This window comes from Ruegeria sp. CDSA021, from assembly GCF_059612325.1.
Map to the genome: position 1 here is coordinate 220,234 of NZ_JBXWQJ010000005.1, position 57,671 is coordinate 277,904.

The 57,671-nt window shown below is 56.8% G+C and carries 49 protein-coding genes, 1 tRNA gene and 1 pseudogene (2 of these 51 only partly in view); 28 read left to right on the forward strand and 23 right to left on the reverse strand.

What is annotated here, in order from left to right:
- Both uvrB and AC2FLD_RS08920 read right to left on the reverse strand, forming a co-directional pair.
- A protein-coding gene (gene uvrB, locus AC2FLD_RS08915) for an excinuclease ABC subunit UvrB (protein ID WP_496668706.1) crosses the window boundary here: on the reverse strand, nucleotides 1-808 show its beginning. Its footprint begins 1,379 nt before the window's first position; the window shows 808 of its 2,187 coding nt (coding positions 1-808); it begins with the start codon at nucleotides 806-808; the stop codon falls past the left edge of the window.
- An 81-nt stretch (nucleotides 809-889) separates the two neighbouring features.
- Entirely contained in the window at nucleotides 890-1,369 is a 480-nt protein-coding gene (locus AC2FLD_RS08920; protein ID WP_496668708.1) for an SRPBCC family protein, read from the reverse strand.
- Nucleotides 1,370-1,526: 157 nt separating this feature from the next.
- Between AC2FLD_RS08920 and AC2FLD_RS08925 the strand changes: the two genes are divergently transcribed.
- The 3 genes from AC2FLD_RS08925 to AC2FLD_RS08935 all read left to right on the forward strand — a co-directional run bounded on the left by AC2FLD_RS08925 (nucleotide 1,527) and on the right by AC2FLD_RS08935 (nucleotide 2,568).
- Entirely contained in the window at nucleotides 1,527-1,838 is a 312-nt protein-coding gene (locus AC2FLD_RS08925; protein ID WP_496668710.1) for an ETC complex I subunit, read from the forward strand.
- A complete protein-coding gene (locus AC2FLD_RS08930; RefSeq protein ID WP_496668712.1) occupies nucleotides 1,839-2,315 on the forward strand; it encodes a GNAT family N-acetyltransferase in 477 nt (158 codons plus the stop codon).
- A gap of 176 nt (nucleotides 2,316-2,491) precedes the next feature.
- Nucleotides 2,492-2,568, forward strand: a tRNA-Arg gene (locus AC2FLD_RS08935).
- Between the two features lie 176 nt (nucleotides 2,569-2,744).
- Here AC2FLD_RS08935 and AC2FLD_RS08940 read toward each other — a convergent pair.
- Nucleotides 2,745-2,879: pseudogene (locus tag AC2FLD_RS08940) on the reverse strand (IS3 family transposase); the annotation flags it as partial.
- A gap of 65 nt (nucleotides 2,880-2,944) precedes the next feature.
- On the opposite strand from AC2FLD_RS08940, the gene AC2FLD_RS08945 reads away from it, so the two are divergent.
- Nucleotides 2,945-5,428, forward strand: coding sequence for a cation-translocating P-type ATPase (locus AC2FLD_RS08945; RefSeq protein WP_496668714.1), 2,484 nt, complete (start codon nucleotides 2,945-2,947; stop codon nucleotides 5,426-5,428).
- 245 nt (nucleotides 5,429-5,673) lie between these two features.
- On the opposite strand, the gene arcC is transcribed toward AC2FLD_RS08945, so the two are convergent.
- From arcC to AC2FLD_RS08970, 5 genes are read right to left on the reverse strand one after another with little or no spacing between them, the layout of a single operon-like run.
- Nucleotides 5,674-6,612: a carbamate kinase gene (gene arcC / locus AC2FLD_RS08950; RefSeq protein ID WP_496668716.1), complete on the reverse strand. Its 939-nt coding sequence runs from the start codon at nucleotides 6,610-6,612 to the stop codon at nucleotides 5,674-5,676.
- A gap of 3 nt (nucleotides 6,613-6,615) precedes the next feature.
- Nucleotides 6,616-7,614, reverse strand: coding sequence for an ornithine carbamoyltransferase (gene argF / locus AC2FLD_RS08955; protein WP_496668718.1), 999 nt, complete (start codon nucleotides 7,612-7,614; stop codon nucleotides 6,616-6,618).
- Between the two features lie 56 nt (nucleotides 7,615-7,670).
- Nucleotides 7,671-8,897 carry an arginine deiminase gene (locus tag AC2FLD_RS08960; protein WP_496668720.1) on the reverse strand — a complete coding sequence of 409 codons (1,227 nt, stop codon included), beginning with the start codon at nucleotides 8,895-8,897 and terminating at the stop codon, nucleotides 7,671-7,673.
- Nucleotides 8,894-10,273 carry an amino acid permease gene (locus AC2FLD_RS08965; protein ID WP_496668722.1) on the reverse strand — a complete coding sequence of 460 codons (1,380 nt, stop codon included), beginning with the start codon at nucleotides 10,271-10,273 and terminating at the stop codon, nucleotides 8,894-8,896. Before AC2FLD_RS08965 ends, AC2FLD_RS08960 begins: the two co-directional genes overlap by 4 nt.
- Before the next feature lie 9 nt (nucleotides 10,274-10,282).
- On the reverse strand, nucleotides 10,283-11,770 hold the full coding sequence (locus AC2FLD_RS08970) for a YfcC family protein (RefSeq protein ID WP_496668724.1): 1,488 nt from the start codon (nucleotides 11,768-11,770) through the stop codon (nucleotides 10,283-10,285).
- A gap of 265 nt (nucleotides 11,771-12,035) precedes the next feature.
- Between AC2FLD_RS08970 and AC2FLD_RS08975 the strand changes: the two genes are divergently transcribed.
- The 5 genes from AC2FLD_RS08975 (at nucleotide 12,036) to AC2FLD_RS08995 (ending at nucleotide 20,522) form a co-directional block, all read left to right on the forward strand.
- A complete protein-coding gene (locus tag AC2FLD_RS08975) occupies nucleotides 12,036-13,421 on the forward strand; it encodes an IS1182 family transposase (RefSeq protein ID WP_480528150.1) in 1,386 nt (461 codons plus the stop codon).
- 273 nt (nucleotides 13,422-13,694) lie between these two features.
- The gene (locus AC2FLD_RS08980) at nucleotides 13,695-17,294 is read left to right on the forward strand and encodes an adenylate/guanylate cyclase domain-containing protein (RefSeq protein WP_496668726.1); all 3,600 of its coding nucleotides are present in this window, start codon (nucleotides 13,695-13,697) and stop codon (nucleotides 17,292-17,294) included.
- Between the two features lie 27 nt (nucleotides 17,295-17,321).
- Nucleotides 17,322-17,579 carry a DUF4242 domain-containing protein gene (locus AC2FLD_RS08985; protein WP_058274660.1) on the forward strand — a complete coding sequence of 86 codons (258 nt, stop codon included), beginning with the start codon at nucleotides 17,322-17,324 and terminating at the stop codon, nucleotides 17,577-17,579.
- 119 nt (nucleotides 17,580-17,698) lie between these two features.
- Nucleotides 17,699-19,114 (forward strand): FAD-binding oxidoreductase, encoded by a 1,416-nt coding sequence (locus AC2FLD_RS08990; RefSeq protein ID WP_496668728.1) that lies wholly within the window; start codon nucleotides 17,699-17,701, stop codon nucleotides 19,112-19,114.
- A 478-nt stretch (nucleotides 19,115-19,592) separates the two neighbouring features.
- Nucleotides 19,593-20,522 (forward strand): hypothetical protein, encoded by a 930-nt coding sequence (locus tag AC2FLD_RS08995; RefSeq protein WP_496668730.1) that lies wholly within the window; start codon nucleotides 19,593-19,595, stop codon nucleotides 20,520-20,522.
- 58 nt (nucleotides 20,523-20,580) lie between these two features.
- Here the strand turns inward: AC2FLD_RS08995 and AC2FLD_RS09000 are convergent, their stop codons facing one another.
- The 4 genes from AC2FLD_RS09000 to AC2FLD_RS09015 all read right to left on the reverse strand — a co-directional run bounded on the left by AC2FLD_RS09000 (nucleotide 20,581) and on the right by AC2FLD_RS09015 (nucleotide 23,330).
- Nucleotides 20,581-22,173 (reverse strand): GMC family oxidoreductase, encoded by a 1,593-nt coding sequence (locus AC2FLD_RS09000; protein ID WP_496668732.1) that lies wholly within the window; start codon nucleotides 22,171-22,173, stop codon nucleotides 20,581-20,583.
- A 434-nt stretch (nucleotides 22,174-22,607) separates the two neighbouring features.
- Nucleotides 22,608-22,919, reverse strand: coding sequence for a hypothetical protein (locus tag AC2FLD_RS09005; RefSeq protein ID WP_496668734.1), 312 nt, complete (start codon nucleotides 22,917-22,919; stop codon nucleotides 22,608-22,610).
- The gene (locus tag AC2FLD_RS09010) at nucleotides 22,904-23,128 is read right to left on the reverse strand and encodes a hypothetical protein (RefSeq protein ID WP_496668736.1); all 225 of its coding nucleotides are present in this window, start codon (nucleotides 23,126-23,128) and stop codon (nucleotides 22,904-22,906) included. Before AC2FLD_RS09010 ends, AC2FLD_RS09005 begins: the two co-directional genes overlap by 16 nt.
- Nucleotides 23,129-23,144: 16 nt before the next feature.
- Nucleotides 23,145-23,330 (reverse strand): hypothetical protein, encoded by a 186-nt coding sequence (locus AC2FLD_RS09015; RefSeq protein ID WP_496668738.1) that lies wholly within the window; start codon nucleotides 23,328-23,330, stop codon nucleotides 23,145-23,147.
- Nucleotides 23,331-23,849: 519 nt separating this feature from the next.
- Here AC2FLD_RS09015 and iolG point away from each other — a divergent pair.
- The 10 genes from iolG to AC2FLD_RS09065 all read left to right on the forward strand — a co-directional run bounded on the left by iolG (nucleotide 23,850) and on the right by AC2FLD_RS09065 (nucleotide 34,428).
- The gene (gene iolG / locus AC2FLD_RS09020) at nucleotides 23,850-24,863 is read left to right on the forward strand and encodes an inositol 2-dehydrogenase (protein ID WP_496668740.1); all 1,014 of its coding nucleotides are present in this window, start codon (nucleotides 23,850-23,852) and stop codon (nucleotides 24,861-24,863) included.
- 124 nt (nucleotides 24,864-24,987) lie between these two features.
- A complete protein-coding gene (locus AC2FLD_RS09025) occupies nucleotides 24,988-25,908 on the forward strand; it encodes a sugar ABC transporter substrate-binding protein (protein ID WP_050604155.1) in 921 nt (306 codons plus the stop codon).
- A 68-nt stretch (nucleotides 25,909-25,976) separates the two neighbouring features.
- Nucleotides 25,977-27,083, forward strand: coding sequence for an ABC transporter permease (locus AC2FLD_RS09030; RefSeq protein WP_496668742.1), 1,107 nt, complete (start codon nucleotides 25,977-25,979; stop codon nucleotides 27,081-27,083).
- A 1-nt stretch (nucleotide 27,084) separates the two neighbouring features.
- Nucleotides 27,085-27,906 (forward strand): ATP-binding cassette domain-containing protein, encoded by an 822-nt coding sequence (locus AC2FLD_RS09035; protein ID WP_050604157.1) that lies wholly within the window; start codon nucleotides 27,085-27,087, stop codon nucleotides 27,904-27,906.
- 147 nt (nucleotides 27,907-28,053) lie between these two features.
- On the forward strand, nucleotides 28,054-29,886 hold the full coding sequence (gene iolD, locus AC2FLD_RS09040) for a 3D-(3,5/4)-trihydroxycyclohexane-1,2-dione acylhydrolase (decyclizing) (RefSeq protein ID WP_496668744.1): 1,833 nt from the start codon (nucleotides 28,054-28,056) through the stop codon (nucleotides 29,884-29,886).
- The gene (iolE, locus tag AC2FLD_RS09045) at nucleotides 29,883-30,782 is read left to right on the forward strand and encodes a myo-inosose-2 dehydratase (protein ID WP_496668746.1); all 900 of its coding nucleotides are present in this window, start codon (nucleotides 29,883-29,885) and stop codon (nucleotides 30,780-30,782) included. The genes iolD and iolE overlap by 4 nt, the downstream gene beginning before the upstream one ends.
- 48 nt (nucleotides 30,783-30,830) lie before the next feature.
- Nucleotides 30,831-32,012 (forward strand): phytanoyl-CoA dioxygenase family protein, encoded by a 1,182-nt coding sequence (locus AC2FLD_RS09050; RefSeq protein ID WP_496668748.1) that lies wholly within the window; start codon nucleotides 30,831-30,833, stop codon nucleotides 32,010-32,012.
- Nucleotides 32,013-32,059: 47 nt separating this feature from the next.
- Complete coding sequence (iolB, locus tag AC2FLD_RS09055) at nucleotides 32,060-32,866, forward strand: 5-deoxy-glucuronate isomerase (protein ID WP_496668750.1); 807 nt, start codon at nucleotides 32,060-32,062, stop codon at nucleotides 32,864-32,866.
- On the forward strand, nucleotides 32,863-33,621 hold the full coding sequence (locus tag AC2FLD_RS09060; RefSeq protein WP_496668752.1) for an SDR family NAD(P)-dependent oxidoreductase: 759 nt from the start codon (nucleotides 32,863-32,865) through the stop codon (nucleotides 33,619-33,621). Before iolB ends, AC2FLD_RS09060 begins: the two co-directional genes overlap by 4 nt.
- A 27-nt stretch (nucleotides 33,622-33,648) precedes the next feature.
- Nucleotides 33,649-34,428, forward strand: coding sequence for a TIM barrel protein (locus AC2FLD_RS09065; protein ID WP_496668754.1), 780 nt, complete (start codon nucleotides 33,649-33,651; stop codon nucleotides 34,426-34,428).
- Nucleotides 34,429-34,443: 15 nt separating this feature from the next.
- On the opposite strand, the gene AC2FLD_RS09070 is transcribed toward AC2FLD_RS09065, so the two are convergent.
- The 3 genes from AC2FLD_RS09070 to iolC are packed head-to-tail and all read right to left on the reverse strand — an operon-like array spanning nucleotide 34,444 to nucleotide 37,106.
- Complete coding sequence (locus AC2FLD_RS09070) at nucleotides 34,444-35,283, reverse strand: class II fructose-bisphosphate aldolase (RefSeq protein ID WP_496668756.1); 840 nt, start codon at nucleotides 35,281-35,283, stop codon at nucleotides 34,444-34,446.
- Nucleotides 35,280-36,116, reverse strand: coding sequence for a 5-deoxy-glucuronate isomerase (locus AC2FLD_RS09075; protein WP_496668758.1), 837 nt, complete (start codon nucleotides 36,114-36,116; stop codon nucleotides 35,280-35,282). The genes AC2FLD_RS09070 and AC2FLD_RS09075 overlap by 4 nt, the downstream gene beginning before the upstream one ends.
- A gap of 9 nt (nucleotides 36,117-36,125) precedes the next feature.
- Nucleotides 36,126-37,106, reverse strand: coding sequence for a 5-dehydro-2-deoxygluconokinase (iolC, locus tag AC2FLD_RS09080; RefSeq protein ID WP_496668759.1), 981 nt, complete (start codon nucleotides 37,104-37,106; stop codon nucleotides 36,126-36,128).
- A 112-nt stretch (nucleotides 37,107-37,218) separates the two neighbouring features.
- On the opposite strand from iolC, the gene AC2FLD_RS09085 reads away from it, so the two are divergent.
- Together AC2FLD_RS09085 and AC2FLD_RS09090 are read left to right on the forward strand one after the other, a co-directional pair.
- Nucleotides 37,219-38,322: a Gfo/Idh/MocA family protein gene (locus AC2FLD_RS09085; RefSeq protein WP_496668761.1), complete on the forward strand. Its 1,104-nt coding sequence runs from the start codon at nucleotides 37,219-37,221 to the stop codon at nucleotides 38,320-38,322.
- A 38-nt stretch (nucleotides 38,323-38,360) separates the two neighbouring features.
- Entirely contained in the window at nucleotides 38,361-39,494 is a 1,134-nt protein-coding gene (locus AC2FLD_RS09090) for a Gfo/Idh/MocA family protein (protein ID WP_496668762.1), read from the forward strand.
- Here the strand turns inward: AC2FLD_RS09090 and AC2FLD_RS09095 are convergent, their stop codons facing one another.
- Nucleotides 39,495-40,493, reverse strand: coding sequence for a LacI family DNA-binding transcriptional regulator (locus tag AC2FLD_RS09095; RefSeq protein WP_496668764.1), 999 nt, complete (start codon nucleotides 40,491-40,493; stop codon nucleotides 39,495-39,497).
- Between the two features lie 482 nt (nucleotides 40,494-40,975).
- Between AC2FLD_RS09095 and ugpB the strand changes: the two genes are divergently transcribed.
- From ugpB to AC2FLD_RS09125, 6 genes are all read left to right on the forward strand, one after another.
- Nucleotides 40,976-42,292, forward strand: a complete 1,317-nt coding sequence (gene ugpB / locus AC2FLD_RS09100; RefSeq protein ID WP_496668766.1) for a sn-glycerol-3-phosphate ABC transporter substrate-binding protein UgpB — start codon at nucleotides 40,976-40,978, stop codon at nucleotides 42,290-42,292.
- Between the two features lie 76 nt (nucleotides 42,293-42,368).
- On the forward strand, nucleotides 42,369-43,250 hold the full coding sequence (gene ugpA, locus AC2FLD_RS09105; protein WP_496668767.1) for a sn-glycerol-3-phosphate ABC transporter permease UgpA: 882 nt from the start codon (nucleotides 42,369-42,371) through the stop codon (nucleotides 43,248-43,250).
- A complete protein-coding gene (gene ugpE / locus AC2FLD_RS09110) occupies nucleotides 43,250-44,098 on the forward strand; it encodes a sn-glycerol-3-phosphate ABC transporter permease UgpE (RefSeq protein WP_496668769.1) in 849 nt (282 codons plus the stop codon). Before ugpA ends, ugpE begins: the two co-directional genes overlap by 1 nt.
- Nucleotide 44,099: 1 nt before the next feature.
- Nucleotides 44,100-45,185 (forward strand): ABC transporter ATP-binding protein, encoded by a 1,086-nt coding sequence (locus AC2FLD_RS09115; RefSeq protein WP_496668771.1) that lies wholly within the window; start codon nucleotides 44,100-44,102, stop codon nucleotides 45,183-45,185.
- Nucleotides 45,182-46,159, forward strand: a complete 978-nt coding sequence (locus tag AC2FLD_RS09120) for an HAD-IIA family hydrolase (protein ID WP_496668773.1) — start codon at nucleotides 45,182-45,184, stop codon at nucleotides 46,157-46,159. The genes AC2FLD_RS09115 and AC2FLD_RS09120 overlap by 4 nt, the downstream gene beginning before the upstream one ends.
- 20 nt (nucleotides 46,160-46,179) lie before the next feature.
- Nucleotides 46,180-46,929, forward strand: a complete 750-nt coding sequence (locus AC2FLD_RS09125; RefSeq protein WP_496668774.1) for a DeoR/GlpR family DNA-binding transcription regulator — start codon at nucleotides 46,180-46,182, stop codon at nucleotides 46,927-46,929.
- A gap of 88 nt (nucleotides 46,930-47,017) precedes the next feature.
- On the opposite strand, the gene AC2FLD_RS09130 is transcribed toward AC2FLD_RS09125, so the two are convergent.
- From AC2FLD_RS09130 to xdhA, 7 genes are all read right to left on the reverse strand, one after another.
- Nucleotides 47,018-48,091, reverse strand: coding sequence for a BMP family ABC transporter substrate-binding protein (locus AC2FLD_RS09130; protein WP_050604172.1), 1,074 nt, complete (start codon nucleotides 48,089-48,091; stop codon nucleotides 47,018-47,020).
- A gap of 32 nt (nucleotides 48,092-48,123) precedes the next feature.
- The gene (locus AC2FLD_RS09135; protein WP_050604173.1) at nucleotides 48,124-49,044 is read right to left on the reverse strand and encodes an ABC transporter permease; all 921 of its coding nucleotides are present in this window, start codon (nucleotides 49,042-49,044) and stop codon (nucleotides 48,124-48,126) included.
- Nucleotides 49,044-50,126 (reverse strand): ABC transporter permease, encoded by a 1,083-nt coding sequence (locus AC2FLD_RS09140; protein WP_050604248.1) that lies wholly within the window; start codon nucleotides 50,124-50,126, stop codon nucleotides 49,044-49,046. The genes AC2FLD_RS09135 and AC2FLD_RS09140 overlap by 1 nt, the downstream gene beginning before the upstream one ends.
- A 63-nt stretch (nucleotides 50,127-50,189) precedes the next feature.
- Entirely contained in the window at nucleotides 50,190-51,707 is a 1,518-nt protein-coding gene (locus AC2FLD_RS09145) for an ABC transporter ATP-binding protein (RefSeq protein ID WP_496668776.1), read from the reverse strand.
- Nucleotides 51,704-52,639, reverse strand: a complete 936-nt coding sequence (gene xdhC / locus AC2FLD_RS09150; protein WP_496668778.1) for a xanthine dehydrogenase accessory protein XdhC — start codon at nucleotides 52,637-52,639, stop codon at nucleotides 51,704-51,706. Before xdhC ends, AC2FLD_RS09145 begins: the two co-directional genes overlap by 4 nt.
- Nucleotides 52,639-55,041: a xanthine dehydrogenase molybdopterin binding subunit gene (xdhB, locus tag AC2FLD_RS09155; RefSeq protein ID WP_496668780.1), complete on the reverse strand. Its 2,403-nt coding sequence runs from the start codon at nucleotides 55,039-55,041 to the stop codon at nucleotides 52,639-52,641. Before xdhB ends, xdhC begins: the two co-directional genes overlap by 1 nt.
- Nucleotides 55,038-56,396 carry a xanthine dehydrogenase small subunit gene (xdhA, locus tag AC2FLD_RS09160; RefSeq protein ID WP_496668782.1) on the reverse strand — a complete coding sequence of 453 codons (1,359 nt, stop codon included), beginning with the start codon at nucleotides 56,394-56,396 and terminating at the stop codon, nucleotides 55,038-55,040. Before xdhA ends, xdhB begins: the two co-directional genes overlap by 4 nt.
- A gap of 343 nt (nucleotides 56,397-56,739) precedes the next feature.
- Here xdhA and dnaE point away from each other — a divergent pair, with 343 nt between their 5' ends.
- A protein-coding gene (gene dnaE, locus AC2FLD_RS09165; RefSeq protein WP_496668784.1) for a DNA polymerase III subunit alpha crosses the window boundary here: on the forward strand, nucleotides 56,740-57,671 show its beginning. The gene runs 2,569 nt beyond the window's last position; only the first 932 of its 3,501 coding nucleotides appear in the window; its start codon is at nucleotides 56,740-56,742; the stop codon falls past the right edge of the window.

Sequence of the window (57,671 nt, forward strand, 5' to 3'; positions counted from 1 at the left end):
AGTTTGCATAAACGCGCACCTGTTCCATCGTGGCCGCGCGTTCACCGGTCAGGGGGTCGAATTCGGTGATGGCCTCCAGTTCCTCGCCAAAGAACGACAGCTTCCAGGCGCGGTCCTCAAGGTGGGCGGGCCAGATTTCCAGTGAATCGCCGCGCACCCGGAACGATCCGCGCTGAAACGCCTGATCGTTTCGGCGGTATTGCTGGGCGACCAGATCAGCCATCACCTGCCGCTGGTCGTACTCATTCCCGACCTTCAGGTCCTGCGTCATCGCCCCATAGGTTTCGACCGAGCCGATACCGTAAATGCACGACACTGATGCCACGATGATCACATCGTCCCGTTCCAGCAGAGACCGCGTGGCCGAGTGGCGCATGCGGTCGATCTGTTCGTTGATCTGCGATTCTTTTTCTATGTACGTGTCGGACCGCGCGACATAGGCCTCGGGCTGGTAGTAGTCGTAGTAAGAGACGAAATACTCGACAGAGTTCTCGGGGAAGAAACCTTTGAATTCGCCGTATAGCTGCGCCGCCAGCGTCTTGTTGGGCGCAAGGATGATCGCCGGGCGCTGGGTTTCCTCAATTACCTTGGCCATTGTAAAGGTCTTGCCCGTTCCGGTCGCACCCAACAGAACCTGTTCACGTTCGCCGTCCAGCACGCCGCTGGTCAATTCTTTGATCGCTGTCGGTTGGTCACCAGCGGGGGCAAACTCTGTATGCATGACAAACTGCTTGCCGCCTTCCAGTTTCAGGCGTGCGCGCACATCTTCGGTTGTCATTTGGGTCTTGTCGGAATGGGCGTATGGCATGGGCAGGCTCCGGGTCAGACCTCTACATTTGTTCTTATTTTGTCCAACTGCAAGGGCTGATCCGATACGAAATCCTCAGATTCAATAATAGGCGGGCTGTGCTTCCGAAATGATATCCGAACTCACCTTGTCGGCTAGCGCCTTCAGGTTGCCGTCGAGAACCCTGGACATCATCATTTTCATCAGGCTTTGCCCCATAAGCCAGCCGAGAGGGCCATATTTCACGGTATAATCCATGCTCCAGGTCACTCGGGTTCGGGTCTGTGCCAGTGGTTCGATGGCAATAGCGGCGTGCGCTTCGATCAAGGGCATCGCCGACATCTCGGACAAGCGCACAGTGTAACCTCGGTTGGGGTCCCATTTGGTCACTTCTTCAACCAAAGAAGTTCCGTTCTCAAAATAACAGCGCCGCCTTGATCCAATGCCAGTGGCACCATGGGTCAGGGCCTCCACTTGCGCGATCTGCGGCGCAATCTCGTCAATCTGTATAAACCGGCTGAGTATCGCCCAGATTTTCTCGGGGTGCGCGTCGATTTCGAGGCTGCGTTCATGGTGGATCATCTGTCTATACCTTCGGCTGATCTTTGAGCGATCATAGGTGGACCTAATGTCAGTTTCTGACATCAGCTCGCTGGAACCTGCCGCGACAATTGCAATCTTGCCCCCGGGCGCGCTCTGACGCATAAACAGCTCAGCCAAGTGAGTACGGAGAGGCGACATGCGCGCACGGATTTACCAGCCTTCGCGAAACGCGATGACCTCGGGGATGGCCAAAACCCGCAAATGGGTTCTGGAATATGCCCCGTCCTCGGCGCGTGAGGTTGACCCGCTGATGGGCTGGACCTCTTCCAATGACACGCAAACTCAGATTCGCCTGAAATTCGACACCAAGAAAGAGGCGATGGATTACGCCAAGGACAATGGTATCGACGCTCAGGTCAGTGAGCCGCACAAGCGCAAACCCAACTTGCGCACGCGAGGCTATGGCGAGAATTTCGCCACGGACCGGCGCGGCCCCTGGACTCACTGAATGATCGAAATCCGCGAGGCTGATCCGACCTCGGATGCTTTGCTCCCGCTTGTCGAGGCGCATTTTGCCCATAGCGAATCGGCGGGGCCTGTGGAAAGCAACCACACCATGAACGCCAAGGCTTTGGCCGGATCGGGGATTCGATTCTGGGCGATCTACGATGAGGCGCAGCCATTGGGGTGTGGAGCCTTGAAAGCTCTGCCCGATGGCACGGCCGAGGTGAAATCGGTACATATCCTCGAACAAGCGCGGGGGCGCGGTCTGGCGCGTGTAATGATGAAACACCTTGCCGAATTAGCGCGCGCCGAAGGTCTTGACGCATTGGTTCTTGAAACCGGAGCTGAGCATCTTGCGGAATACGATGCGGCCCGCAAGCTCTACGAGGGGTTGGGTTATTCCTATTGCGGACCGATCCATGGGTATAGTGATGATCCGAACAGCGCATTCATGCGCTTGGCTCTTGAACCCGGCCCGTAAAAACCGCAAGTAGGGCTCAGCGGTCCCTTAGCTCAACTGGATAGAGCACCAATAACCGCCTAAATTTCACCAATTCGTGCAATCTGTTGATTAAAAAAGATAAGTTTTTGGTGTGCTCACCAAGAGAATACCAAGTTGACTTATCTGATGGCATTGTCCAATAACAGTTAAACTGCGCCCACGTAATTCAACTGGATAGAATATCCGACTTCTAATCGGGCTGTTGGGGGTTCGAGTCCTCCCGTGGGCGCCACTTAACTGATTCTCCGTTCTTACGGTTGTATATGGACGCAGTTCGTAGGTGGGTAAAAACTGTAGGGCAAACGCCAATCTACTTGCTGTCGTCTCCGGGCGGTACTTTGAACACTGAGCCGATTTTTCAACGGTATGTCTCAAACAGCTTGCGCAAATGACTAAAGAACTGACCTTGCTGTCCTCGCCTTTTAGGCCGTCCAGCACGATCTTGATCTTCTCTTCTGCGGAGTACTGTTTGCGGGTCGCACGGCGAATGTCCTTTACGACCTTCTCACCGTGGCTCTGCTTGGTTCCGGGTTTCTTTCTCATCTCCACTCCTTGGCAGTTACGATGAGCCAGAAACCCTCTCTTATCAAATCGACCTAAACTGTCCCATGGGCGCTGACGTCAGACAGGTTGATGCGATTGCGATATTCGCGATCGCCATCTTCAACGCCTTCATCTCCTTCTGGCAGGAATACAAGGCCGAGCAGTCTTTGGCAGCCCTGCGGGAGATGTCTGCACCGCAGGCCTTCGTGCGCCGCGGCGGCGAGATCGTCGAGGTACCCGCGGCGGATCTCGTGCCGGGCGATATTCTGCGAGTAAAAGCCGGTGACATTCTGGCCGCCGATATTCGCTTTATCACCGCCAGCCGGATGCAGGTCGACGAGGCCGCGTTAACGGGAGAATCCGAACCGGTCGACAAACATGTCGATCCGATCGAGGACGAAGACGTCGTTCTGGCCGATCGTCTGAATATGGGCTTCATGAGCACGCAGGTCACTGGCGGCGCTGGTGAAGGCATTGTCGTGGGCACCGGAATGAAGACCGAGGTCGGTCACATCGCTGCCCTCATGTCCTCGGCGACAGAGCCAAAGACCCCGCTGCAACTCAAGATCGAGGGCCTTTCCAAGGTGCTGATCATGGCGGCCCTGATCGTGGTCGCCATCGTGATCGGCATTGGCGTGGTCAATGGAATGGATGCGGCCGAGATGCTGAACACGGCAATCTCGCTGTCGGTCGCGGCGATCCCGGAGGGCCTGCCGACAGTGGTCACCATCGTTCTGACGCTCGGATCGCAAAACATGGCTGCTAGCAACGCCTTGGCGCGACGGCTTTCCTCTGTAGAAACGCTCGGCGCGACCTCTGGGATCTGTTCGGACAAGACCGGCACGCTCACGCAGAACCAAATGCAGGTGATGCAATGCTGGGCCGGTGGTAAGGACTGGGAAGTGACCGGCGAGGGGTTCGATCCGCATGGCGAGTTCCGTTCCGAAGACGGCAGCGTGGCCGAGATCGAGACCGAAACGGATCTTCGGCAGATGCTGTCCGTCTCCGCCTATTGCAACGATGCGCGTATGGTCGAGGCTGACGGGCGCCCGGCGATCCAGGGCAACCCGACTGAGGGCGCTCTGGTCGTGGCCGCGGCCAAGGTCGGGATTTCCCGCGAGAAATTGACAGAAGCGCGGGTCGAGGCGCTTCAGCAATTCCCCTTCGATTCAACGCGCAAGATGATGTCTGTCTTCGCTCGATTGCCGGATGGGCGCACTGTGCTCGGCGCCAAGGGGGCGCCGGATGTGATCCTGTCAAGGGCGAGCCATGTCCGCATGGCCGGGGAAACGCTTGAGATCTCCCCGGCCTTGCGGGAAGAGATCGAGGCGGTGATCGACAGTTTCGGCGAGAAGGCGCTCCGGACCCTCGCCGTGGCTTATCGGGAGGTGGCAGAAGAGGATCTGGACCATGCCGATCCCGAGCAGCGGATCGTACTGCTTGGCATTCACGGCATCATGGACCCGCCGCGCAGCGAAGTACCCATCGCCGTTTCGGAGGCAACCGGGGCCGGCATCCGAACGGTGATGATCACCGGCGACCACGCCGTGACCGCCCAAGCGATTGCGGAACAGATCGGCATTCGCTCCAGCGACGCGCAGACGGTTCATACCGGGGTCGAGCTCGACCAGATGAGCGATCAGGATCTGAAAGAGATGGTGCAGCACGCGGCCGTCTTTGCCCGGGTGACGCCGGAGCACAAGCTGCGCATCGTCAATGCCATGCAGGAGAATGGCGAGGTGGCGGCAATGACTGGGGATGGCGTCAACGACGCGCCCGCTCTGCGAGCGGCGGATATTGGTGTCGCCATGGGCATCACCGGCACGCAGGTCGCCAAGGACAGCGCTGCCCTCGTGCTGCTCGATGACAATTTCTCCACCATCGTGACGGCAGTCCGCGAAGGCCGGCGCATCTTCGACAATCTGCTGAAATTCATTCGGCAGGCGCTCACCGCCAACGTGGCCGAGGTCTCAACGATCCTGTTCGCCTTCCTTCTGATGGGGGCAGACCCGCTCCTGCCGATCACACCGTTGATGATCCTCTGGGTGAATCTTGTATCGGATGGGCTACCGGCTCTGACACTCGGCTTCGAGAAAGCGGAACCCGACCTGATGCAGCGCCCACCGCGCCCGCGCGACGATAATCTGTTCGGTGGCGGAATGAAGGAGCGGATCCTGATCCGGGGAACGCTGCTCGGCCTGCTGACCTTTTATGTCTTCCAGGAGTTTCACGAACGAGGCGCCTCCTTGGAACACGCCCAGACAGCAGCGTTCATGACACTGATCTTTGCCCAGATCTGGCATATTTTCGACGCCCGAACGACCTCCACGCTCTACCGAAAGTCGCCGCTCGGCAACCGCATCTTGCTTGGAGCGGTGAGCATTTCCATATTGCTGTCCCTTCTCGCCATTTATACTGGCGCCGGACATTTCGTGCTTGGAACAGTTTCCCTGCCTCTGTCGCATTTGCTCGGAGTGTTCTTTATCGCCGCACTGCCCACGCTTCTGTTGTCTGCGCTGAAGGAAATGTTCGGACTGAAATGGCTCTGACGCTACCTTTGCTTAGAACGGCACTGAAGGTGCTAGAATGGACATCCTGAAGCACCCATTCGGTGTCAACTTCTTGGCAGAGGGTCTGCATCGTGCCTGGCCAGCATTCCGCCCACAAGAAATTAGAGGAAGTTAAATTTTAGGGCCTGATAACCCATACGCACGATCTAGTGACGCGCAGCGTGCAGCGTCGTCCCGCGCGTCCCTTAGAGAGCATCATAATGAACAAGGCCTATTCTTCGGGCCTAATGAAACTGTGTTTCCCCCGCCTCCAGCGATACGGTCGTACCTTTTTCGCCAAGAACGGCGGCGGGAACATCTGCGAGCGCGCAAATAATGGCCCGACCACCCGAGGATCGCACAAAGTCCTGGGCGGCCTGCACCTTGGGACCCATTGATCCAGCGGGGAAGTCGTATTCATCCAACGCGTCGGGGGTGATCGACCGAATGCCTTTTTGGTCAGGCGTTCCCCAGTTCAGGAACACGGCTTCTGCATCTGTAGCGATGACAAAGAAATCTGCGCCAAGGTTCTGCGCCAGAAGGCACGAGGCGAAATCCTTGTCGATGACGGCTTCGACCCCGACCAGTTTCCGTTCTGCGCCTGCCTCGTACATTGTCGGGATGCCACCTCCGCCAGCGGCGATCACGGTCGCGCCCTTTTCTAGGATCCAACGGATCGGTTCGACTTGAAAGATACGTTTCGGGCGGGGCGAGGGCACCACGCGCCGCCAGTACTCGCCATCCGGTTTCACCGTCCAGCCCTTTTCAGCCGCTTCTTTCTTGGCGTCCGCTTCGGAATAAACCTGCCCGATGAACTTGGTGGGGTTGTCCAAGGCCGGGTCGCTCGGATCGACCTCGATCATGGTCAACAGGGTGGCGATGTGATGCTCGAAGGGCAGGATGTTCCCAAGCTCCTGCTCGATCATGTAGCCGATCATGCCCATCGTTTCGCCGACCAAAACGTCCAGCGGGTACTCCTCGACATCCGTATACATGATCTCTTGCAGAGCCAGCATCCCGACCTGCGGACCATTGCCATGAGTGATGACGGTTTCGTGCGCTTCGCAGAGCGGGGCGAGGGCTTCGGCGGCAATCTTCGCGTTCTTGCGCTGATTGTCCGCTGTCATCGCCTCACCCCGTTTGAGAAGCGCGTTGCCGCCAAGTGCTACAACAACGCGTCCCATGGTTTAGGCTCCCAATGTCGCGACGAGGATCGCTTTGATCGTGTGCATCCGGTTTTCGGCTTGCTCGAACGCGATATTCATATCACTTTCGAAAACCTCCTCGGTCACTTCCATCTCGGTGATGCCGAACTGTTCGTGAATGTCCTGACCGACCTTGGTTTCCAGATTGTGGAAGGCGGGCAGGCAATGCATGAATTTGACGGCTGGATTGCCGGTTTTCTTCATCAGATCCATGTTGACCTGATAAGGGCTCAGCAGCTTGATCCGCTCGGCCCAGACTTCTTTAGGCTCACCCATCGACACCCAGACATCGGTATGAATGAAGTCCGCGCCCTCTACGGCCGAGGTATCGTCGGTGATGGTCACACGTGCGCCGGTCTTTTCAGCCCGCTCCATCGCCAATTCGCGCACATCGTCATGGGGCTGGGTTTCTTTCGGAGAAATCATCCGGACGTCGCAGCCCATGATCGCGCCCAACATCAGCAGCGAGTTGCCCATGTTCGACCGACAGTCGCCCGAATAGGCATAGACAATGTCCTTGCGGGGCTTGTCAGCGTGCTCGATCATGGTCTGCATATCAGCAAGCATCTGGGTCGGATGCCAGTCGTCGGTCAGGCCGTTATAGACCGGAACACCGGCATATTCTGACAGCGTTTCAACCATGTCCTGACCAGCACCGCGGAATTCAATCCCGTCGAACATGCGGCCCAAAACGCGCGCCGTGTCTTTCATCGACTCCTTGTGCCCGATCTGCGAGCCCGATGGATCGAGATAAGTGATATTCGCGCCCTGATCGTATGCTGCCACTTCAAATGCACAGCGGGTACGTGTCGAGGTTTTTTCGAAAATCAGGCAAATGTTCTTGCCCTTCAAGGATTGCTGCTCGGCCCGGGCGTATTTCGCGCGCTTTAGGTCGCGCGCCAGATCCAGCAGGTGCAGCATTTCACGCTGGCTGAAATCGGCAATTTTCAGATAGCTACGGCCTTTGAGATTGAATGCCATTTTTTCTCTCCCTAACAAAAAATCAGCGGGCGCAGGGGGCTGCACCCATGGTAAATTCAATAGGCGGGGTCGCGGTCGATCGGGCAGGTCATGCAGTGGCCACCGCCGCGACCACGCCCCAGTTCCTGACCCGAGATTTCGATCACCTCGACGCCGGCTGCGCGCATCTTGCCATTCGTAAACGTGTTGCGCGCATAGCCGACGACCACACCGGGCGAGAGGGCCACGACGTTATTGCCGTCATCCCACTGTTCGCGCTCGGCCTGGAACTCGTTGCCACCGGTCGAGATGACCTCCAGCGAGTTCAGCCCCAGGGCTTCTTTGTAGACGTCGAAAAGGTGCCCTTTTTCCACGTGGATATCCAAGTCCCCGTGGTCACCCGGGCGGATCGAGATACAGGTGATCTGGTCCGCGACTTCCGAGAATGCAGTGACCTTGTCGTGGTCAAGACAAGTGAACACCGTATCCAGATGCATGGCCGCGCGGCTTTTTGGCATCGCACAGGCGACGACACGCTCGGCACCGCCTTTCCTGAACAATGCTTCAGCTACCTGTGCGACGGCCTGCCGGGTTGTGCGTTCGCCCATTCCAATGAAGACAGTGCCGTTTCCCACCGGTTGAACGTCGCCACCCTCGACCGAGGCGAGGCCGAAATCGTCGTCGCTATCGCCCCACCAGAACTCGAACTCAGCGTCCTTGAACATATTATGGTGGCGATACACCGTACGCATGATCAGGGTTTCCGGCTTACGAGCAGGCCAGAACATCGGGTTCGTCGTCACGCCATCGAAAATCCAGCAGGAGGGGTCGCGCTGGAACTGCGCATTGGGGATGGCGGGAAGAATGAAGTCGCCCAGAGAAACCAGATCACCGAACTGTTCGTCGATCATACCCTTGGGCAGGTCTGCAAAGATGATGCCGCCGAGCATATGGCGAGCAAGCAGCTTGGCATCCATCTCGTCCAACCAGGCACGCATTTCCGCGGAAAAGCCCAGGCCGACCATGTTGGGCGTGATCAGACGGTCCAGCAGGAAGGCGCGCGCTGCGGGGTCGTCCGCGATAGCTTGGGCCAGCAGATCCTGAATGTCATAGACCTCGACCCCGCGTTCACGCATCAGGGAACAGAATTCTGCGTGGTCCTTGCGGGCCTGTTCGACCCAAATCACATCATCGAACAAAAGCTCTTCGCAGTTTCGTGGTGTCAGACGATCATGCGCCAGTGAAGGACGCGAGACGATCACCTTGTTGAGCTTTCCGATCTCGGAATGAACCCCGAGCTTCATTGCAACTCTCCTTTCGAACTATCCGTTTTCTGAATGTCTTCAATTTCATTGGCCTGGCTCCAGCGGACCCAGACGTGGATGGGCACGCCCATAAGCAACAGGACGGAGCCAACCAAAACAGTTTCAGCGCCTGAGCCGATGAAGGCCCAGACCGAATAAATGAACCCAAGCGCGCCCAGCACGGCGACCTTCGCCAGTTCCGGGCCATGCAAGACCTGCCCGCCTTTCAGACGGATCAAAATCTCGGCCACAGAGCAGATGGCATAGGGCAACAAGCTGGCGACAACGGCGAGCAAAATGACAAAGTTGAATGCGGCGACCAGCCCTTGCGCATAGTTCATGATGATCAGAACCGAGGCTAGCGCGTTGGACAGGATTAACGCATTAGCAGGCGTTCCAAATTTGGATTTTTGGCCCAAGGCTGCAGGGAAGACGCGATCCAATGCGGCACCGTAAGGGACCTGGCCACTGAGCAGTGTAAAGCCATTCAAAGTGCCAAAGGTCGAAATCACCGCGCCCACCGCAACAAGGACGCCGCCAATGGAACCAAACATCACCTCACCGACGGCTGCCAGAGGCGCGGCGGAAACAGCGAGCAACTCGGCAGGAATGACGCCCATCGAAACGGCGGTTACTGAGATATAGACGCTTGCCGCGATAATCACGCCGATCACGGTGGCGCGTGGAATAGTCTTTTCCGGCTCTATAACATCGCCAGAGGGAACGGTCGCAGATTCAAGGCCCAGGTAGGCCCAAAGCGTCAGAGCTGCCGCGGCAGAAATCGCCGTAAACGCCGTGGTGCCACTTTGGTTTACCGGAACATAGTTCTCGGTGTTGATCCAGAATACACCCAATGTGCCAATCAATATCAGCGGCGCGAGTTTGAGCACGGTGGTCACGATCTGAACCAAACCAGCGCCTTCGACCCCTCGGATGTTAACCAAGGTGAGCGTCCAGATTGCAACCAACGCGGTCGAGAGGCCGTACATCGGCACTTCGATGATAATCGGGAACAGGAATCCCAGATATCCCACCAACGCGACTGCGACTGCGGCGTTCCCGGTCCAAAGTGCGATCCAATACCCCCATGCAATAATGAAGCCTGCAAAGTCGCCGAATGCTTCTTGCGAATAGGCATAGGGGCCACCGGGTTTCGAAACGACGCGTGACAGCCTTCCGAATATGATCGCAAGAACAAGCGCCCCTGCCGAAGTCAGAATCCACCCACCAATTGCAATTGGCCCAAACGGTGCAAGTGACGCTGGTAGAAGGAACACTCCCGACCCGATCATGTTTCCGACGACCAAAGCGATACAGGCCGTCAGCCCTAGGGCACCCGATGTCGAAGTCGTCTCTGGAGCGGAGCGATCGGTCATTGCGACGGCTCAGTTCGATGTTGTGTCTGAAGTCTCAGTTGCGGGCCCGTCGATCCCCGGATCAGTTATGGCCCCAACGGTAAGTGCGGCGCAGATGATCACGGCAAGAGTTACGAGCAGCGGGAAAACAAAACGTAGCCACCGGTCATAGGAGACACGGCCAATTGCTAGCCCACCCATGACGACGGCAAATGTCGGGTTGAACAGGTTCACCCATCCGTTTGCTGACTGGTACGCTGTAACCACAAGGTCACGACCGACGCCTGCAAAGTCTGCCAGTGGCGCCATGATCGGCATCGAAAGCGTGGCCAGCCCAGACGAGGACGGCACTAGGAATGACATCAAGATCTGAATGCCAAACATCGCGTTGATAAAGGCGAACTCGCTCAGCCCCGAGACATATCCCTCGGCTCCGGCGAGGATTGTGTCGGTGATTTTGCCCGCGTCCATAATCACGACCACGCCGCGCGCGACGCCAATGATCAGGGCCACGCCCAGCAAATCGCGCGCTCCATCGACGAAAGTTTCCACAAAAGTCCCTTCGTCCATTCTGGACCCTTCATCCGTTTTCCCGACCCACCAAACGATGATGGACATCACCATGAAGAGACCGGACATTTCCGCCATCCACCACCCCAGCGCGACAACACCATAGATCATAATGGCGAAGGTAATCCCGAAAAGAATCAGAATGATCGAACGCGTCTTGGTCATCTCGGGGAACGTATCATTGCCTTCTGACCCCTTTAGGAAATGCGCCCGGTTTTCCTCGGCCTGATCGGCCACCACGGACAATGACGGGTCGGCTTTCACGCGTGATGCGTATCGCATGACGAATGCGATGCCTGCAGCAAGACAAAGGACAAGGATAATGAACCTAAGAACGATCCCGTTCGTGAACGGAATACCCGCACCTTGCGAGGCAACAACTGTCGCAAATGCGTTGAAGGTTGAGCCCAAGGTCCCAATGCCTGCGCCAAGCATGATCACCGCGACCCCGGTCAAGGAGTCGTACCCTGCCCGAATAAAGACCGGAATAATCAGAGCGTAGAACGCGAGGGATTCTTCCGCCATGCCATAGCTTGTCCCGCCAAAGGCAAAGGCGATCATCAGGATTGGGATCATCAGGATTTCCCGCCCAGCCAACCTGTGCAGCAACCAACCGATACCGGCGTCGATAGCTCCTGTCTTGGTGACAACCATCAGGAAACCACCAATGACCAGAACAAACAAAGCGACATCAATTGCGGCGCTGGATGAACTTCCCAGAAGACCAGGGTCGTACATACCTGCAATCGGGGCAAGGATAACTGCCGTAAGTCCTTGAGGGTTCGGCTCGACTTCGTGGTAGGTGCCCGGGACAGGCGCTTCGCTGCCCAGAGCTTCGTTCATCTGACGGTCGTACTCACCGGCCGGAATAACCCATGTAAGGGCGGCCACGACGGCAATCAGTATGAACAGAATGGTAAAGGCGGTAGGAAATTTGAACTTGGACATATGAAACTCGCGCTGGGTGAAGCTGAGAAACTGGGCAGTCAAATATTTGAATATTTATGTCTCAACTTAGTACTAACGCGGCGACTTGTCACTTTCGTAAAACGTGAGGTTGTCGAACACATTGAACAATGTCTGCCATGGGCTCTAAGCAGTCCTTCGCTGCGTATTACATGAATGACTGCTCTGCGGATATTTTGTTGAAAAACTCGGGCTTGATCGGTTGGTAAGTTGCTGATTCAATTCTTCCTAAAGGGAGGGATCAGCCATGATGGGACCGAGACAGGAAGCGCAAGCGTCGCTGTTTTACGAGTTCTCGCTGGAGGATCATGTCCCGCAAGACCACCTTTTGCGCTCGATTGACCGGTTCGTCGATCTGGGCAGCATTCGCGCGCACCTTACGGATTTCTACAGCCACACGGGCCGGCCCTCCGTCGATCCCGAACTGCTGATCCGCATGCTGTTGGTTGGCTATTGCTTCGGTATTCGATCCGAGCGACGGCTCTGCGAAGAGGTGCATTTGAACCTGGCATACCGCTGGTTCTGCCGTCTCGACTTGAACGACCGGGTGCCAGACCATTCCACGTTTTCCAAGAACCGGCACGGCCGTTTCCGGGAAAGCGAACTGTTGCGTCGTCTGTTTGAGACAACTGTGGCACGCTGCATTGAGGAAGGTCTCGTCAGCGGCCAGCGCATGGCGATTGATGCCAGCCTGATCGAAGCCGATGCTAACAAACGGAACTCAACACCGAAGGAAGACTGGGACGCGGCAAGCATTGACCCGGCAGATGCGTCCCGCGCGGTCCGCGAGTATCTCGACACGCTGGACGAGGCGGCATTCGGCGCGGCCAGCGAGGTACAGCCCAAGTTCACCTCACATTCTGACCCCGCCAGCCAATGGACTGCAGCCCGCAAAGGCCCTGCATTCTTCAGCTATTCCGACAATTATCTGATTGATACGGATCACGGTGTAATCGTCGATGTCGAAGCCACCAGATCAATCCGACAGGCAGAAGTCGGTTCAACAAAGACGATGTTGAACCGGGTCAAAGACAAGTTCGACCTGCACCCAGAACGGTTAATCGCAGATACCGCTTACGGTTCCGGCCCCATGCTGGACTGGCTGGTGAAGCGCAAGATCGCGCCGCACATTCCCGTTATCGACAAAGCTGGCCGGACAGATGGCACATGGTCCCGTGCAGACTTTGAATGGGATCCCGAGAACAACCAATACATCTGCCCTGAGGGCGAAGCGCTCAAGCAGTTTCGTCGCAACTACTCTGATCCGAACCGTGGCCCGACGGGCAAGGGCGTGGCCAAGTATCAGGCCCTCAAACACACCTGCCTGGCGTGCCCGTCGAAGATGAAGTGCTGCCCAAACGCCGATGCTCGCAAAATCACCCGCGAAGAACATGAAGACGCACGCGATGTGGCACGCGCCATTCGCAAAACGCCCCAATACAAAGTCTCGGCAAAGCTCCGAAAGAAGGTTGAGATGCTGTTTGCCCACCTCAAACGCATTCTCGGGCTGGGACGACTCCGATTACGTGGCCCTTGTGGTGCAACCGACGAATTCCTCCTCGCCGCCACCGCCCAGAACCTCCGAAAACTGGCCAAGATCTTTCCCGCACCGCAGCAAACGAGCAAAGCCTGACAAGAAAGGCACTCGCGCTCAGTTCGGTACGCCTCTCTCTGCGCCAGCAACACGTTGTTTTTCAACAATATCCGGACAAAGCTGCCTTTCGCGGCAGTGCAGCAAATGCACGCTGAGAGAGATCTGCCTGCAAATAACCTCTACATTCCGAAAAAAGTTGCATAGGTAGGTGTCATTTCCTTCAAAGGCAATGCAGACATTTGGCCGCCAAAAATCAGCCCGTTTTTACAGCGTTTTCTTGATTAGCGTCCCGTATCTAAGCATGATCCTGTTATGGCGGTTAAAATCGACAATTGGCTGAACGATCTTGAACTGGGTCAATACTCAGACGCTTTTGCACAGCATGATATCGACGCACGTGTACTACCATTACTGTCAAACGATGACCTTAAAGAGCTTGGGGTTAGTCTGGGCCACCGAAAAATCATCCTGGCAGCGGTTCAAGAATTGACTGGCCAAGAGCACTCGTCTCAATCGCCACAAGCCGTAGACTCGGATGCATGCGAAGTCGGTCGGGTTCCCATTTCGGATAGATCGCAAGGCGTGGCCTTATCTGCAAGGAAGCCTGCTTCATTGGCGATCGCAGAGAGGCGTCACTTAACAGTTTTGTTGGCTGATCTCGTCGCCTCGACTGAGTTGACTAACCGGTTTGACCCCGAAGACATGCGCGAACTGCTGCAGAGCTTCCAGGATGCGGTTGCAGGTGCAGTTAGAGGGTATGGCGGCTACGTCTCGAAGTATTTGGGCGACGGTCTCCTGGTGTTTTTTGGCTGGCCGACAGCCTATGAAGATCATGCAGTTCGCGCTGTAAAGGCTGGTCTTGAGGCCGTTCGACGGGTCAGAGAGCTAAAAACACCTGACGGTGAGCCCTTGTCAGCCAGGTTAGGTATCGCGAGTGGGGAAGTGGTAGTTGGCGATACGATCGGTGAAAACACCTACGAAGAAGGAGCCATGACGGGGCCAATTGTCAATCTGGCAGCGCGGCTTCAGGAACACGCAGAACCTAACTCAGTTGTTTTATCTGCTGAGGAGACCGAAGAAACTTTGCATCGGCTATTTGAGTTTACGTCTCTTGGACAAACCGAACTGAAAGGTTTCAAAGAACCACGGACCCTTTTGACTGTCGTATCAGAACACAGCGCGGAAAGCCGGTTTCGAGCTTCATACAGGGACGAAAGTGGCAGCGTCATGATTGGTCGCGACTACGAAAAAGGTATCCTTTTACAATCATGGCTCCGTGCGCAGAACAGTCAGGGAGAGGTTGTTCTGCTTGCCGGTGAAGCTGGGATCGGTAAATCGCGATTGGCGGAAGAGTTTCTCGCTAATGCTGTAGCGACTAGCGAAGCTGATATTATCAGGCTGAACTGCTCTCCTTACCTTACCAGTAGCCCGTTCCACCCTGTCGCCCAGAGGATTTCTCAGGATGCTGGTGTGGGGACAGATTTTGATGACGACCAAATTCTCGACCTTGTTAAAAAAATGTTGGAAAGCCGAGAGGGCTTGGAATGGGAAAAGGTTCTGCCCGTCTTTGCCGCACTGGTTGCGCCTCACAGTGCTCTTGCCCGAAGCGTTCTCGATATGTCTCCGCAGGAGCAACGTGACCTCACGATTCAGACGTTAATCCACACGGTTCAGGTGCGCGCAAGCACGCGTCCTGTTATTCTTTGTGTTGAGGACGCGCATTGGATTGATCCTTCCACCCAAGCTCTTTTGGATCGCTTCAAAGCAATTTGCGGAGATCTGCCTTTAATGATTTTGATTACCCACAGGCCTGGCTGGGAACTTGCCCATGATGACGGGGAAGCGCACGTACATACGCTCCAACTGCGTCGTTTTGATACGACCCATGTCTCGAACCTAGTTCGCAATGTCACCGGAAAAGCACCCGACGATGCTCTGATTGCCACAATCATTGAGAAGACGGACGGCGTGCCTTTATTCGTCGAGGAACTGGCCCGGGCGATTGTTGAGGCGGGTGAACACGGGCAAGTCCACATACCCGCGTCTTTGAAAGGCACACTGATGGCACGTCTTGACGCGGTCTCACCAGAGGCTAAACAAGTCGCGTTAACAGGAGCCGTCATTGGACGGGAGTTCGAGCCTAGCTTGCTGGCTTCTGCAATAGGTCTTGCGAGTGCGGAAATTCAATCTCGTATAGAAGAGCTGTCTCGAACAGGTTTGATCTTTGAAAGCGGGCACAATCGAGGGTATTTCGTTTTCCGTCATGCCCTTATTCGGGATACCGCCTATCAATCCATGCTGGGCTCAACCCGCAGACAACAACACGCAAACGTGGCACGTGCATTGATCCAGTTGCGGTCAGCAGAGATTGAACGTCGGCCCGAGTTGGTTGCCCGCCATCTTTCAGAGGCCGAAGAATGGCGTGCTGCGTTCGACAAATGGCAGACGGCAACTGAAATGGCATTGGCGAGATCCGCCAGCCAAGAGGCGATGGTCAACGCTAGGGAAACACTCAAAGCGGCCGAAAATCTTAGATCTGACAACGGTGTCGAAACGATCAAAGCCAAAATCCTGATTGGTCGCAGCCATGACAGCCTGGGTCAGTTGCCAGAGGGGATAGCGGCTTTGAAAGAGGCCTCGGACGCCGCCCGTGGAATACACGATGTGGCGCTCGCCGCTGATGCTGCGAACCATTTTGCGGACTCGTGTATGATGTCGAGTAAGAGACACGGCGAGGCCATTGAGCTTTGTGTTAGAGCTCTGAACGACCTTCCCGACGATGACGAAGTACGGCAGTGCAGATTGATGAGCCAACTTGCACGGGCACATATGTTTGTCGGCCAGTTTTCTGAAGGCGCACGCTATGGTCAGCAATCAATGGAATTGGCCGCGAAACTGGGGGACTATAAATCCCAATTCTCGGTGATGATGATGCATTTTGGGGCGCCATTCGTCGCGCGCAAAGGCAGAGAGACACGTCATTGGCGTGAAAATCTTGATGCGATGCATCGAGCGGCCGAAAACCTAGGGAGTATTGATCAGGGTCGGGACCGGACACTTAGTCTTTTTGTCGGGGCCGAAATGGCCGACCGCGACTTGATGGATCATTCACTCGATCTGCTGACGGAGATTTCGGAAAAGGACAACCATCTGCAACTCTACTGGGTACAGAAGCACGCACGCGCCATGGTTGCAATTATGGATGGCGATTTTGAGCAGGCAGAGATGCATGCCAACGAAGCGGTGAAAATCGGTCGAAAGACACATGGAGAACATGTTGAGGGCGTCTTCGGTGTTCAGATGTTTACCATTCGCCGCGAGCAAAACCGGCTGCACGAAGTTGCACCGGTGATCAAGAAGCTGATGACGGATAGCCCGGAAGACATTTCTTGGAAACCGGGATTTGGCCTTATTGCCGCCGAGTTGGGATACAAGGAACCAGCTGAACGCATATTGAATGAAATGGCAGAGAATGGCTTCAATCTTCCCCTTGATGCAATGTTTTCAACTACTTTGTCTTATCTTGCTGACATTTGTGTCGCAGTCGAGCATCTGGGACATGCTGAGACCCTCTATGACATGCTGACCCCATACGAAGAGCTGACGATCACCGCTGGGGCAACAACAGTTTGCGCCGGGGCGGCTGCAAGACGTCTGGGCAATCTGGCAACGGTGCTGAAAAACTGGGACGCCGCTGAGAGGATGTTCCATAAGGCCATCGAAATAGACACGCGCATGAAATGCCCACCGTGGATTGCGCACAGCAAGGCAGCATATGCATCCGCGCTAAGGCAACGGGGCCGCACGAATGATTTGGAACTAGCGTTTCAACTAGAAGGGGAAGCGTTGGCAATTTCACAGCGATTGAGTATGGTTTCCCTTAGGTCAAAGCTCGAGGGAGTAGCTGTTTAAAGTCATTTAGATGCTTGGGGGAGCATTATGCCAAGGTACATAATTGAGAGAAATTTTGCCGAGCAGCTGAACGTCAGCGACGACGACAAAATTCACATCAAAGAGATCAATGACGAAGTCGGGGTCGAGTGGATTTTCTCGTTCCTCAGCGCAGACAAGCGCAAAACATACTGCCTGTATGAGGCCCCTGACGAGGAAAGTCTCAGAAAGGCGGCCGAGCGCCTTAACATCCCAGCCGATGTCATAACACCCGTGGATCAGATAGATCCCGGAATATTCGCCTGAGTATTCGCAGTTCAAAACCCTAATCCGAGGCGATTTATCTGCGGGACAACGCATCGGAAGTCACAACTATATGAGGCAGCCGCGCAAGAAGCCTGACCTGAAAACAGGGAGGCCTATGCATGTACGACATAAAAACGCTCGACGGAAACACGGCAACTGTGGATCAAGACGCTTTGGATGCGCTTAATTCTTCGCTTCGCGGCGGCGTCTACTTACAGGGCACTCCGGAATATGAAGGCGCAAGAACTACATGGAACAGCATGTTCGAACGTCACCCTGGGTTCGTGATCCGCGCGATGGGGGCGAGCGACGTACAGAAAGCTGTAAACTTTGTTAGGGACGCCAACCTCATAATGTCAGTCCGATCAGGTGGGCATCAAATTGCAGGGCACGCTGTCGCAGACGAGGCAGTATTGCTCGATCTGTCCCAGATGCAATCAGTACACGTGGACCCTGTCAACAAGACTGCTCGGGTTGCACCGGGTGCATTGCTTGGCGATGTAGATCGCGAAACCCAGGCTCATGGGCTTGCTGTCCCAGTCGGCATCAATTCGACAACTGGTATCGCTGGTCTGACCCTTGGCGGCGGCTTTGGGTGGACGACGCGGAAATTCGGAATGACGATTGACAATCTTCTGTCGGCAGAAGTTGTGACGGCAGACGGGACGATTGTCAGCGCCTCGCCCACAAGCCATCCGGAGCTTTTCTGGGCCATCCGAGGTGGAGGCGGCAATTTCGGCGTCGTGACCTCATTCGAGTTCCAGTTGCATGATCTTGGGCCCGATGTTCTGTCGGGTCTGATCGTTCACCCGATCGAAAAGGCGCCAGAGCTGCTTGCAGAATTCGCAGCCATTGCAGAGGACTCACCCGATGAGCTGACCGTCTGGAGCGTGATGCGAAAAGCTCCTCCTCTCCCGTTCCTACCAGAAGAGTGGCATGGGAGAGAGGTGCTGATTTTTGCGGCTTGCTACAGTGGTCCTATAGACGATGGTGAAAAAGCCATGTCGGGCTTGCGCGCGCTAGGAGAACCGATTGCCGACGTCATCTCACCTCACAAGTTTGTAGACTGGCAAGCAGCATTCGACCCTTTGCTTACACCGGGCGCTCGGAACTATTGGAAAAGCCATGATTTCGAAGCGCTTTCTTCGGAAGCAATCGCAGGTCTTCTCGAGGCGGTTTCCAGCCTTCCCGACCCTGCTTGCGAAGTATTTATTGCGCATGTAGGTGGCGCAATGGCACGCATTGAACCCCACTCAACAGCTTATCCGCAACGATCAGCACACTTCATAATGAATGTTCACACTCGTTGGGAAGACTCGAACAAGGATGATGAGTGCATTGCGTGGGCGCGGGGACTTTATGATCAGATGCGGCCTCATGCGACCGGTAGCGCGTATGTAAACTTTATGCCCGAAGACGAAGCGGATCATATTGCTGGTGCATACGGCCTAAACGGCGAGAAGCTATCGAAAATAAAAGGCAGCTATGATCCAAAGAATCTGTTCAGGATTAATCACAACATAGTGCCTGAGTAGGGCTATCCGACTTGGAAAGACTGATCTATACGACGTCTAGAGCTTATGCTTGATATTTGACGACAAATATTTGGTTACGCGTTCAGACCACCAAATATTTTCACGCCAAAAATGTCGACACTGTCTTTTCCACTGTCAGGCGAATTCCGTGTTCCGCTGCGACGGCAGGGTTTTGCTGACCATTTGGCCGCTTTGGGCTAGAAGCTGTCACCTGCCACTTTTTGTTGGATACGGGTTATCAATGCGGAGCGGACATTGCGGCGACGGGTTCAATTCACATTGCTGACTGGTATTCCCCAATTTAGGTCCCCTCTTAGGCGGTTAAGGAAGCAGTTGGGGGCGAGACCCTCACAATCGAGACCAAATTGCCTAACAGCAAAACAAATATGGCAAAAGGCGGGGCATTCTTATCCCGGCAATGCTAAGCTTAAGGGACATCGCTAAGTCTTCCATTTGATCCAACAAATGAGCCTGTACATTGAGACGATTTCTTGCATTCGCGGTGTTTTCAACTGCAAGTTCAACTAGTCCATCCAATGCTCAAAGCGTGGACCCTGATGCCTCTGAGGCCGCAGCGCGAGCGGCTTTGTCTGTCTTGAGTATCGCCGCCACCCCAAACGAGACTTTATCCTCGTTTTCTTTTCTTGATGCTTCCGGAGGTGCCAAGAGTCTACGCTCGACGCAACTGCGAGGAGGTTACAAGCCACTTGAAAACGGGCTGTATGTAGAGGGTCTTGTTGCCTATCAAAAATATAACCCGGTACTCTTCTTTCCAGAGATCGCCCCCGACACTGAGTTGGATGTAACTTGGTCAAGCGTGGCAGCAACGGTCGGCATCGGTTGGGAATTTCCATTGGTAAACGAGTGGAAAGTTCGTCCGGTCGGACATCTTTCACTTGGCCAAGTGACTGCGGATGCTTTTCTTGGCGGCTTTCCATTGCTGCGTTCGGCATCTAGCTCCAACGATTTGATCGACGGAGACTTAAACGCATTCGGGGTTGGTGCTTCGCTTGGTATCTTCCGAGAGGCGCAATTTGGATCGTGGCAGGGGGAATATCGTATCCGTCAAACATTCTTGGATTTTAACCCGATCAACGAGCCTGAGGCTGGGAACGCAAGTGCGAGTTCAAACCAAACAACCCTGTTCTCACGTCATCGCTATCCGCTGGAAAACGTCAATCTCTTCGAACTCCCAACACAACTCGTTCTGGATGCTGGTGTTGTGCTGTATCACGGCGACAGTGTAACCGTTCTAGGCACCGATTGGCTGGCCACAGCTGGCGTAGGACTTGAGATTGATACTCGCCTGACCGGTCTGCCAGCCGTTCAAGCGGGACGTGTAATGTTAAACGGTGTAGTTGCCGAAGGATTTTCCGGTTTTTCGATAGGCTTCGGTCTGCGGTTCTAGGTCGGGGCCTGATCCTGTCACAAAAAATCGGTTGTCTGATGCTTAGCAATTATTTCACTCAAACGCGCCCAGCGATCATGTCGGCAGCTTTTTCAGCAATCATAATCACCGGCGCGTTGGGGTGTCCGGTGTTCATTTGCGGCATCACAGACGCATCGGCAACGCTCAACCCTTCAAGCCCGTGCACTTTCAAGTCAGGAGCTACGACGCAATCATCGCTTTGCCCCATCCTGCAACTGCCAACGGGATGAAAGGACGTCGACGAAATCTCACGAATGTCCGCAAGAAGTTCTTCGTCGCTCTGGGTGTCCGCCCCCGGAGATATCTCAACCGGATTAAGCTTCGAAAAGGCTTCCTGTGATACAATCTTCCGCGCTTCCTTGATGATCGAGCGCATCAGATCGACATCCGCCGGATCGCTTAGATATCCAGGATCGATAATGGGCCGATCCAATGGGTCGTTTGATGCTATAGTCACACGCCCTCGACTCCAAGGACGGGTCGGAAAACCAGAGATTGTGAAACCGTGGCGATCCGGTGGGCGATACTCCGGGGCTCCCAAGCTTATGAAATATGGGATCATAAGCAGTTCTATATCGGGAATATCGACATGGGGTCCGGATCTCAGAAATGCACCAGACTCAAAGTGGTTCGTTGTCAGGGGACCGCGCGACTCCTCCGAGTAGAGGCGCTCAATCTCCGCGGTTTGCTCAGAGCTTCGGCCAAAGAAAGTCAAGGGCTGATCAATTTCCCAACGGGCGCGGTAATGAAAGTGATCCTGCAGATTTTCGCCCACGCCGGGTAGGTCATGCTTCACCGGGACGCCGACATCGTTCAACAGGTCTGCTGGGCCAACTCCTGAGAGTTGCAGGATCTGTGGTGAGCCTATGGCGCCCGCCGCTAAGACGGTTTCCTGCGCAGTTGCATGGTTCAGTTCTCCCTTGGCGACATAATTCACGCCGGTCACAGAACTGCCCTTAAACTGCAATGACATGACCGTCGCGCCTGTCACAACGGTCAAATTGGGACGCCCCATCGCCGTAGAGAGGTATGTATGCGCGGTGCTGCCCCGCCTGTTCTCTTGCAAGGTCGCGGGGAAATAACCACAGCCGTCCAGTTCCATGCCATTCAGATCGCCATTAAATGGAATCCCGGCCTGCTGGCAGGCTTCTATAAATGTCTCGGTTAAGGGCGACCGCTCGCCTGGCTTAGTCACAGTCAGCGGTCCGCCGTCCCCATGGATCGACGGATCTCCATCGACTTCCCAATTCTCAGCCTTCTTGAAGTAGGGCAGCACACCGTCCCATCCCCAGCCCGTTGCGCCCATTTGGGACCACGTGTTGTAGTCTACCGGATGCCCGCGCAGGTATATCATATAGTTTATCGAACCAGTGCCGCCGATACATCGACCGCGCGGATAGGCGATCTGGCGTCCCGAAAGCTCGCCCTGCGGAGCGGTCCGAAAGGCCCAATCGAAGCGTGTATTGGTGAGCGCGCCAAATTTGGCGGGTGTGGAAACCCGGGGGTCGTCGTTCGATCCGCCGGCCTCTAATAACAAAACGGAACGCTTCACATCTTCGGTCAAACGAGCGGCGAGGACGCATCCAGCACTTCCGACGCCAACGATAATAACGTCAAAACTATCCGTCATGACAAAACCCCAAACTACTAATCTGGAAAGAGTGGCGGACAGTCTGCCCTTTATCAAGCAACACATTTTGCGGAGGTTGGGTATGTCCGCTTTGGGCTCGACTCGGTCATCTGAGGCTTTTTGTCGGATGACTGGATCGGGATGGATAGCTGCCCTTGCGTTATCCGAGATGCCCAAAGTGCAGTGTTTAGGTTTGTGGTATCGCGAGAGCTGCGTTTTAAGCGATCCGGGGCGACCGAGGCCGCAACCAAGGGCGGGGCCTTTGCGCCGCCCAACACGTTGATCGCATGAATCGCCGCGTCGGCCCTGTCAGGGCTGTAACGGCCCATGTAGCCAGAAGGGGTAAACTGCAATAACTGGTCTTCCAGAAACTTAGCCTGTGTGTCTCGGGGCTAGGGCTGCCAGAAACTCGGCAGGGCTTCGGTGCAAACTCGTCATGTGTGGGCCTCGTCATACAATCGCGCAATGCGCTCAAATCTGGACTTGATCCGCTTGAGCCTGTCAGACCGACCCAACGCCATCGCAATAATCGCATTGGCGCGCTCGTACTGGTCAGACAATGCAAAGGCCCGTCGCTTCTCACCCTTCCAGAACCGATGACTGTTCTTGCGGCAGGTCGGTGTGCAGAACACGTGGCCTTTCCGGTGTGGCGTAAACTCGGTGCCGCAATAGAAACACCCGAACCGAAAGTTCCAGTTGTCAGGGCCAAGCATCGGTCCAAAGTGTTCGGTCAACTCGCGCAGCACCTTCTTGCGCCAGTAATACCGCCTCTGACGTGCAGCAGGATCAGAGACCCATCTATGTCAACCATTGCCCGGTAATCAGCGGCCACGTCAGGCGGTAGGCATGACAGGTACATGTTCAGCAGTTGAGGATTGAACCCACCACCGCGCTGCGTCGCCAACAGCGGGTTGTCAGGGTATTTCGCGTAACGTGAGGCATTTCGGGTCGTCATTGTTCGAAATCCCCCTTTAGATCGTCCATTTACTCGCCCGGTACGGACCAGCCGGTGCCGGGTCGTCCCTGACCAGATATCCCTCTATCAAGGTATCGCACTCTTTTGCATCCTGCTCGGTCTGTGGCACGTCGCCTGGCTTCTTGCCAAACGCGCGTTCGATTTGGTCCAGCCTGTCCTTGTTTGTTGCTGCCTTTCCCATGGTTTCAGCCTACAAGCGGGACACCCTTGGGACAAGGTTTTACGGGCAGCAGTATAAGACACTGAATATATATAATATTTTTGGATATAGCGCCTGATCTGGAATCAGCAGGTTGAGGGTTCGAATCCTTAAGAGACCGCCATTTTCCAACAGATATCTGACACAGATGATCAGGGCCTTGATCCGGGACGCTGTTGTGGCTGCTTGGTGGTGTATAAGGGGCTGGACGAGGGGGTCATGCCAGCCCCTTTAAGGGGTCACAGAGTGGTAGTGTGTGTTCCTTAATCAATCATTAACCTGATTCATCGTGCTCCGATATTGGGGGATTCCCGTAGGGTCGAGTTTGCGCGGATTTCAGCGCGCGAAGTTTGGCAGGGCTTTCCGATTTCAAGACCGCTTCGCAGTTTTAGGGGTTTTCGAGTTCGGCGCGCAAAAGTGCCAGCGTTACGAAAAAAGATATTGCAACCGGTTGCAAAGAGAATCATTGTTGCGCGCAACACCAAGATTCGGGAGAGTCGCATGTTGAAGGTCGGACTGTTGGGCGCGGGGCGCATCGGACGCGTTCATGCGCAGGCGATTACATCCCATCCGGGTTGCATACTGTCAGCTGTTTCCGACGCTCTGCCCGATGCCGCAGCTAGTCTAGCCAGCGAACATGGCGCCAAAGCCCGTAGTTCGGACGAGATCATCGCCGACCCGGGAATTGATGCGATTCTGATTGCAACTCCGACAGACACGCATTCTGATTTGATCGAGGCTGCGACAGGCGCAGGCAAGGCGGTTCTGTGCGAAAAGCCCGTTGATCTAAACCTACAGCGGGCAATGGACTGTCTAAATACAGTATCTGCACGCGGCATGCCTGTGATGATTGGATTTAACCGGCGGTTTGATCCGAATTTTGCGGCGTTGAAGGCCGGGTTGAGCGCAGGTGAAATTGGCAAGGCCGAGCTTTTGTCGATCACCTCATTTGATCCGGCGCCACCTCCTGTCAGTTACGTAAAAGTGTCGGGCGGACTGTTTCGGGACATGATGATTCATGATTTCGATATGGCAAATTATCTGATGGGCGATGTGCCGCAGACTATATCGGCGGTTGGATCATCGCTTGTGGATGCGGAAATCGGTGCGGTTGGTGATGTGGATACAGCGGCAGTCACAATGACTTACGCGGATGGCCGGATTGCAGTCATCAAGAATTCGCGACGCGCGGCCTATGGCTATGACCAGCGGGTTGAAGTGCTGGGCTCTGACGGGTTGTTGCAGGCGCAGAACATGCTGGAAAACACCGTCGTGAAATCAACGGTGGACGGCGTTGTGGGGGCAAAGCCGACCCATTTCTTCCTGGAACGATACATGACGGCCTACCGGGTTGAGTGGGCAGCTTTTGTTGATGCCGTTGAAGGCGGGTCAGAGGTTCCGGTCACGTTGCAGGACGGCGTTGCAGCTTTGGCAATGGCCGAAGCTGCAACGCTGTCGGCGCAGGCCGGTAGGTCAATCCGATTGGAAGAAATTTTGAAACCGGTTGCAAAATGATCGAATTTCTTCAAACTTACGTTAGCTCGGCCCAGCGCCGCAGCCACTGAGATTCGGCGCAGCCGGATGATTGGGGCCGGTACCCCAACAGAAGATCAGACTGAACCATTGGGAGGAAACTGAAATGAAGAAATTCGTTAAAGGCGCGCTTGCTGCTGGGGCACTGGCTCTGGCGACACCTGCATTTGCGCAGGAAATCGTGGTCGTGTCGCATGGTCAGGCCAACGACGCATTCTGGAACGTCGTGAAAAACGGTGTTGAGCAGGCCGGTAAAGATGTCGGCGTGAACGTGGAATACCGTGCACCGGAAACCTTCGACATGGTGGCCATGTCGCAGTTGATTGATGCTGCCGTGAACCAGGAACCGGACGGCCTGATCGTTTCGATCCCGGATGCGGACGCGCTTGGCCCGTCAATCGAACGTGCTGTTGCCGCCGGTATTCCGGTGATCTCGATCAACTCGGGTTCTGACGTCTCGAAAGACCTGGGCGCATTGCTGCACGTGGGTCAGGACGAGTTTGATGCCGGCAAAGCCGCCGGTGAAGAACTCGCTTCGATGGGCGGTAAAACAGCGATCTGTGTGAACCACGAAGTCGGAAACGTTGCGCTGGACCTGCGCTGCGCCGGTTTTGCAGAAGGCTTTGGCGGTAACGTTGAAGTACTGCCGACCTCGAACGACCCGACGGAAATCGAGTCGAAAGTTTCCGCTGCCCTGGCCGCAAACGAAGCCGTCGACACAGTCATGGCGCTGGGTGCAAGCTCGGCTGGTGAACCGACTGTTGCAGCCGTCAAAGGCTCGGGCCGTGATGTGAATGTTGCGTCCTTCGACCTGTCGGCCAACTTCCTGCAATCGATCGCGGACGGTGACGCGGCATTTGCCATTGATCAGCAGCAGTACCTGCAAGGGTACCTGTCGGTGAATTTCATGGGTCTGCACGCCAAATACGGCCTGATGCCTGGTGGTAACGTGCCCTCGGGTCCGAACCTGATCACTCAGGACAAAGCTGCTCAGGTGATTGAGCTGTCTTCGCAGGGAATCCGCTGATCCGCGTCGAAATCTGAACCAAACGGGGCGGCGCAGCAGCGCCGTCCCCACCCAAATGGGAGGAAACGATGAGTGACTCAGCTCAAATTGCCGGGGACGAAAGGGTCAAAAAAGAACCTTTCATGACCAAGCTCATGAAACGGCCCGAACTCGGTGCGATGGCCGGTGTTGTCCTGGTGGTCATCTTCTTTGCCATCACAGCAGACGACTCGATGTTTACTCTGGCCGGGATCATGAACTTCATGACACCTGCGGCACAGCTGGGCATTCTGGCAATAGGTGCGGCCCTTCTGATGATCGGAGGGGAGTTTGACTTGTCCATCGGTTCGATGGTGGCATTTGCAGGCTTGTTCTTCGGTGTCTGTGTGGTCACCTGGCAGTTGCCCCTGATCGTCGCCATCCCCATGACATTTGTATTTGCGGGCCTCGTTGGCGCGGTAAACGGCAACATCGTGATCCGATCCGGGTTGCCGTCCTTTATCGTCACTTTGGCCTTCCTGTTCATCCTGCGCGGCCTGTCACTAGTTGGCCTCAAGGCCGCCACCGGAGGATCGACTCAATTGCGTGGCGTGCGCGATGTGGTTGAAAACGACTGGCTGGCACCGTTCTTCTCGGGCGAAGCGTTCAGTAGCTTGTTCTCCTGGTTGGCAGCCAATGGCATGATTGATACCTTCAAAAGCGGTGCGCCCAAAGTGCCTGGCATTCCGGTCGAAATCCTGTGGTTCATCGTGCTCGCACTGGTTGCAACCTATGTGCTGCTTCGCACTCCTGCAGGGAACTGGATTTTCGCGGCTGGCGGTGACAGTACTGCGGCCTCCAACTCGGGTGTGCCAGTGAACCGGATCAAGGTTTCGCTGTTCATGCTGACCGCATGCTGCGCGGCACTGGTGGCCATAATCACGGTGATCGATGCTGGCTCGACTGATGCACGTCGCGGATTCCAGAAAGAGTTTGAGGCGATCATCGCGGCCGTAATCGGTGGCTGTCTGCTGACGGGCGGTTATGGCTCGGCCATCGGGGCATTCTTCGGCTCGATCATCTTCGGCATGGTTGTCATCGGCCTGACCTATACAGATTTCGATCAGGATTGGTTCCAGGTCTTCCTGGGCGGAATGCTTCTGATCGCCGTTCTGTTCAACAATGCGATCCGTAAACGCGTAACCGGGGAGCGCTGATATGACTGAAGATACCAAGTTCCACCACGGCGATACGGTGACCGATCTGGCGCCCATCGTGGAAATGAAGAACATCGAAAAGCACTTTGGCAATATCATCGCGTTGGCCGGCGTCAGCTTTGACGTCAAACCGGGTGAATGCCATTGTTTGCTGGGCGACAACGGTGCCGGTAAATCGACCTTCATCAAGACCATGTCCGGCGTGCATAAACCCACCAAGGGCGAGATCTTTTTCGAAGGCAAACCTTTGCATTTCGACACCCCTCGGGATGCGATGGAGGCAGGCATCGCGACGGTGTTCCAGGATCTGGCGATGATCCCGCTGATGAGCGTCACGCGCAACTTCTTCATGGGGCGCGAACCCACCAAGGGTAAAGGCCTGCTGAAACGGTTCGATGTGGATCACGCAAACGATGTCTGCATGGAGGAGATGCGCAAGATGGGCATCAATCTGCGTGGACCGGATCAGGCTGTCGGTACCTTGTCTGGTGGCGAACGTCAGACTGTTGCAATTGCCCGTGCTGTGTATTTCGGGGCCAAGATCCTGATTTTGGACGAACCGACCTCGGCCCTTGGTGTGCGCCAGACGTCGAACGTTCTGGCGACCATCGACAAAGTGCGCAACCATGGTATTGGCGTGGTCTTCATCAGCCATAACGTACGCCATGCACTGGCGGTGGGTGACCGGTTCACCGTGCTCAATCGGGGCAAAACGTTGGGCACGGCAACCCGTGGTGAAATCACGCCCGAGCAATTGCAGGACCTGATGGCAGGTGGTCAGGAAATGGCCGAGCTTGAGGGATCGCTGGGCGGTACGGTTTAAAAGTACTCGGGTGCCCCCAAGGGGGGCATCCTTCGGGTTGTGGCACCTGACGCCACTCTGTTTTCAGGCCCTGAAAAGGTCTGACACCTTCGCAAATGAGAAAACCCGCGGACCGCTGACGGCGGCTCCGAGTTGAGAGGGATCATGATGAGCAAGACAGTCCGACTGACCGCGGCGCAAGCTCTGGTACGCTATCTTGGGGCACAGATGAACGAGACCGGAGAGCCCTTTATCGCCGGTGTCTGGGCGATTTTCGGCCACGGCAATGTGGCCGGGTTGGGTGAGGCGCTGCATGGCGTAAAAGACAGTTTGCCAACCTACCGCGGCCACAACGAACAAACCATGGCGCATTGTGCGATTGCGTATGCCAAGCAACTGGGCCGGAGGCGCGCGATGGCTGTGACCTCTTCGATCGGACCGGGGGCCACCAATATGGTTACCGCTGCTGCTCTGGCCCATGTGAACCGCTTGCCTGTTTTGCTGCTGCCCGGAGACGTGTTTGCAACGCGTGGTCCTGATCCGGTTCTACAGCAGCCCGAAGTGTTCTCGGATGGAACCATCAGTGCGAATGACTGTTTTCGACCGGTCAGCCGCTATTTCGACCGCATCACACGCCCCGAGCATCTGCTGACAGCTCTGCCGCGTGCCTTTCGCACGATGACGGACCCGGCAGACTGCGGTCCGGTGACGCTGGCTTTTTGTCAGGATGTGCAGGCCGAGGCCTACGACTATCCCGAAAGCTTCTTTGAGCCGCGCGTCTGGTATCAGCGTCGCATTCGCCCGGATGAAGGTGAACTGGCGCGGGCTGTGGCGGCAATCAAGGCGGCTAGACGCCCTGTGATCGTTGCGGGTGGCGGCGTGCATTATTCAGACGCAACTGCCGCGCTGCAAGGCTTTGCCGAAGCGCATAACATCCCGGTGGCCGAGACGCAGGCGGGTAAATCCGCGCTGGCTTGGGATCATCCGCTGAACATTGGCCCAATCGGTGTGACAGGTGGCGAACCTGCCAACGATATCTGTGCCGAGGCCGACCTTGTGCTGGGTGTTGGCACCCGGTTTCAGGATTTTACCACCGGGTCTTGGGGTTTGTTTGCCAACCCCGAGCGTGAGTTGATCAGCCTGAACACCGCCGCCTATGACGCCGAAAAGCACGGTGCGATGCCACTGCAATCCGACGCGCGCGTTGGACTGAATGAACTGGCCGAGGCGCTGGGTAATCATCGCGCGCCAGACCTGCCTGCGACGTTGAAATCCGATTGGTTTGGCAAAGTTGACGCGCTGACCGATGCGCCGACAGACAGCAACGCGCTGCCCACGGATATGCAGGTGATCGGTGCCGTGCAAAGGGCGGCCAATGAAAACACCGTTGCGATGTGCGCAGCCGGCACAATGCCGGGTGAGCTGCACAAGCTGTGGAAAGCTCCGCGCCCTGGTGCCTATCACATGGAATACGGCTTCAGCTGCATGGGTTATGAGATCGCGGGTGCCTTGGGCATCAAGATGGCGCAGCCGGATCGGGACGTGATCTGTTTTACCGGTGACGGTACTTATATGATGGCCAACTCGGAAATGGCGACGGCGGCGATGATGGGGATTTCGTTCACTGTTGTCGTCACCGACAACCGGGGCTTTGGCTGCATCAACCGTTTGCAGATGGGCACGGGCGGGGCCGAGTTTAACAACCTTCTCGACCACACGGTTCATGAGACGTCATCAGCCATCGACTTTGCAGCTCATGCTGCGGCGATGGGAGCGACCTCGGTCAAAGTCAGTTCAATTGCAGAGCTTGAGGACGCGCTGGCCAAGCGTGCAGATGTCAAAGGCCCCTACGTTGTGGTGATCGACACCGATCCCTACCCCTCGACCGAATATGGTGGAACATGGTGGGAAGTGGCGGTGCCCGAGGTCAGCATCCGCCCGGAAGTGAATGAAAAGCGCGCGGCCTATGAGGTCGCCATCAAGGAAAGAAACACGAAATGAGCGTGAAGATCGGTATCTCTCCGATTGCCTGGCAGAATGACGACCTACCGGATCTGACTGCTGCCTATACGATGGAGCAGGCGCTGAAAGAAGCCCGTGAGATTGGCTATACCGGCGTTGAGCGTGGGCAGCGGATGCCTGCCGACACCGAAGGGCTACGCGCCTATCTGGATGCCAGCGATATTGCACTGTGCGGCGGTTGGTGCTCGGGCAGCACGCTGGTCAATGACCTTGACGCCGAGATCGCCGTCGTGCGCGAACAGGTCGAACAATTCGTTGCGCTGAACAGTCCGTGCATCGTTTATGCCGAGTGTTCCAATACCGTTCAGGGGCAGATTGGAACGCCGGTCAATGACCGCCCTAAATTGTCCAAAGACGAGGTTTTGGCCTATGCGGGTAAGCTAACCGAACTTGCCAAATGGATGGCAGATCAGGGTATGCCGATGGCGTATCACCATCACATGGGTACGATCATCGAAAGCGAAGATGAAGTGAACTGGCTGATGGAGGGTTCCGGCCCCGAATTGAAGCTGTGCTTCGATGCGGGCCATCTGCTGTTTGGTGGCGGCGATGTGATGGCCACACTGAACCGTTGGGGCGACCGGGTTCATCATGTACATTTCAAGGATATCCGACCCGAAATCGTACAGGACACACGCGAGAACAATCGAAGTTTCCTGGATGCAGTGATCGCCGGTGCATTCACAGTGCCGGGTGATGGCTGCATCGATTTTCAGGCCGTAGCCAATGCGTTGAAAGCGATGGACTATAACGGCTGGATCGTGGTCGAGGCAGAGCAGGACCCCGCCAAGGCGCCGCCCTATGAGTACTCCAAAATGGGTTACGACCATATCGTCGAAGTTTGCGGCAAGGCAGGGCTGGAGATCACCACCTGAATCACCGCCCCAAGGGGCAACACCGAAGCCATGAAAGAGGAGTATGTCATGGTACATCAGGAACTTGGATATGTCGGTTATTTCGACCGGGAGTCCTGTGATCTGGATGAATTCAAGGTGTTGACCTCGCAAAACCTGACGCTCGATGTGGTCCCTCATGCCGCTTCGGTGGAAAAGAACGTTCCGATCTACGACATGCACGCGCTGCGCCCCGCTTTGGAGAATGCAGATCAAAGAAAAGCGCTGCTGGCAGAATGGGCGCGCGTGCTTGATAAATCGGCGGGCGTGATCGTTCTTAGCGGCGCTTTTGCGGATACTTCCGTGATCGACCGGGCGACCGGAGTGTTCCAACAGATCATCAAGGAGGAACGCGAGGGCGCAGGTGGTGAGGGCGACCACTTTGCGGCCTGGGGCGCCAATGACCGGATATGGAACGCATTGCAAAAGCAGTGCATGCGTGACCCAGAGGGCTTTGCGCTGTATTTCGGGAATGTGGCTATTGCAGCGGCGTGCGAGGCCTGGCTGGGGCCGAATTACCAGATGACCGCGCAGGTCAATCAGGTGCGACCCGGTGGCAAAGCACAACAGGCGCATCGGGATTACCATCTGGGCTTCCAAACGGCGGACAGTGCCGCGCGGTATCCGGCGCATGCCCATCTGGTGACGGCTTCGCTGACCTTGCAGGGGGCGGTTGCGCATTGCGACATGCCAGTGGAAAGCGGTCCAACCAAACTGTTGCCGTTTTCGCAGCTCTACGCGCCGGGGTATCTGGCATTTCATGACCCGGCGCATCGGGATCATTTCGAGCAAGCCTACATCCAGTTGCCGCTGAACAAAGGGGACGCGGTGTTCTTCAATCCCGCGCTGTTCCACGCAGCGGGTGAGAATAGCAGCAACAACATTCACAGGATGGCCAACCTGCTTCAGGTGTCGTCAACTTTCGGGCGCGCGATGGAAGCCGTTAATCGTACTGCGATGACACAGGCCGTGTTTCCTGCGCTGTCGGCCTTGAGGCAACGCGGCGATCTGAGCGCCGCGGAAATCGACGCTGCTATCGGGGCAACAGCCGAGGGCTATCCCTTCCCGACCAACCTTGATACGGACCCACCGGTTGGTGGCAACGCGCCAGACAGTCAGGCGGACATCCTGCACCGCGCCCTATCCGACGGGTGGAGCGATACAGAACTTTCTGACGCTCTTTCAGCATTGCAGTCACGACAAGCCGTTTAAGGCCCAAACGGGCGGACCAACGAGCCCGCTCCAATCGGAGAAGAACTATGGCAGATCTGCTCAAGAAACCCTTCGGCACCCGTGGCAAGGTGCATGACATCACGCCAGCCAGCGCCGGGTGGCGGTATGTGGGTTTCGGGCTTTATCACCTGAAGGTAGGGGACAGGGCGGCCGAGGCCACTGGGGACCGAGAGGTCATTCTCGTGATGGTCGAAGGCAAGGCAAAGATCACCGGAGCCGGGCAGGATTGGGGCGTGTTGGGCGACCGAATGAACGTGTTCGAAAAGACGCCACCGCATTGTTTGTATCTGCCGAACGGGACGGACTGGGAAGCGGTGGCGGAAAGCGATTGCGTTGTGGCCGTGTGCTCGGCTCCGGGCAAAGGCGGTCACCAAGCGCGCCGCATTGGGCCGGATGGCATCACACTCACCGAACGCGGTAAGGGCGTGAACACGCGATACATCAATAACATAGCGATGGAGAACGAGGACTACGCCGACAGTTTGTTGGTGACTGAGGTGTTTACGCCAAATGGGCACTGGTCTTCGTATCCCAGCCACCGTCATGACGAGGATGACTTCCCCCGGATGACCTATCTGGAAGAGACATATTATCATCGTCTCAACCCTGCAAACGGGTTCGGGATACAGCGGGTTTATACGGATGACGGACAGTTGGATGAGACGATGGCGGTCTCTGATGGCGATGTTGTGACCGTCCCGCGCGGTCATCACCCTTGCGGCGCGCCCTATGGGTTTGAGATGTACTATCTGAATGTCATGGCAGGGCCCCTGCGGAAGTGGCGATTTGTACCGGCCCCCGAGGTCGAATGGATCATGGAGCGTGACGGATGAGCAAAGATTTCGCCAATTACCCAAGCCTTGCAGGCAAAACGGTTTTCATAACCGGCGGGGCCGGGGGAATTGGCGCGGAAACCGTTCGCGCTTTTGCCGATCAGGGGGCAAAGGTCGGGTTTCTGGATCTCAACGCTGATGCCGGGCTTGCTTTGCTGTCGGAGCTGAACGGCGCGCATGCATTCACCCAATGCGATCTGCGCGATATCGATGCCATGCAGGATGCGTTGGGGCAATTGGTAGAGGAGTTGGGAGAAGCGGATGTACTGGTCAACAACGCCGCCCACGATGACCGCCACGACTGGCGCGATGTGACGCCCGAGTATTGGGACGAGCGCATGGCGACCAATATCCGCCATATGTTCTTTGCCATTCAGACCGTGGCCCCGGGTATGATCGCCAAGGGCAAAGGCTCGATCGTCAACATTGGCTCGAATTCCTGGTGGGAGGCCGGCGCGGGATTTCCGGCCTACGCCACCGCCAAATCCGCAGTACACGGTCTGACCCGCACCATGGCGCGCGAGTTGGGTGATCACCGCATCCGTTTGAATACGGTCGTGCCCGGCTGGATCATGACCGACCGTCAGAAAGATCTGTGGGTCACGCCCGAGGCGCTGGCCAAGCAGGTGGACCGTCAGTGCCTGCCGGACCCGATTGAACCGGTCTATGTCGCGCGGATGGTGCTGTTTCTGGCCTCTGACGATGCTGCCATGTGCAGCGCTGGGAACTTCATGGTCGAGGGTGGCTCGATCTGAACCATTCAGAACAATTGGAGAGCTGACATGTCTCAACCCTTTCAACTGGCGGCATGTGCCGAGATGCTGTGGCTGGATAAACCCATGGATTGGCGCGCTGCGCGGCTGACCGAGATGGGGTTTGGTGTCGGCCTGTGGAACTGGCCAGCGTGGGATCTGGACAAGTTGGAACGCGTTGGCGCGAATTACACGATCATGGACGGGTATCTTCAGGGCCGTCTTGCGGATGAGGAAGGGGCTGACATGTTGTTGGCATCGGCGCGTGAGACCGTGCAGATTGGCAAGCGTCTGGGCGTGGATCGTCTGAACCTGCACGGCACCGGTCTGGGTGATGGTGGAATTCCGATCTGGCAGCATGATGTCGTGACCGGTGACATGTGGCTGAAGGCACGGGACACTTTGCACCGCATTTGTGATCTGGCCGAAGAAGAAGATGTTGTTTTTACGCTTGAGAACCTGAACCTGCTGGATCATCCCGGTTGTCCCTTTGGATCGACCGGGGATGTTCTGGCGTTGGTATCCTCAGTCAATCATCCACGTCTTCTGATCAATCTGGACCTCTATCACACACAGATCGGGGAAGGCGACCTGATCCGCAGGTGTGAGAAATGCCTGCCGTGGGTCGGAGAGATTCAGGTTGCCGACAACCCCGGCCGGTGTGAACCGGGAACCGGAGAGATCAACTATGCCGCTGTTGCGCGGGCGCTCAAGGATATGGGTTATCGTGGCCCCGTCGGCCTCGAGGCGACTGCCGCGGGCGACCCGGAAACAGCGCTTGATGCCTTCAGGGCTGCCTTCACGATCTAAGGGAGTTTGGGCGCTTTACCTTTGCGGCGGGGCACCAAAGGCACGGATCACAGTGCGGGCAGCGGCCTCGACCGGGTCGTGTGTTTCTTTCAGGATAGTGACGCGATCAAACCGATCCGGATCGCGGTTGACAGCCTCGCGCATGGCATGGCCGAACGCCATTCGCAGCTCGGTCCCGATGTTGAACTTGCAGATCGATGTCTTTTGTGCAAGCTTCATGCGCTGCTCCACCGGCACACCCGACCCGCCGTGAATGACCAGGGGTACTTCGGTCATGGCATCGATCTCGGCGATACGCGCCTCGTCCAAACCACCTTCCTTGTTCTGCTGAAGGTGAACATTGCCGACCGAAATCGCCATCGCGTCCACTCCGCTTTCACATGCGAATTTCGCGGCTTCCTCGGGGTCGGTGCCATTGGATCCTTCACCGCCGGAATAACCGACAAAGCCGATCTCGCCCTCACATGAAATGCCGGCCGCATGAGCCATCTCGGCAATCGCGGCGGTCTCGTCGATGTTTTGTTGCAAAGGTTTGCGCGACCCGTCGAACATCAACGAGGTAAAACCGCTGTCCAGCGCAATCTTGCAGTCTTCGAACGTATAGCCGTGATCCAGATGTGCAACGACCGGAACCGACGCGTTTTCGGCGAGATACCGGAACATTTTACCCAGTACGGGCAGCGGCGTGTGTTCGCGGCAACTGGGGCCGGCTTGCAGGATCACCGGTGCATTTTCCGCCTCGGCCGCTGCCACATAGGCGCGCATGTCTTCCCAGCCGAGGGTGACAAGCCCGCCCACGGCGTAACCTTGTTCATAGGCAGGTTGCAGGACGTCTTTCAGTGTGACGAGAGTCATTTGAACTTCGCGATCATGTCTTTGATGCCTGGGATCGTTTCGATCTGATAGGCATGAGTGGGCTGGAAATACTGCACCAACGAACGCTGGGTCAGACCACCGAGGATGGTGAAATAATACATCTCATAACCCGGCAGAACGCAGCAAGGATGATAACCGTTGTCGATACAGATCGTTGAGCCATCCACGATGTGATAGGCATCGCCCGGTTCGTTGTCCTCGCGTTGCAACATCTGCAGGCCCGAGCCCCAGTTGGGCTTGAAGCGGAAATTATAGGTCTCGTCATGGCGGGTCTCGTCCGGCAGGCGGTTGGTGTCGTGCTTGTGGCTGGGAAAGCCTGACCAGCCGCCCTGACCAACGGTGAACAGCTCACTTACCAGCAGGCGGCCAACTCTGTCGTGCTGTTTCTGGCCAAGGATATGTTTGATCTTGCGGTGAGTTTTGGTGTCGTCGCTGCCGTATTGCACAAGGTCGTGTTCGCGCACATCGAACGGGTCCAGCACCCTGTCGTATTTGGCACCGGCAATGAAGACTTCGGCTTCATTTGAAACGCAAACCAATTGCACTTTTGCACCGACGGGCACGTAAACACCTTCGGGGTCGCCATCCCAGACATCTTCGCCCCGGTTGCCCAGCTTCGCGAAGGCAACGCCTTCGACGTCCACGTCGACACTGCCGGTGGCGGGCACGATGCAGGTCTCATAGCCGGGAACCTGATATTCGAACGCTTCGCCCTTTTTCAGTTTGACGATGTTGAAATAGTTCAACGGGACATTTGGATCATCGGCGTCGACGATTGGCTTGTTCTGGTTGTCATAGGGCGCGATGTGCATGGGAGTCTCCTATGTGGTTGGGCCGGGGTGTGAGGCGAGGAACGCATCCAGTTCAGCGGTCGTGGGCATGGCTGGCGCGCACCCTGGCTTTGACACCACGATCGATGCGCAGGCCGAACCGCGCATGACAGCGTCTTTCAGGTCGTGCCCGGTAGCAATTGAAGCCAATAGGCCCGCCATGAAACTGTCGCCAGCCCCATTGGGTTTGACGGCGGTGACCGGGTAGATGCCGGTTTCAATCTCTTGCCCGTCCATCAATGTGACGGCGCCTTTTTCACCCATCTTGTAGATGACCAGCCGACCAGGTTTTTCTGCCAGTTCCTTGGCCTTGGCAAAGCCCTTTTCGATGCCTCCAGCCATGAACCCGAACTCTTCGTCATTGCCGACGATCAGGTCGCTGGCGTCTCCGGCCCGCGACAGGATCTCGGCGGCTACCTCGGGCGAGGGCCAGCTGTAGGGGCGGTAGTCGATATCGAAGATGATTGGCAGACCAACAGCTCGTGCGTATTCGAACGCACGGAACGTAGCGCCGCGCGATGGCTCGGAGGCAAAAACCGTGCCTGCCGAGATGACTGCCGAGAAGGATGAATAGTCGACCTTGTCCATGTCCTCTTCAGTGACCTGAAAATCGACGGCCCCGTTGCGGTAGATGACATTCTGAAAGTTCTCGATCCGGCTTTCGTAGACAGCCAGAGACATGCGATATTCACCACCCAATACCCGGATATAGGATGTATCGACGCCATAGTGTCGCAATCGGTTCAGGCAGAACCGGCCAACTGCATCATCCGAGACAGACGTGATCAGCGAGGCCAGACTGCCCAGCTTGACCAACCCGGTGCATATGTTTGCGGATGAACCACCCAGATCGGCATGGAACGTGTCGGCATCCTCGCTTTTGACACCGATGGGGTCTGCATACAGGTCCATGCCTGCTCGCCCGAAAACGGCAAAGCGGTTTCCTTTGATACCGTCTATCAAAGCGCTCAAGTCATGTCCTCCGGCACAGTGGGGTCGGCAAAGTTTGGACCTTGCGTTGAATCGATTCACACGATACTGATTTTGCAACCGGTTGCAAATGATATGTTCGGAGCCGTTGCAGATGCCTGAAATCGGAATTGGAATTGTGGGTGGCGGCTATATGGGCAAGGCCCATTCAGTTGCCATGTCCGCAGTTGGTGCGGTGTTCAACACCGCGTTGAGGCCCCGGCTTGAGGTCATTTGTGCATCCAGCCCCGAAAGCGCTGAACGTTACCGGACAGCCTATGGCTTTGCGCGCGCGACTGACGATTGGCGCGCGCTGGTTGAAGACCCCAAGGTCGAAGCTATTGTAATTGCTTCGCCTCAATCCACGCATCGTCAGATCGCCGAAACGGCTTTTGATCTGGGCAAGCCCGTGTTGTGTGAAAAACCACTAGGAGCATCGCTTGAAGACAGCAGGGCGATGGTTGCGGCAGCCGAAGCCGCGGGTGCCGTGAACATGGTGGGGTTCAACTATATTCGCACACCCGCCAGCCAGTACGCCCGCCAGTTGATCTCCGATGGTGAGATCGGTGACATCACTTGGTTCAGGGGTGAGCATACCGAGGATTTTTATGCCGATCCGCAGGCCCCAGCCACCTGGCGCACGACAGGAATGGCCAATGGCACAATTGGAGACTTGGCTCCGCATATGGTCAACGGAGCGATGGCACTTGTTGGCCCGATTGCGCAGGTGATGGCCGATGTGGAGACGGTGCACAAAACCCGCCCGGGTGGCGAGGTTACAAATGACGACCATGCCCAGATGATGTGCCGGTTCAAAAACGGGGTTATGGGTAATCTGTATTTCAGCCGGGTCGCGACGGGTCGGAAAATGGGTTACGCTTATGAAATATCAGGCACAAAAGGCGCGATCCGGTTTGATCAGGAAGACCAGAACGCGCTGTGGCTGTATAAGCGGGAAGGACCCGAAGCTTCGCGCGGGTTTACAAAGATCCTGATAGGCCCCGCGCACCCGGATTATGAACCCTTCTGTCAGGGCCCGGGTCACGGAACCGGATATCAGGATCAGATTATCATCGAGGCCAAGGATTTCCTGCAGGCCATTCACACCGGAGAAGCGGCCTGGCCCACCTTTTGCGATGGGCATGAGGTGAACCGTGTGCTGGCCGCTGCCCTGGCATCGTCAGATCAGCGGCGATGGAAAGACATCAGCGATTTCTGATCGCTTAACCTATGAAATTCTAAAGAGAGACGATGACCATGGCTAAGTTGAGATGGGGCATGATCGGGGGTGGTGAAGGCAGCCAGATTGGGCCTGCCCACCGTTTGGGCGCTCAGGCTGACGGCCTGTTTGAATTTGCCGCTGGCGCGCTGGATCACCGGCCCGAAGCAGGCCGGGAATACGCGCAGCGACTGGGTGTTGCTGCCGACCGCGCCTATGGTGACTGGCAACAGATGCTGGCGGGCGAGAAAGACCGGGATGACCGGATTGATCTGGTGACTATTGCGACGCCCAACTCGACCCATTTCGAGATTGCTAAGGCCTATTTGGAAGCTGGCTTCAACGTTTTGTGCGAAAAGCCGATGACCATGACGGTGGAAGAAGGCGAAGAGATCGTCCGCGTGGCCGAAGCTTCGGGCAAGATCTGCGCGGTGAACTACTGCTATTCTGCCTACCCGATGGTGCGTCAGGCCCGTGCGATGGTGCGTGCAGGCGATATCGGCAAGGTGCGGTTGGTTGTGACGAACTTCAGCCATGGTCATCATGGCGACGCCACCGACGCAGACAACCCGCGTGTCCGCTGGCGCTATGACCCAGCTATGGCAGGGATCTCTGGGCAGTTTGCCGATTGCGGTATCCACGCGCTGCATATGGCCAGCTTTATCTGCGATGACGAGGTGAAGACCCTTGCCGCCGATATGGCCTCGACTATCTCCAGCCGTGAGTTGGAAGACGATGCAATGATCAACTTCCGTATGGAAGGCGGCACGGTTGGACGCCTTTGGACATCATCGGTGGCGATCGGACGGCAACATGGCTTTGATATTCAGGTCTTTGGCGAAACCGGCGGACTGCGCTGGGCATCCGAGCAACCCAACCAGTTGATTTACACGCCTGTGGGTGGGCGCACCCAAATCATCGAAAAGGGCGAGGGCGATCTGCATGACGAAGTTCAGCGTCTGTCTCGGGTCGCCATCGCGCACCCCGAGGGATTCCCTCTGGCGGTGGCCAATATCTATTGCGATCTGGCAGATGCAATTCGCGGTGAAGTCCGGGACGGGCTGCCCGGGGCAGCGGATGGAGTGAGATCCATCGCTGCGGTCTATGCAGCCGTTGCTTCGGGCAAAGCAGGTGGGGCTTGGAAGGACGCCCGTCCGCCGATGTTTCGCTAATCAGGGGCGGGGCCGCAATGTGCCCCGTTCAATTACGCGGCAGGGGAATATACGGGCCTCGGGATAGCGCTGAGGCTCTTTCAACATCTCGACAATCAGATCGACGGATGAGGTGATGATCTGCTTGATCGGCTGGTGAATCGTCGTCAGGTCGATGTTTTCCCATCGCGACATTTCCATGTCGTTCAGACCGATGATTCCAATGTCTTGACCCGGCTTCAACCCATGATCTTTCAGCGCCGATAGCGCGCCGATAGACAGGATGTCGTCGCCGCAGAAGTAAGCTTCGGCCGGAGTTTCGGAGAGAAGGCGCAGCATTTCTGCCCGCCCAGCCTCGAAAGAGTAGGCCCCGGCAAAACAATGGCTCACGTCGATCTCAGGGTGGCCGGACAATTCCTCCATGAAGCCGCGATGCCGGTCCAGGGCCGAGGTCGCATCCTGAGGTCCGCCCAGATAGCCGATGCGGGTATATTTGCGTGCCAAAAGTTCGCGGGCGGCCATACGTCCGCATTCCGCGTTGTCGATTCCAACGACATGCACTTCGGGCGAAGTGGCCGACCGTCCAAACGTATGCACCACGGGCACGCCAGCATCATGAAACGCCTTGGCAAAGCTGGGTGGCAGCGTCGACGAAGCCACGATGGCCGCATCCACCGAGTACTGCCGCAGCATTCGGACCGAATTGGCGGGTTCGGTCTCATCCGTCAGGTTCACGATCAACGGGCGCAGGCCGCGTTCCTGAAGGGCACGGGTGAACTGATCGAAAACCTCAAGGAAAATGGGGTTGTGAAAATTGTTCGAAATCAACCCGATCAGTTTGGTGCGTCCGGTCGTTAGGGACGAGGCCAGAGCATTCGGGCTGTAGCCCAGTTCGCGTGCCGCTTTTTCGACCTTGCTGCGTGTTTTTGCCGAGACCGAGGCGCCTTCGGTGAAGGTGCGCGAAACAGCAGATCGCGATACACCTGCAAGGGCAGCGACGTCTTTTAAGGTCACGCTCACGGGCGGTGACTCCAAGGGCAAAAGGAAAGGGATGTCGAGGTGATTTTCATTGTCAGTTCATTATGCACCATCGGCTAATTACCGCAACCGGTTGCAAAACAGTGCAGAGTTGATCTTGAACCGAAAGACCTTTCTTTGAAACGTCAGTTATGTGCCCCGAACCTGCGGGGAGGATCAAGCTTTTCCTGCCGTTTCAGTGTCGCTGGCCCAGCACACATTCAAAACCAATGCTTTTGAAACAATGCAGTTGCGCTCAGCAAGCTGTGCTGGCCGACGTCTGTATTTGAAAAGGAAACAACGCGTTCATTTGAAATAAACCCATCCAATTTGACCTCTAACTCCGATGCTAATTCAGCATCTTAGTTCATATGAACACAGAGAAATTTCATATGAACGTTACAGAATCGCAGTAGGCGGCGGACAGGCGTCGAACATGACACGACTTGCCCAATATCGCTTTGTGACCCAGCCTGGAGGATCCAATGAAAACATCGACGAAATACGCTGCCGCGACCGCTGCGGTTTTCGCTGCCCCCGCCGCCTTTGCAGCCGACAAGGCTGAAGTTAAATTCTGGCACGCCATGGGTGGCCAGTTGGGCGAAATCACCGACAAGTTTGCTGCTGACTTCAATGCTCAGTCGGACAGCTGCGTGATCAACTCGACCTACAAAGGCAACTACACCGAGAACATGACCGCCGCGATTGCCGCCTTCCGCGCGGGCGAACAGCCTCATATCGTTCAGGTGTTCGAAGTCGGCACCGCCACCATGATGGCTGCAGGCGACAAAGGCGCAATCTACCCTGTCCACAAACTGATGAAAGACGCGGGTATCGACTTCGATCAGTCGAAATACCTGCCCGCCGTGATTTCGTATTACACTGATACCGACGGCAACCTTCTGTCACTGCCCTTCAACTCATCGACCCCGGTTTTGTGGTACAACAAGACCGCTTTGGATGCGGCAGGTGTTGCCGTTCCGACCACCTGGGACGAAGTTGAAGAAGTTGCGCGCGCACTGAAGGCCAATGGTGTCGAAAAGCCGTTTTCGTTCGGCTGGCAATCCTGGTCGAACATCGAGAATTTCTCGGCCTGGCACAATGTTGCCATGGGCACCGAGCAAAACGGCTTCGCCAGCCTGTCGACCGAATTCACCTTCAACAACGATGCCGTTGTAAATCACATCCAGCGCATCGCAGACATGGGCGAAGAAGGTCTATTCGTCTATGGCGGTCGCCGTGGAGACAGCCGTGGGCAATTCGTGAACGGTGAGACTGCGCTGTGGATCAATTCTTCGGCCTATTACGGTGGTTTTAAGAGCGACATCAAGGACTTCGAATTCGGTCAGGCCATGCTGCCGCTGGATTCCTCTCTGGCAGACGAGCCGCAGAACTCGATCATCGGCGGTGCGACCCTGTGGGTTCTGAACGGCCACGAGCAACCCGAATACACCTGCGCGGCTGAATTCTTCCAGTTCGTTTCAGCGCCCGAACAGCAGGCCTACTGGCACCAGACCACCGGGTATGTTCCAATCACCACGGCGGCGTATGAGCTGTCGAAGGAACAGGGTTTCTATGAAACCGATCCGGGCACCGACACCGCCATCAAACAGCTGAGCCTGAACGCGCCGACACCGGCTTCGAAAGGTCTGCGCTTTGGCAACTTCGTTCAGATCCGCGATGTGATCAACGAAGAACTGGAAGCTGTCTGGTCGGGTGAAAAAGATGCCAAGACCGCAATGGATGACGCTGTGAAGCGCGGTAACACGCTGCTGCGTAAGTTCCAGGGCGCGAACAGCTAAGATACCCCCTCATGGCGCGGTTCCCTCTGATTGTAGGGGGCCGCGTTTTTGATCCCACTGACTGCCGAGATCTGACATGCAGAAACGCGTCGTCTACCGATCCAAGCTGCTGCCGTATTTGTTGGTTGCACCGCAGATCGCCATCACGCTGATTTTCTTTTTCTGGCCTTCCTATCAGGCGCTGGAAAGCTCGTTTTATGTTGAAGACGCGTTTGGGTTTTCCCGCAACTGGGTTGGAATGCAGAATTATGCAGAGCTGTTCGCTGATCCCGGTTATCTCAGATCTTTCCGAACCACGCTGATTTTCAGCGTCTCGGTCGCTGCGCTGGCCATGAGCATCTCGTTGGGTCTGGCGGTAGCCGCCAACCGAGTGATCCGGGCCGCGACCGCGTATCGTACCCTGTTGATCTGGCCCTATGCAGTTGCACCGGCATTGGCTGGCGTAATCTGGTATTTCCTGATGAACCCAAGCCTTGGCATTGTCGCCTATTGGCTCAAGGCGCTGGGAGTGAACTGGAATCATTACGTAAATGGCGACCAGGCGTTGTTGCTGGTGATTGTCGCGGCGGCGTGGAAGCAGATCAGCTATAACTTCCTGTTCTTTCTGGCCGGTCTGCAAAGCATCCCGAAATCGTTGATCGAAGCGGCTGCCATAGATCGCGCCAGCCCGGCGCGGCGATTCTGGACCATCGTGTTCCCGCTGCTGACGCCCACCACATTCTTTCTGCTGGTGATCAATCTGGTCTATGCCTTCTTTGACACCTTTGCACTGATCCACGCCACAACCGAAGGCGGCCCGGTCGATGCGACTTCGATTCTGGTTTATCGTGTCTATTCCACCGGCTTCGTTGGTCAGGACTATGGCAGCTCAGCCGCGCAGTCAGTTGTTCTGATGGCGCTGGTGGTCGGCATGACCTTCATCCAATTCCGCTATATAGAGCGCAAGGTGAACTACTGATGGTCGAAAATCGCCCCTTCCTGACCGTTCTGACCCATGCTGCGCTGATAATCGGAGTGCTGTTTCTATGCTTTCCGGTCTGGATGGCGCTGGTGGCATCAACACATAGCGCCGACGCGCTTTCCTCATCCCCGATCCCGATGTGGTTTGGCGATCAGGGCTGGCAAAACTATTCACTCTTGATCAGCCAGGGCCTGCCCGAAGCGGGTGGTGTGCCGCTGGGCCGCATGATGCTGAACAGTGCGATCATGGCGTTGGGGATCACGTTTGGCAAAATCGCCATTTCGATCATCTCGGCCTATGCGGTGGTCTATTTCAAGTTCCCGTTGCGCATGGTGTTCTTCTGGATGATCTTCATCACCCTCATGCTGCCGGTCGAGGTGCGCATTCTACCAACCTTTGACGTCGTCACCAAAATGGGGCTGCTCAACAGCTATGCAGGGTTGATCGTGCCGCTGATTGCATCTGCGACCGCGACGCTTCTGTTCCGTCAGTTCTTTCTGACCATCCCCGATGAGTTGGTCGAGGCCGCGCGGATCGACCGCGCCGGACCACTGCGCTTCTTCTGGGACATTTTGCTGCCGCTGAGCCGTACGAACATAGCGGCGCTGTTCATCATCCTTTTCATCTTCGGCTGGAACCAATACCTGTGGCCGCTTTTGGTAACCACGGACGAAGGGCTATACACCATCGTTATGGGTATTCAACGCATGGTGAATTCGGGTGAAAGTCTTCCTGTCTGGCATCTGATCATGGGTACGGCCGTTCTGGCGATGATCCCGCCGGTTCTGGTTGTGATTGCAATGCAAAAGCTCTTTGTCAAAGGGCTTGTGGAAAGCGAGAAATAATATGGCCAATCTGAGCATCAGGTCACTGGGCAAAACCTATCCCGGCGGCGTGTCGGCTGTACGCGACGTCGATATTAAGATTCAGGATGGTGAGTTCATCGTGTTGGTGGGCCCATCGGGCTGTGGGAAATCTACGATTCTGCGGATGATTGCGGGTCTGGAAACCATCACGACAGGTGATCTGGATATTGACGGGCGTCGGGTGAACGATCTGGAACCCGGAGACCGGGACATTGCCATGGTATTCCAGAACTATGCCCTTTACCCGCATATGACTGTGCGTGCGAATATGGAATATGGTCTGAAAAACGAAGGACTGCCCAAAGACGAGATTGCCGAGCGTATTGCCGAGGCGTCGCGCACGTTGCGCCTATCGGATTACCTGGACCGCAAACCGCGTCAGCTTTCGGGTGGTCAACGCCAGCGCGTCGCCATGGGTCGCGCCATCGTGCGCAAACCGAAAGTGTTCCTGTTTGACGAGCCGCTTTCAAACCTCGACGCCAAGCTGCGCACCCAATTGCGGGCCGAGCTGAAGGCGCTTCATGCGCGCCTGAACGGTACCTTCATCTATGTGACCCACGATCAGGTCGAAGCGATGTCGCTGGCTGATCGTATCGTGATCATGAGCGAGGGAAAGATCGAACAGATCGGCACGCCGATGGATCTATATCTGCGCCCCGCAACACGCTTTGTTGCGGAATTCATCGGCACCCCGGCGATGAACTTTATCGACGCGACTGTCGGATCTGATGGGCATTCGTTGCAGATCGGAGAGCAGACGATTGCCGCAGACGCGCCGATACATGCACCGGCAGGTACCTCGGTGAGCGTGGGTGTCCGTCCCGAGCATCTTCATCGGGGACAAGATCATGCGATGCATGTGAAGCTGAAAACAGGCTTTGTCGAGCAATTGGGCGCCGACACGATCGTGCATGGCGAGGCCTCTGCCAACGGCACAGCCTCGCCGCTCGGTGTACGTCTTCAGGGGGTGCACATGCCCGAACCCGGAAGCGAGTTGCAACTGGGGGCGGCTTTGTCGGACCTGCATTTTTTCGACACAGCCAGCGGCCTGCGTTTGAATACATGAGCTCAGATTCGATCTCTCAGGCGATCACCCCGCGACTTGAACCGACAGGTCCCATTTGGGACGATATCTCGCGCGCGATCACGCCGGGTATGGCTTTCCAATGGTATGAAGACATTCGGGACCGGCTGCCAGATGCGCCAAGCCGATCAGGAGGGTCGCGCCACATCCCCGATCTGGGGGCGATCACGGATCAGGCTGACGTTTTTGTCTTTGACGCTTATGGCGTGCTCAATACCGGAAAGCTTCCGATCCCGGGGGCGGCGGAACGGATCAAAAATCTGCGTGCGGCCAATAAAACGATATTTGTTCTGACCAACGCAGCCAGCTATGCCGCCGCCCAAGCGCAGGGTGTGTTCCGGGGTCTGGGTTTCGACTTTTCGCTGAGTGAGATCGTGTCCAGCAGGATGGTGTGCGAGAAACACATGCCGCAACTGGCCAGCGGGCAACGATGGGGTGCAGCGGCCCCTGCCAACTGGACCGAGGATGAGGTAGAAGTTCCCACGTTGCACCTGCTGGACGATATCGAGGTTTACGATCAGGCGGGCGGCTTCCTTTTCCTAAGCACATTGGATTGGAACAGTGGGCGGCAGGCGCTTTTGCTGGACAGTCTGGCCCGAAATCCCCGACCGGTTGTCGTGGCAAACCCTGATCTGGTTGCGCCCCGCGAAACCGGTCTAACGCGAGAGCCCGGATTCTATGCGCATGATGTGCAGTCCCGTCTCGGGATAACGCCAACGTTTCACGGCAAGCCTTTTGCGTCGGTCTACGAAGAGATCGAACGTCGCACAGGTGCGGTTGATCCTCGTCGCATTGTCATGGTGGGTGATACGTTGCATACAGATATTCTGGGGGGCCAATCGCGCGGCTGGGGTTCGGTTTTGATCACCAACCATGGTTTGTTTGCTGGGCAATCCGTGCAGAAATACATCGATGAGAGCGGGGTGTTTCCGGACTGGATTGCGCCGAGCATTTGAGAGGGATCTGGATTTTGGACTTGAACGACAGGCAACGGACGATCCTGGATCTCATCCGCCAGTCGGGTCTGCAATCAATTACGGACCTGTCCCAACATTTTAACGTGGCCACACAGACCATCCGACGGGACATCAACGCGCTGTGCGACGAGGGCCTTGCGCGCCGTGTTCATGGCGGGGTTGTGGCGCCGAGCAATCCTGTCAATCTGAACTTCAGGTCGCGTCGTGTGATGAACGAGGGGGCAAAGCGCGCCATTGGTCAGGCCGCCGCCCAAATGATCCCGCAGGGCGCAACAGTCATGCTGGGCATCGGAACCACTGTACAATACGTGGCCGAGGCCTTGCTGGAGCATTCCGACCTGACTGTTGTCACCAACAATCTTGAGGTTGCGACCATTTTTTGCGGCTCGGTCTCAGCCGAGGTTCACTTTACCGCCGGGGTCTTGCGGTCCGAAGACCGTGATGTCGTTGGCGGGCAAACTCTGTTGGATTATCAAAGGTTCCGTGCCGACTTTGGTGTTATCGGTGCAGGCGGCTTGTCTGCCGAATTCGGGTTGCTGGATTTCAAACCCATTGACGCGGATGTCAGCCGTATGATCCTGCAGCAATCCCGACAGTCGCTGCTGGTGGCCGATGCTGATAAATGGAAAACATCGCCGAAGTTCCAGGTTGCCGGTTTCGACAGGATCGACACCATTGTGACAAACGCTGCGCCGCCTCGCGCGATTGATGGCTTGGCCCTGCATCAAGTCGCAGATCACGCGACCTGATCCTCAATGCGCGAGCTTCTGCGGCGACAAAATGAAAAAGGCCCGCGCATCCACTGTGCGGGCCCTTTCGATCACTTAAGCGCGCAGATTACTGCGGAATTTCGCCTTCCAAACCTTCGACATAGAAGTTCATGCCTGCCAGCGTGCCGTCGTCAGCAGTTTCTCCTTCAGCCAACCAGTCGCTACCGTCCTGCTTTTTCAGCGGACCGGTGAAGGGGTGGTACTCACCCGCAGCCATGGCGGCTTTCAGTGCCAAGGCCTCTTCCTTGACATCGGCAGGAACGGCTTCCGTGATCTCGCCGATTGCAACCATGCCTTCCCGGATGCCATCCCATGTGTTGGCGCTTTCCCATGTGCCATCCATGACGGCTTGGGTCCGCGCAATGTAGTAGGGGGCCCAATCATCGATGATCGACGAGACGCGCGGGAACGGAGCATATTCGCTCATGTCCGAGGCCTGACCAAAGGTGACAACGTTACCCGCCTCTTGCGCAGCTGCCTGCGGGGCAGTCGAGTCGGTGTGTTGCAGGATAACGTCCGCGCCCTGTTCAATCAAAACAGTGGCGGCGTCAGCCTCTTTTGCTGGATCAAACCACGTGTATGCCCAGACGATCTTGAACTCGACATCCGGGTTCACCTTCTTGGCGTGGATATAGGCCGAGTTGATGCCACGGATCACTTCGGGGATCGGGTACGAACCGATATATCCGATGATGTTGGATTTGGTCATGTTACCCGCGATGTGGCCCTGAACAGCGCGACCTTCATAGAAACGGGCCGAATAGACCGAGACGTTGTCGGCGGTCTTATAGCCGGTCGCGTGCTCGAACTTCACGTTCGGGAACTTCTGGGCCACGTTGATGGTCGGATCCATATAGCCGAATGAAGTGGTAAAGATCAGATCGGCACCTTCCAGCGCCATCTGGGTCATAACACGCTCGGCATCGGGACCTTCGGGAACCGATTCAACAAAGACGGTTTCAACCTTGTCGCCAAAGTGATCCTCGACGGCCAGACGGCCCTTGTTGTGTTCATAGGTCCAGCCACCGTCACCCACGGGGCCGACATAGACGAAACCGACCTTGGTTTTGTCTTGCGCAACGGCACCAGTCGCCAGACCCAGTGCGATTGCAGCCGTTGTCAGAAGTGATTTGAATTTCATGTAGTTACTCCCCAAGTTGGTTCAGTTGGCCCCTAGTGTGAGGCATGGAAGATCCGGCCCAATGCGGCAGGTGCGCTGCTCTTGTCGGCCGAAAGGATCACAAGCACAAGGATCGTGATGATATAAGGCGACATTGCCAGATACTCGACGGGGATGGCAACGCCTGCTGCCTGCAAATTAAGCTGCAACACGGTGATACCGCCAAACAAGTAGGCACCCAACAAGGCACGCCATGGTTTCCAGCTGGCAAATACCACCAGCGCCAGAGCAATCCAGCCCACACCCGCGGTCATACCCTCGGTCCACTGTGGCACGCGGATCAGGCTGATATAGGCCCCGCCCAGACCCGCGCAGGCCCCGCCAAACAGGATCGCCATGACGCGGATCTTGATGACCTTATAACCAAGCGCGTGCGCGGCATCGTGGTTTTCACCAACCGCGCGCAGGATCAGACCGACACGGGTATATTTGAGCGTGGCCCAAACCGCTGCGGTCAAAGCGATGCCAACATAGAGGATCGGGTCATGCTGGAACAGGATCGGCCCGATGACGGGAATGTCGCTGAGTACCGGAATGTGGATATCACCCATACTCGGGGGTTTGACGCCCACATAGCTTTGCCCCATCAAAGCGCTGAACCCCAGACCGAACAGCGTCAGTGCAAGGCCGCTTGCCACCTGATTGGCCAATGCCACCTGTGTCAGCAGTACAAACAGCAGCGACAGCACTGCACCACCAATTGCCGCCGCAACAAAGCCTAGCCAGGGCGATCCGGTCTCGACCGAGATGGCAAAGCCACTGATTGCGCCCACGATCATCATACCCTCGACACCAAGGTTTAGAACGCCTGCTTTCTCGACGACCAGCTCTCCGATCGCAGCCAGCAGCAGGGGGGTTGCGGCCACCATCAGCGAGGCAACCAGAAGGACGGGATTGATTTCACCAAGGTCCATTATGCTACCTCGCTACGAGCCGCACGGATGCGGTAGTTGGTCAGAAGATCGAAAGCCAGCAGGAAAAACAGAAGCATCCCCTGGAAAACTTGGATCGCTGCGGCCGGCAGGCCCAGCTTCGACTGCGCGATTTCGCCGCCAATATAGGTCAGCGCCATCAGGCCGCCGGCCAGTAGGATACCCACCGGATGCAGGCGGCCCAGAAAAGCGACGATGATCGCGGTAAAGCCATAGCCAACGTTAAAATCGATGCTGACTACGCCCGAAGGTCCCGAGACCTCGAACATCCCGGCCAGCCCGGCCAGCGCCCCGGACAGGCCCAGACAGAACAGGATCAACCGCGCCGGGTTCACACCCGCGAACTTCGCCGCACGTGGCGCCTCACCCGTTAGACGGATGTGAAAGCCCAGCATGTGCCGGTTCAGCAGCACATACGCAAAGATCACAGCGATCAGTGCTGTCACCACACCCCAATGCATGCCGGACCCGGCGATCAGCTCGGCGTTATGCGCGCTGTCATATTGCTGCAGGTTGCGCGATCCGGGAAAGCCAAAGCCCTCTGGGTTCTTCAAAAGTCCCAGCGAGACCGAGGCCAGCATCTGTTCGGCCACATAGACCAGCATCAGCGACACCAGGATTTCATTGGTGCCAAAACGTACTTTCAGAAAGGCCGGGATCATCGCCCAGAGCCAGCCGCCGAACGCGCCGGAAATCACCATGATCGGGAAGATGTAAAACGCATCCAAAGGATAGAAGGCCAGACCAGCACCAGCGCCAAAGATGGCACCCATGATGTATTGCCCTTCGGCACCGATATTCCAGATACCGGCCCGAAAGCCCAGCGACAAGCCGATGGCAATCAGAACCAAAGGTGCGCCTTTGACCAACAATTGTGGACGGTAGTAGAAGGCAAACTCGCCAAACAGCGGTTCCCAGAAAATAGTGCCAATGGCTTCAATCGGGTTCTTGCCCAGAATGGTAAACAGCACCCCTCCAAACACCATTGTCGCCAGCACCGCCACCAGAGGGGTCGCATAAGACCACGCCTTGGACGGCTGTGGCCGCTTCTCCAATACAATCATCTGCTCAGCCCCCAACATTCTTCATCTTTTCTTAAAAACTCTCGCCGAAGGCGACGCCACGGATCACACATGCGCCACCTCCATGCCATGGGCACCACCCATCATCAGGCCGATCTCGTCCACAGTCAGACCTGTGGTCGGGCGCGGTGCGCTCAGCCGTCCTTCATTCAACGCCGCGAAGCTGTCCGAAATTTCCATCAACTCGTCCAGATCCTGGCTGATGCAGACCACCGCAGTTCCCTTAGCGGCCAGATCCAGAATGGCCTGCCGGATCGCTGCCGCCGCCGCTGCATCCACGCCCCAGGTGGGCTGGTTCACTACAAGAACGTCGGGGTTTTGCAACACTTCGCGACCAATCACGAATTTCTGCAAGTTCCCTCCGGACAAAGACCGCGCGGCATTCTCAGGCCCTGGCGTGCGAACGTCAAAAGCGCTAATAATCTTCTCGGCAAAGCTTTTGGTCTCGGCCCATTTCAGGAAGCCGTTGCTTTCCAGCCCTTCCCGCACCGATCCGGTCAGCAAGGCGTTTTCCGTCAGGCTCATGTCCGGAGCTGCTGCATGGCCCAGCCGTTCTTCGGGCGCTGTCAGCACACCCAGCTTGCGCCGCGCGGTGGGGCCGAGTTTGCCGATCCGTTGACCGTTGAACTTGATCGCATCCGCAGCGGTCAGGATTTCACCCGACAGCACACCCAGCAATTCATCCTGTCCATTCCCGGCAACGCCACCAATGCCCAGAACTTCGCCCTTGCGGACGGTCAAGTGGATGTTCTTCAGCGCCGTGCCGAATTCCGACGGCGACGGCACTGATAGCCCAGTGACATCCAGAGCAACCTCACCAAAGTCACGCCCCGAGCGTTCAGGCGTCTGCAGGGTCGAGCCCACCATCATCTCGGCCATGTCCCGCGCGGATGTCTCGGCGGGCACGCATTCGCCCACATTCTTACCCAGTCTCAGGATCGTCGCGTGATCACACAGCGTCCGGATTTCTTCCAGCTTGTGCGAAATATAGAGGATTGATGTGCCTTCGGAGCGTAGCTTGTTCAGCGTCTCAAACAGGATGTCGACTTCTTGTGGGGTCAGCACGCTCGTCGGCTCGTCCATGATCAGCAGCTTGGGGTCTTGCAACAGACAGCGGATGATCTCGACCCGCTGACGCTCTCCTGCGGACAGATCCCCAACAGTGCGGAACGGGTCCAGTGGCAGGCCATATGCTTCGGACACTTCGCGGATACGTGAGGCCAGATCGCCCATTGGCGGCGGATTCTCCATCCCCAACGCGATGTTCTCGGCAACATTCAGCGCGTCGAAGAGCGAAAAGTGCTGAAACACCATTGCAACACCGTCCGCCCGTGCAGATCGAGGTTCAGGGGGCGCGAAAGGCTGGCCGCGCAACAGCATGGTGCCGCTGTCAGGCTTCGCCAATCCATAGATCATTTTGACCAGTGTCGATTTTCCGGCGCCGTTTTCCCCCAGCAGGGCGTGAACTTCGCCCTCGCCGATGTCGAAAGACACCTGATCATTGGCCACGACGCCGGGATAGGCTTTGGTTAGCCCTTGCAGGCTCAAAAGTGGAGTGGTCACGCGCTCAGGTCCTTCTTCAACTCGTTCTGCCAGGCCGGGCGCAACAGTTGCGCGGCAACGCCAACGGCGATCATCTGCGGGTGTTTGCCCAGGTTCGGATCGCCAATCGGACAGGTTATCCGGCTGATCCGCTCGGGCGAATGCCCAAGCGCCGCCAGCCGCGACCGGAATCGCGCCCATTTCGTAGCCGAGCCGATCAGTCCCGCAAAGCGGAAATCATGCAAAAGCAGCCTGTTGCACAGTTCCAGGTCCAAATTGTGTGAATATGTCAGCACAAGGTGCTCGGCATCGGTCGGTGCGTGTCGGACCAGCTCGGCCGGTTTTACTGCCGGAACCACAGTTACACCCTTGGGAGTGGTGGTCGGAAACCGATCCGGGCCGGTGTCGATCCAGGTGATTGCAAGGTCGGGCAGCGGTGACAGAACATCCACCAGAGCCCGTCCGACATGACCGGCACCCCAGATCCAGAGGTGTCGGGTTGGTTTGTGCACCGGCTCGATCATCCAGCCGTCGACTATCTGGGGTTCAGGAGTGATCCCCTGGCCACGCGCGGTTGCCAGCAATCGTTTGACCGATAACGGCATCTCCCCGCCAGATGTGGCACGCACGATGAGTGTTTCATCCAGCGTTTCCAGCGCCGCGCGGTCATAGACCTCGCTGAGCAACGAAACCGCGCCACCGCAACATTGTCCCATCTCGGGTCCAAGCGCGTGGTGGGTCAGGCGCGAAGCTTGGGTTTGTGCCCGCGCCGCCTCGGCCGCCTGAAATTCCAGCGTACCGCCACCTATGGTGCCGCTTTGCCCGTCCTTCCAGACAAGCATGGCCGCGCCGACTTCGCGCGGGGATGATCCTTTGATCCCGGCAATGACCACGCGGACCACTTGTCCGTGGGTTTTGACTGCCTCCCTCAAAGCCTCCAGATCAAATCCCATCAGATGCCTCCCTTCATCCTTTGGACACCGCGCCAGACTTCTTCAGCGGTGGCAGGTGCGTTGAGTGCAGGGTACATGTCGCCACAGGCTGCCACCGCGTTGGACAGGGCCAGCCATGACGAGATGCCCAACATGAAAGGTGGCTCCCCGACCGCTTTCGAGCGATAGATGGTGTCCTCGCGGTTTGCACCACCCCAAAGCGTGACATTGAAAATGTCGGGCCGGTCGGAGCAGGCGGGGATCTTGTAGGTCGAGGGCGCGTGCGTGCGCAGGTTGCCCTTGCCATCCCAGACCAGTTCCTCGGTCGTCAGCCAGCCTGCGCCCTGCACATAGCCGCCTTCGACCTGTCCGATGTCCAGCGCCGGGTTCAGCGATGCACCCGCATCATGCAGGATGTCGGTGCGCAGGATGCGGTTCTCGCCGGTCAGCGTGTCAACGGCAACCTCGGTTATCGACGCACCATAGGCGAAGTAGAAGAATGGACGTCCGCGTCCTGCGATCCGGTCCCATTCGATTTTGGGTGTCTTGTAGAAACCCGTTGCCGACAGGCTGATCCGGCCCTGATAGGCCAGCGCTGCAGCTTCGGCGAAGGTATAGCGCTCTTCGCCCACCGAAACGTGGCCGTCGGAGAATGTGACGGCAGAAGGATTGGCCTGATGCCGTTCAGCCAGATAGTCTGCCATCCGGTCGCGGATCGTATCACAGGCGGCTTTCACTGCCATGCCGTTCAGGTCACTGCCCGAAGACGCTGCCGTCGCCGATGTGTTCGGTACTTTGGCGGTGTCGGTGGCGGTAATCTTGACCATCTCCAGCGGGATGCCGAAGCGTGAGGCCGCGACTTGCGCCACCTTCTGAAACAGTCCCTGACCCATTTCGGTGCCGCCGTGGTTCAGATGGACCGAGCCGTCCTGATACACATGCACCAAAGCACCGGCCTGGTTCAGGTGGGTCAGAGTGAAGGAGATACCAAACTTGACCGGAGAGAAGGCGATGCCCTTCTTGATCACACTGTTCTCGGCGTTCCAGGTATCGATAGCCGCTTTGCGCGCAGCGTAGTCGCTGGACTTCAGTAGCGCCTCGGTTATTCCGTGCAGTTCGAAATCGCTGATCTCCATGCCGTAGGGCGTCGTGTTGCCACCTGCGGGCAACGGGCGCATGGGGGCGTCCCCTGTCTCTACAGCGCCCCGGCTGGTCAGGTCTTCACGAGGGTCGGGATGGCCCAGAGGCTTTTCGACTGGTGCAGGCTCGGCGACTGCGTGGGCCGGTTCATAGTAGTTCCGGCGGCGCAGCTCGACCGGGTCCAGACCAAGTGCATGTGCCGCGTGGTCCATAACCCGCTCTATACCTACCATGCCTTGCGGCCCGCCAAATCCGCGATAGGCGGTGGCGGATTGAGTGTTGGTTTTCAATCGGTGGCTTTCGATCCGCGCATTGGGCAGCAGATAGGCATTGTCCGAATGCAGCATTGCGCGGTCGGCGACGGGCAGGGACAGGTCCTGCGCCCAGCCGCAGATCGCATAGTGGAGGAAAGACACGCCCTGAATGTGGCCATTCTCATCGAACCCGGCCTTGTAGGAAATTCGGAAGGCATGGCGCTTGCCGGTGATGATCATGTCATCGTCGCGGTCATAGCGCATTTTGCAGGCTTTGCCTGTGGCGCGCGCGGCAACGGCACAGGCAACGGCCAATGCGTTGCCTTGACTTTCCTTGCCACCAAAGCCGCCGCCCATACGGCGGGTTTCAACCCGGATGGCGTGCATCGGAACGCCCAAGGCATCCGCAACCTTGTGCTGTATCTCAGTCGGGTGCTGGGTCGAGCTGTGCACCAGCATATCCGCGCCTTCATTTGGCACCGCCAAAGCGGCCTGGCCTTCCAGATAGAAATGCTCTTGTCCGCCAAGCTCAAACGTGCCTTCGATGACGTGCGCCGCGCCTGCGATGGCGGCGTCCGCATCACCTTTGGCGTAAATGCGCGGTCCGTCCTCGAACCGGCTGTCAGCGGCAATCGCCTCTTCGACGGTCAGGATCGGTGTGTCTTCGGCATAGTCGATTTTGCCCAGACGGGTGGCCTTGCGGGCGGCCAAATGGCTGGTTGCGACAACCAGAAACACGGGCTGGCCGATATAGTGAACCGTGCCGTCTGAGAGTAATGGCTCATCATGGATCGAGGGTGAGACGTCATTGGCGAAAGGCAGATTCTCGGCCGTCATCACCATCACGACACCTTCGGCGGCCTTCACATCCGATAAGTCCATCGCGGTGATCTTGCCCTTTGCGATCGGGCTGAGGCCAAATGCCAGATGCAGCGTGCCCCTGGGCGTCGGGATGTCATCCACATACCGTGCTGAGCCGGACACATGCAGCGGCGCCGCATCGTGTGGGAGGGGTTTGGTTACACTCATGCCGACACCTCCAGCACGTTGGTGATCTCACCCTGGTCTTCGAGGAAATAGCGTTCCAGCATCGCTTTGGCCGTCTCCAGACGATAGGTGGCCGAGGCGCGCATGTCCGTGAGTGGTGCGTAATCGTCAGCAAAGGCAGGGAGCGCGGCTTTAATGGCGTCGCGTGTCCAGGGTTTGCCGATCAGCGCGGCCTCGACATGGGTCGCCCGTTTCGGAACTCCGGCCATGCCGCCGAAAGCGATACGTGCCTGTGTGACGCTGCCGTCCGAAACCGTGACATTGAAACACCCGCAAACGGCCGAGATATCCTGATCGAACCGTTTGCTGAGTTTGTAAGCCTTCAGCCTGTCGGGCTGACGCGGGAAGCTGACGGCTTCAACGAATTCACCCGGTGTGCGGTCTTGCTTGCCGTAGTCAATGAAGAACTCGTCCAAGGGGATCGAGCGCCGCTCGTCACCCTTGCGCAGATGCAAGGTTGCACCCAGCGCGATCAGCGCAGGAGGATTGTCCCCGATAGGCGAGCCGTTGGCGATGTTGCCGCCGACGGTCGCTGCATGTCGCACCTGTACGCTGGCGTAGCGCCGGATCATTTCGGCGTAGGAAGGGTGCAGGTCAGCCAGGGCCTCTCCCATGCGGTTCATGTCGACCATGGCGCCGAAGCGGACTTCGCTTTCAGTGATGGCGATCTGTTTCAGATCTTCGCAGCGGTTGAGGAAGATCACAGGGTCCAGATCACGCAACTGTTTGGTGACCCAAAGGCCAACGTCGGTTGCCCCGGCAATAAGTGTCGCATCAGGGTATTCAACGTACAAAGCAGCCAGTTCATCTGACGAACCTGGTACTAGCCGTGCATCGGCTGCGGGGACAGGCTCATCTTTGACCCAAACAGGCACGGGATGTTCTTCTGCGGCCTCGGCGGCACGGATAATCGGGGCATAGCCGGTACAGCGACACAGGTTGCCGGCAAGCTGGGTGTCGTGATCGGTCGCGCCATTGGCGTGGCTGGCGACCATCGACATGACAAAACCAGGGGTGCAGAACCCGCATTGAGATCCGTGCAGGTCTACCATGGCCTGCTGTACCGGATGGGCTTCGCCATTGGGCCCGCTTGCGCCTTCAACAGTGCGGACGGCTTTGCCATGCAGTTGAGGCAGGAACAGGATGCAGGAATTCAGCGCCTTGTGGCCGCCTTCATCCGTGACCATGACGGTACAGGCACCGCAATCGCCTTCGTTGCAGCCTTCCTTGGTGCCGGTCAGGCCGCGATCCTCGCGCAGCCAGTCCAGCAGGGTCGCCGTAGGATTGACATCCGCCAGCTCCACTGTCTCTCCGTTCAGAAGAAACGTGATATTCATTCGAGAAACCCGTCGCCTTACCCTGTTGCGCCCTTTAGACCCTCCTTCGATGCGACGTAGAAAGAGCGGCGGGCGAATAGCTTGCCGTAAGATGTTAGAAACAGTGCGGCTTATCTGGCAAGAAAAACTGCCTCTGTGATGCACCATTGGAAACGCACGGCATGTGATTTTTGTCTTCGTGTAGAAGGCAGGCGCTTGTAAATAAAGAGCTTTTTGAATACGTCAGCCGATCAATCCCGAAGCACCTTCTGGAAAAGCCGAATAATCAGCATCGATTTTTTGTGCATTCCGAAGCTACGGTTCCCGCTTTTGCAGAGCGTCTGGCTGAGATAGCTTGGTCCGTATGAGCAGTAAACCACGATTCATTCACCTCCGCGTTCACACCGAATACTCCCTTCTGGAAGGCGCCGTGCGGCTTAAAAAGCTTCCTGCGCTTTGCGAGAAGATGGAGATGCCCGCCGTTGCGGTCACGGACACAAACTCGATGTTCTCGGCTTTGGAGTTCTCGGTTACAGCAAGCGGTGCGGGCGTGCAGCCGATCATGGGCTGTCAGGTTGATCTGACCTTTGTGCAGGCGCAGCCCGGCGAGAAACCAAGAGCGCCCGCACCGTTGGTTCTGCTGGCGCAGTCCGAGGTCGGGTATGAAAACCTGATGAAGCTGAGTTCGTGCCTGTATGTGGACAAGGGTGGACAGCTGCCACAGGTCTCTTTGGACGAGCTGGCAGATCGGTCCGAAGGTCTGATCTGTTTGACTGGCGGTCCGGACGGGCCGGTGGGCTTGTTGTTGCAGCAGGGCCAACGCCCTGCAGCTGAAATGCTGTTAGATCGTCTGGCGGGAATGTTCCCGGATCGGCTTTATGTCGAACTTCAGCGCCATCCGGGCGAGGACGGTCAGCCAGAAGCAGAACGTTTGACCGAGCGCGGCCATATCGAAATGGCCTATGCCAAGAACCTACCGCTGGTTGCCACGAATGACGTCTATTTTCCGACCTCGGACATGTATGAGGCGCATGATGCGCTGATCTGTATCTCGGAAGGTGCTTATGTCGACCAGCAGGAAGGTCGCCGCCGCCTGACTGCGCAGCACTATTTCAAATCGCAGCAAGAGATGGTGACGCTGTTTGCGGACCTGCCCGAGGCTATTGAGAACACTGTCGAGATTGCCAAACGTTGCGCCTTCATGGCTTATCGCCGTGATCCGATCTTGCCGAAGTTCGCGGATGATGAGGTGGCCGATCTGCGCCGCATTGCGAACGAAGGTCTGCAGAAACGTCT

Coding starts and splice junctions, on each gene's coding strand:
- AC2FLD_RS08920 (WP_496668708.1), bottom strand. CDS start 1,369: ATGATCCACCATGAACGCAGCCTCGAAATCGACGCGCACCCCGAGAAA.
- AC2FLD_RS08925 (WP_496668710.1), top strand. CDS start 1,527: ATGCGCGCACGGATTTACCAGCCTTCGCGAAACGCGATGACCTCGGGG.
- AC2FLD_RS08930 (WP_496668712.1), top strand. CDS start 1,839: ATGATCGAAATCCGCGAGGCTGATCCGACCTCGGATGCTTTGCTCCCG.
- AC2FLD_RS08945 (WP_496668714.1), top strand. CDS start 2,945: ATGGGCGCTGACGTCAGACAGGTTGATGCGATTGCGATATTCGCGATC.
- arcC (WP_496668716.1), bottom strand. CDS start 6,612: ATGGGACGCGTTGTTGTAGCACTTGGCGGCAACGCGCTTCTCAAACGG.
- argF (WP_496668718.1), bottom strand. CDS start 7,614: ATGGCATTCAATCTCAAAGGCCGTAGCTATCTGAAAATTGCCGATTTC.
- AC2FLD_RS08960 (WP_496668720.1), bottom strand. CDS start 8,897: ATGAAGCTCGGGGTTCATTCCGAGATCGGAAAGCTCAACAAGGTGATC.
- AC2FLD_RS08965 (WP_496668722.1), bottom strand. CDS start 10,273: ATGACCGATCGCTCCGCTCCAGAGACGACTTCGACATCGGGTGCCCTA.
- AC2FLD_RS08970 (WP_496668724.1), bottom strand. CDS start 11,770: ATGTCCAAGTTCAAATTTCCTACCGCCTTTACCATTCTGTTCATACTG.
- AC2FLD_RS08975 (WP_480528150.1), top strand. CDS start 12,036: ATGATGGGACCGAGACAGGAAGCGCAAGCGTCGCTGTTTTACGAGTTC.
- AC2FLD_RS08980 (WP_496668726.1), top strand. CDS start 13,695: ATGGCGGTTAAAATCGACAATTGGCTGAACGATCTTGAACTGGGTCAA.
- AC2FLD_RS08985 (WP_058274660.1), top strand. CDS start 17,322: ATGCCAAGGTACATAATTGAGAGAAATTTTGCCGAGCAGCTGAACGTC.
- AC2FLD_RS08990 (WP_496668728.1), top strand. CDS start 17,699: ATGTACGACATAAAAACGCTCGACGGAAACACGGCAACTGTGGATCAA.
- AC2FLD_RS09000 (WP_496668732.1), bottom strand. CDS start 22,173: ATGACGGATAGTTTTGACGTTATTATCGTTGGCGTCGGAAGTGCTGGA.
- AC2FLD_RS09010 (WP_496668736.1), bottom strand. CDS start 23,128: ATGACGACCCGAAATGCCTCACGTTACGCGAAATACCCTGACAACCCG.
- AC2FLD_RS09015 (WP_496668738.1), bottom strand. CDS start 23,330: ATGGGAAAGGCAGCAACAAACAAGGACAGGCTGGACCAAATCGAACGC.
- iolG (WP_496668740.1), top strand. CDS start 23,850: ATGTTGAAGGTCGGACTGTTGGGCGCGGGGCGCATCGGACGCGTTCAT.
- AC2FLD_RS09025 (WP_050604155.1), top strand. CDS start 24,988: ATGAAGAAATTCGTTAAAGGCGCGCTTGCTGCTGGGGCACTGGCTCTG.
- AC2FLD_RS09030 (WP_496668742.1), top strand. CDS start 25,977: ATGAGTGACTCAGCTCAAATTGCCGGGGACGAAAGGGTCAAAAAAGAA.
- AC2FLD_RS09035 (WP_050604157.1), top strand. CDS start 27,085: ATGACTGAAGATACCAAGTTCCACCACGGCGATACGGTGACCGATCTG.
- iolD (WP_496668744.1), top strand. CDS start 28,054: ATGAGCAAGACAGTCCGACTGACCGCGGCGCAAGCTCTGGTACGCTAT.
- iolE (WP_496668746.1), top strand. CDS start 29,883: ATGAGCGTGAAGATCGGTATCTCTCCGATTGCCTGGCAGAATGACGAC.
- AC2FLD_RS09050 (WP_496668748.1), top strand. CDS start 30,831: ATGGTACATCAGGAACTTGGATATGTCGGTTATTTCGACCGGGAGTCC.
- iolB (WP_496668750.1), top strand. CDS start 32,060: ATGGCAGATCTGCTCAAGAAACCCTTCGGCACCCGTGGCAAGGTGCAT.
- AC2FLD_RS09060 (WP_496668752.1), top strand. CDS start 32,863: ATGAGCAAAGATTTCGCCAATTACCCAAGCCTTGCAGGCAAAACGGTT.
- AC2FLD_RS09065 (WP_496668754.1), top strand. CDS start 33,649: ATGTCTCAACCCTTTCAACTGGCGGCATGTGCCGAGATGCTGTGGCTG.
- AC2FLD_RS09070 (WP_496668756.1), bottom strand. CDS start 35,283: ATGACTCTCGTCACACTGAAAGACGTCCTGCAACCTGCCTATGAACAA.
- AC2FLD_RS09075 (WP_496668758.1), bottom strand. CDS start 36,116: ATGCACATCGCGCCCTATGACAACCAGAACAAGCCAATCGTCGACGCC.
- AC2FLD_RS09085 (WP_496668761.1), top strand. CDS start 37,219: ATGCCTGAAATCGGAATTGGAATTGTGGGTGGCGGCTATATGGGCAAG.
- AC2FLD_RS09090 (WP_496668762.1), top strand. CDS start 38,361: ATGGCTAAGTTGAGATGGGGCATGATCGGGGGTGGTGAAGGCAGCCAG.
- ugpB (WP_496668766.1), top strand. CDS start 40,976: ATGAAAACATCGACGAAATACGCTGCCGCGACCGCTGCGGTTTTCGCT.
- ugpA (WP_496668767.1), top strand. CDS start 42,369: ATGCAGAAACGCGTCGTCTACCGATCCAAGCTGCTGCCGTATTTGTTG.
- ugpE (WP_496668769.1), top strand. CDS start 43,250: ATGGTCGAAAATCGCCCCTTCCTGACCGTTCTGACCCATGCTGCGCTG.
- AC2FLD_RS09115 (WP_496668771.1), top strand. CDS start 44,100: ATGGCCAATCTGAGCATCAGGTCACTGGGCAAAACCTATCCCGGCGGC.
- AC2FLD_RS09120 (WP_496668773.1), top strand. CDS start 45,182: ATGAGCTCAGATTCGATCTCTCAGGCGATCACCCCGCGACTTGAACCG.
- AC2FLD_RS09130 (WP_050604172.1), bottom strand. CDS start 48,091: ATGAAATTCAAATCACTTCTGACAACGGCTGCAATCGCACTGGGTCTG.
- AC2FLD_RS09135 (WP_050604173.1), bottom strand. CDS start 49,044: ATGGACCTTGGTGAAATCAATCCCGTCCTTCTGGTTGCCTCGCTGATG.
- AC2FLD_RS09140 (WP_050604248.1), bottom strand. CDS start 50,126: ATGATTGTATTGGAGAAGCGGCCACAGCCGTCCAAGGCGTGGTCTTAT.
- xdhC (WP_496668778.1), bottom strand. CDS start 52,639: ATGGGATTTGATCTGGAGGCTTTGAGGGAGGCAGTCAAAACCCACGGA.
- xdhB (WP_496668780.1), bottom strand. CDS start 55,041: ATGAGTGTAACCAAACCCCTCCCACACGATGCGGCGCCGCTGCATGTG.
- xdhA (WP_496668782.1), bottom strand. CDS start 56,396: ATGAATATCACGTTTCTTCTGAACGGAGAGACAGTGGAGCTGGCGGAT.